The organism is Flavobacterium hibernum (assembly GCF_000832125.1).
Lineage (GTDB): Bacteria > Bacteroidota > Bacteroidia > Flavobacteriales > Flavobacteriaceae > Flavobacterium > Flavobacterium hibernum.
The window spans coordinates 115,344-173,014 of the sequence record NZ_JPRK01000003.1; the positions used below are offsets into that span (position 1 = coordinate 115,344).

The following is a 57,671-nucleotide window of genomic DNA, read 5'->3' on the forward strand; positions in this document are numbered from 1 at the left end:
ATCACGGGCAATCAGGTTCTCCCTGCTGTAGGCTGATAAGGATTGCAGTCGCAGTCTTTTACTTTCAAGTTTTTGCAGCGTTTTCTGGAAATCCTCTATGAAAATATATTGATTATAAATGTGGTTGCAGGAAAGTAATTGCCCCAGAGTCGAAGCAAATCCGATACTGAATTTGGTCTTATCTGTGGAATAGCGGTCATAATTAATTCTCGAACCACATAAGGCAGGCAGATCAGCGGCATCCCCCAACGTATAAATCTGGCAATGTTTGTCTCCTACCTGAAGACCATCATCAAAAGCAATGTCTTTAAAAACAAACGAGTTCTGTTTTTCAGACAAAGAACAATATTGTTCAATGATACCAATCTTTCTGCTGTGGCTTTTAAGTTCATCAGTACCAAGGCGGGTCAATTTGACAAAACCACTGTCTTCCAGTATGCGTCTGAATTGTCCGGTACTATCAATAAATTCCTGACGCAATTGTGCTTTTAATGTTTCTTCAGGAACAATAGAAGCTCTAAGTAAATTTGAAAATAGAGAACTTGACGTTTTTCTGCCTGCCGGTTTTTTGGTCAGGAAAATGTAACAGGAATGATCCAGAAAGGGACGTTCATTAAAAAAGCGTTCACTGCTTCGGGTAAGAAAACTCGAATCTTCGCTTGTGAAATCGGGTTCAAACTTGCTGTCTATAAACCAGTCCTGCTTATGGAATACGCTAAATTTCGGAAGCAGTTTTATCGCTTTAAGCCACGCCTGATGAAATGCTTCGTATTCCTGATCCGACAAGGTAAATATCTCGGGCAGTTCTGCTTTAAACACTACTGTCACATCGCCTTGTTTGGACAGGATGCAATCGTGCTCTACATCCATAATTGGTAAAATATCATCTATCATCTTTTCCATCATCCTTTTTTTTACCGCTCAGCTAATGCTGAGCAAATTCTATTTCTTCATCATAAATATTTTTCTGCTTTGCGATTTCACAGCTTTTGGAATCTGTCGTTTCGCTAAAGCTTTCATCATTCCATATTGACCGTATTGATGGCTCATTTTATATATTTTCAACACCCACAATGTTCCTGAAATACCAATAATTCCGATACAGATTAAAGAGGGTAATCCGGCTATGTACATAATTGCAAACAGTATCATAAGCACAATTACGCCACCACCCAAATACCAGATATACTGCGCTTTTAACCTTTTAAACTCGATGCTCTGGTTAATTCCTTTGTTGATTTGATACACACTGTTTGACATGGTCTTTATTTTAAAATTTCATCCTGCTGCTGCGTCTCATCTCCGAAAAAGAGCGCTCCTGCCATTTATCAGTATTGCTTTCTGCCACTGTGAGATGCTGTGATTCTTCAATACTTTTTATTGGCAGTTGAATTACGGGCGCTGTATCCGTTAATTTTGTTTCATTACTGAGACTAGCCTCTTGCGGATTGGCTTCTTTCAATTGGTTCTCCTGAATTTTCAGGGCTATTTCCCTTTCCAGACTAGAGAGATCGCTTTTCATTTTTTGAAGCTCATGCTCCTGGCTAAATACTCTTGTGGTTAATTGCTGTAATTCCGGTAGTTGGTTTTCAATATCATTCAGTGACTTTTGGTATTTAGACCTGAGATGTTCCACCTTATCAATGGCATTTAAAAAGTGGCGGGCTGCCAATTTTGGATTGTCCACATTTGGAGTTCCTCCATTGGAAGTATATTTAATACCATCCTCCAAGCGTTGTGCATAAAAGCTGTTGGAGTGACGGTACTTGTACAAACCATCATTTTGATAGGCTTCGCGCTCTCTTTTTATATAGAGTCCAAAATCATATAACTTCCCAATTTGTTTGGCTTGGTTTTCTCCTTCGGGAGGTTTCCAGTTTTTATAGAGCAGGATAATTTCTTTGCCGATACTTTCTGGATCTGCTGTCTTGCAGTTATACAACTCTATAGGATTTGCTTTGGAACCATCAGGTTCATACTTCAGATTGTTTTTGTAAAAACTGTGATCAGCAGTTAGTTTGTCCAGTGTTTTAGTGGTGATTCCTTTTTCCTCCATTAGGTATTCAACCTGATATTTAGTTCTGGAAATTTCCTTATAATGTGCTTTTTTAAGGCTTTCCATTACCGTTACTTTTTTCTCCAATTTTGATTTTTCCAGTAATGAAGTATCACCAGATAGCACTGCGATATATTCTGAAAAGTTCATTCCGCTTTGCTCATCCATGGCCCCATCATCAATAGTCCTCACATTAAGTTCACAGTTTTTCATCTGACTGATAAAAGTCTGTTTGTTCTTCAAAAGGTTGAATTTGTAATTGTCCAGGGATTGCTCTGTTGCATAGATGAAATTTTTTACTTTATTCCCATAATGCTGTTTGGCGACTTCATTACCTTGTCTGCTGCCTCTGCCGTTGCGTTGTCCCAGGTCAGATGGTCTCCAGGGAATATCCATATGATGCATCGCCACAACACGTTTTTGCACATTAAGCCCGGTTCCAGCTTTTTCTGTACTGCCCAAAAGAATACGTATCTCACCAGTATTCATTTTAGAAAACAACTCCGGTTTCTTTTTATCGGTCCAGTCGTGTATATAGGTAATCTCATGAGCCGGGATATTAAAATCCCTTACCAGTTTTTCTTTAAGGGCATCGTATATATTAAAGTCATCCGGCTTTGGTGTCCCGATATCCGAAAAAACAATCTGAGTGCCTTTATGCTCCATGGAACCCTGATAAATTTCAGCCACATTTCTGGCGCATGTATTGACCTTATTATTCGGGTGATCACCATATCTTTCATTTATCAGCCTCATATCGGCAGCCATTTTTTTAGCGTAATTAGTAGCTATAAGCATCCTGCCTTTGTCTTCCTGCGAGGTAAGAGGTGCCCTGCCTATAAGTGTCGCATTACCTGTTTTGGCAAACTGCATGAGTTGGGTAATGAATTCGGTTTGTTCCGGTGTCGGGCTGACATTGATAAGTCGCTCTTCAATTTCAGGTTTGTCCAGATCAATATGTTTTGCTGTTTTATAATCGGTAATCTCATTATAGAACAGTGCCAGTTCCGGAACTTTAATAAAATGGCGAAAACGCTCTTTGGCAATAATCTCGTTGGTGACAGAAAATTCAAAATCAGTCGTTTTTCTGGCAAAAACAGCTGCCCATCCATCAAAGTTTTCAATATGCTGGCGTTCCATTTCTTTAGGCCGCAGGTATTTGAAAAGCAGATACATTTCGGTAAGGCTATTGGATATTCGAGTACCCGAAAGAAAGGTTACACACAGATCCGAATCGAATTTTTCCTGAAGCGTGCGTACCGCAAATAACATATTAAGCGCCTTTTGGCTTCCCTGCATATTTCCAATTCCCGCAACACGGTCATGGCGGGTAGTGAAAGTCAGGTTTTTGAATTTGTGAGATTCATCTACAAACAAATGATCGATACCCATTTCTTTAAAGTTGATGCCGCTGTCCTTTTTATCTTCTATATCTTTCAGCAGTGTTTTTAGCCTGCCGTCCAGATTATTTTTTCGTATTTCAAGACCTTTTAATATTTTCTTGGAGATATCGCCTCCCAGATCTCTGGCCGTATCAAGGTCCCGTTCTATATTATCCAGCTCATTTTGTAAGATCTCTTTTTGTATTTCGGGTGACTGTGGAATTTTACCAAACTGATCGTGGGTTAAAATGATACAGTCCCAATTGTTATTTTTAATCTCATGGAAGAGTCTCATTCTTTTGGCCGGGGTAAAATCATTTTCACCAGGTGCTAAAATCCGGGCATTGGGATAAGCCTTTCTATAGGTTGCTGCAATTTGATTTACATTGGCATTCAATGCCAGTATTGCAGGCTTATGAATAATCCCTAATCGTTTCATTTCATTGGCAGCCACAATCATGGTTAATGTTTTTCCAAGCCCAACCTCATGATCGATCAAAGCGCCACGGTTCTGAATAATACGCCATGCCGCATTTTTCTGAGAACTGTACAAGTCTTCAATCTCCAGAGCTTTTTTATCCAAACCCGGAAAGCTCAGATGACTTCCATTATATTCTCGCAATACGTAACAATTAAACGTATTGTTATAGAGATTTTCCAATTCATTTTTGTCATTTATTGGCAATTCCTGCAGCCACTCAATAAAACCATTACGGATGTTTTCAATTTTTTGATGGGCAAGCTGTATAGCTTCATTATCGGGCAGTCGGATGGGTTTTCCGCCGGCTCCCTCAACTTCATAGGTAAAAAAGGGAGCCGTATTTTCGAGCGCATGCTCCAATATCGTGTAACCATAAGTGGTTCTGCCGCTTTTGGGAGTCACCGAAAATTCTCTGTCTATTTTGGTATTATGCCCTGTACTTACTTTAAAGGTATCCAGTGATGGGAAATAATTAATTTCAGTTGGCTGGTCAAATAATTTTCCGGCAAAACTTTCATAGTATCGGTTGGGAATCCATCGCTCGCCAAGATTGAAATCGAGTAATTCAAAAGGGATACGCTCAGGCTGTACTTTTTCAAGTGCCTGCAATCCTTTGTAATATTGTGTGTTTTCAGGATATTGTTGTATAGCATGTTTAGCCTGCTGTAACTTTTCTACAACATTGCCACTTAAATAAAGGTCTGAAGTTTCCCAATTCTGACCTGTAGGATTCAAATAGATATGCTGGTTCAGATGCTCTATAACCTCGTTTTGTTCAAGTCCTGTCGCAGCAGTTATAAAGCCTAAGTCAACAGTTCCTTTTTCATTCAGACTGCGGGCCAGCGCTTCAACCGGATCATCTGTATAATAGCGTTCGTGCTGTTTTACTACAGACTCTATTAAAATATCCGACTTCACATAACGTTCGCCTTCTTTGCGTTCCAATGAAGAAAGAATGGTGAAACCAAAAGCGGAATCCTGCATGATTAACCTGCGATTCTCAGCGCTGTTCAAAATACCATAGTGGGTAACAAATTTGGTATACTGCTCATCTAGATTTTTCCGAACCTCTTCACTGCCAGCTTTATCTGATTGATCTTTCTCAAACAATTCCAGATAATGATCCCGAATAGCAATATAGGAATCATAGAATTTCAGATTGCCTTGTGATACCAATGGTTGGAAAAAGGCCTGTTTGTGTTCGTTATTAATATCTCTTATAATTCCAACAGATTCTCCAAGGCGAACCAGCGTTCCTTCTTTGTAGAACGGTTTGAATGAAAGATTTTCTTCATAAAGTTGTCTTTCAAGATTAAAGGCCGATTCCAAGGTTTTATCTCCTTCATAAATATACTTGTGATTATAGTATTGAAGGGTATTGGATAAAGCCAGTAATTCATGAGGGAGTAATCCACCATTCATCCAATTGGCTGAAAAGCCATCGATTTCTTTTACATTCGAATATAATTTATACAGGTATCGATTAGTCTTAATTTGTTTAGCAGCGATAAGCACCACATTTTCATGCGAGGGATTATCATTAGTGCGTATGGTGCTGAGTATTCGTGCTGTTTTTTTATCCACTACAGTTTCATTAAGCTCGTTGATATAATCCATAGCACGGTTGATATTCTCTGCAGGCACAGTATCAAACAAGCCAAGCTGCACTGAAATACCGCTTGCTTTACTCTCTGGCATGGGTAAATAAGTGAATTTTTGTCCGATTGCTTCAGCTGGCTGAACTATCTCCGTTTTTTGAGCCTTCTCAAAGCGTTCGGGGTTAAAGTTTTCTTTTAATCCCTTGGTAATATTTTCACCAAGATAGTTTCTAATAGAATTGATATCACCGTTTTGTCTCACACTTTGATGCGCCTGTCCGTATTGGTTTTTACCGGCTTTTATTTCATTACCAATTAGGAGCTCGCGTCTATTGTGCAGATATTTATTAATACAGTATTTTCCAAATTCATTTTCGAGTTCAACGGTTTGCAGCAGCTCATTTTCATTATCCGACAGGGTTTGTTTATGCTCATTTTTCTGAACAATAAGCAGATGATTAGGAGCATCGGTATTTCCGGTTTCCTTCATCAGGTTATCCGGCATAACTGCTACACTCACAAAATCTGCTTTTTGAAAAAGATATTCTCGCACACTCTGATTGGAAGGACTGTTTAAAAAACCGTCTGTAGTTATGTAAGCCATAATGCCACCGTCAGCCAGTTTGTCCAGTCCTTTTGCAAAGAAGTAATTGTGGATTTTTCCTGAAATCGTTTTATCGGGATAGGTTTCGTCATACACAGAAAAATTACCAAAAGGAATATTGCTGACCACAAGATCATAACTGCCGTTATCATTTGTTGGAGCTTCTTCCAGTCCTATTACATGAGTGGTATTTTGGGTTGAAAGTGTACTGTTTAATGCTGAAAGTACCAGTCCGCTTAATTGGTCTTTTTCCACAGCAGTAATTTGTTCCAAATTTGAAAATGCACTGTCTGCTTCAGTGATAAAAATGCCTGATCCTGCTGATGGCTCGTATAATCTTTTAGGATTAATACCTTGTTCTTCCAAAGCAGTGTACAAAGTGCTCGGTACTATTTCCGGTGTATAAAATGCGGTAAGAACACTATTACGAAGTGAAGAAATAACTGAATTATAATCTTTTTCAGAATAGTGTTCCTGCAATAATTCATGCAGTCTTGTGATTTCCGGATGCAACTTCAGATCTTCTTTAGTAGCGCCGGATTTTATCCAGTCTTCGGTAGTGCCATTTGGGTGTAATACAGCCTTGATACCTCCGAAGCCGGCATATGCCTTAAGCGCGTCAACTGCTTCTGCCGATAAAGCATCACCTTGTTGCCATTGCATTGCAATGGTAATCGCCTTGATATTGGCACTTAGTTTTTGGGATAGATTGTAAGCCATAATTACTCCTTTTCATACTACATGCTATAAATAGCTCAATTCAAATAGTCAGCAATCAGACCAATAAGGGCATTTCTTAAATTAGGATCTTCTTCATTTTCTTTAGTAAAACCAATGGTTTCAAAAACGGGCCTGCAGTTTTCCATAAGATTCATTACCTCATAGGTCAGGATACCTGATTCCTGAAAAGCGGCATAGGTTTTCTCAAACTCCTCCGAAAGAAGGGAGCGGATATATAAAAACCGGGAAGGTTTCAGATCTTCGGTAAGTACATTGAGACAGATTTCTTCGATGATGTATTTAGGTGTACCATCAGATAGCATATCGTCCAATATGGATTTTACACTACTTATTTTCTCATTGAGATAATCCAATACACTATAATCTTCCTGTAGTGTAAACATCAAATCTGGATTGTTATGGATAATGTAAAACCATAACTTTTCTTTGAGTAAATCTTCCATAACGATTTGTTTTAAATCCCAAAGAAGGATTTGATTACGGTAGCCACTACCACCAGAAAAACACAGCTTCCAAACCAGGCTGCCGCTACTTTTCCGGTATCAGGATCACCTGCATTCCATTTTTGATATACTTTTACAGCACCAATAAGACCTAATAATGCCCCTACGGCATACATCAGTTCCGTTCCTGCATCAAAGTAACTTCGAACCTGTTGGTTGGCTTCGTTAATTCCTGCCAGACCATCCTGGGCATAGGTTTCATAGCTTATCGCAAAAAGGATTTGCACCAGAAGAATACCAATATTGCTTATTTTTTCTTGGATAAACTTATTAAAATTCCAGTTCCATTTTTTCATCGTACATTATTTTTAAAGTTTAAAAATTCAGATAAAAAACGGAGGTGTAGCCGCTGTCGCAGTTCCTCTTTCCTGTTACATATGCCATACTGCGCCGGGATGGACAGGGGCAATTCCTCCGTTAAATTGTTTTTAAGTTTATTCCCAAAGGGCTTCTGCTTCCTTCTGGGTTAAATTAATTGATTCGAGTTTCTCACATTCTGAAACTATCAGTTCACTTACTGAGGAATTAAAAGGGGAATTTTTCACTGAGGGAAATTCTCTTAGAAGAAGCTGTAGGTAATAGGTAAATTCTTTTTTGACTAATTTTTTCTTTGCAGCATCTGCGATAAAACTTTTTAATCGTGACACCAAGGCATCAACATCCTGAAAGGTAGTATCAAATTCTCCCAAGGAGTTTTGGTCTGAAATTGCTTCAGGTAATTCCTGATACTTTAATTCAGATTGAGGATCTTGGTAATTTGAGTCTTCAAATCCGCGGAATTGAAGTTTCCGCTTTCCTGATATGATTTCTTTGAGATCATCAAAATAAAATCGAAATCCAACATATAAATACCAGCTTGCCAATAGCAGAATAATTACAACTATGTAATTACCCCATGAAATGTTTGTAAACATACCTTCTTCATTTTATCGTTCTACATTAGTTTCTCACAATCCTGGAAGATGGATAATTCCAAATCAGGATCTTCATCAATACAGGGCAAAGTAACGATAGAGATAAAACAGCCACAAGTACAACTTTATGTTGTACCCCAGTTGTACCCCGTTGAACCCCCAGTAAAATCAAGGAGAAAAAAAATTAAAAAAATGCGAAAAAATAAAAAAGCCTCCCAAATGGAAGGCTGATTTGATGATGAGATAATTATTTAAGATAGTTTTTTAGTTCGAAAATTTTACTAACTTTTAAAATGAATTCAAAAGTGTGTCATCTGTTTTTTTTTACATAAACATAATACAGTCATTCTAGCTCATAAATTTTATCAGCCAATTCAACTTCCTCTTCTAGTTTTATATTAGTTTATTTTTGGTGACATTAAAAAAAAAAATCTAAATTATTTACGGTTAAAAGATTCTTGGTTTTCAATTTTCGGTGATTCTGGAGTTGTCCTATATTCTTTAACTTCTTGAATAATTAATGTTGCGATATAACCAAGAAAACCACCAATTACATATTTTAGAATATCTTTTCTCATATCATCCGATTGAATAATATATTTTTTAAATGCCCATTTAATTCTAAAAACTTGGAATTGATTTGGTTTTATATTTATTATCTTAGTTTCTTCAGCATCATTATGATATAATATTCGATATGTGAATTTTAGGTTTTTAGAAGATTTTTCATAGAAGATTTTTTCTATACCATATTCAGAATTATATGAAGGTTGGTAATTAGTAAAAAATTCATTATGGTCAAATTTTATTTTTTGAATCTTGCCAAATTCTATAATTACATCACAAGGCACAAAATTTAAAATTCCATCTTTTAGATAATAACCTTTTAAATTTAATTTCATATTTATTTCTTAATGTTTTTTTTAAATTAACTACCAACGTTACCACGCTTAAAACAGTTTTCTATCTTTCTAAAAGAGTATTTCCTGATAAACGAAAATACGATTAGAAACGGTAATTTTACTAAATTTGCAAATTGCTAGAAACGTATGTTTGAACTAGTTTTCATTTTCCTTTAGTAAACAACATTCTTTAAGTTGCTTTCCACTTCCACAAACACAAGGGTCAGTTGGCCTCATATAAGTGTTTTTTGTTACAAAATCAGGTTCCCCATCAAAAGCACCTTGTTTACCAGTTTCAGCTGCGTTTAAAATTTCTTCAAATTCTTTTCTTAATTCCTCCTGACTTTTAGGATGAGCTTTTAGAAAGTCACTTAATTTTAAATCGAAAACTTTATCCCATATCCTATATGTTTCAGTGTCCTTTATTGGTGGTCTATCATTTATTTCTCCAGTCTCTATTTGATATTTATGGAAGCTATTTAAATCACCTTTTAAAGAATTTGAATTTATAAAAAAAACATTTTTTGGGTTAATTAATTCAAATAAGAAAATCAAAAATTTATCATTGCTACTAAAGACTCGGCAACAAGGTGTGTAGTAAAGGTACTCCAAGTCTAATAAATTAGTTTTCCTTTCACTAAACAGTTTATTGTTTATTCCCACATAATACATTGCAGCTATGCTTATGCAATAAAAAGCATAAGGTGCGAAGTTGGAAATAGAATTGTTTTTTTCGGTTTCCCATCTGTAAAATATTTGTGCAGCTAAATTATAGTCTAATTCAAAATAATCAATTACTAAACTTAAATATTGCTGTTGTTTTTCAGGTTTATTCAATTCAATAAATAAAATATCTCTTAAGGCTTTTAAGTTTTCTAAATTGTCACCTAATTTTTTCTCCAATTTGATAAGAGAAAATTGCTCCATTTTGTTTTTAAATAACTGTACTACCTCTTCATCTTTACTCGTTGTTCTCCAAAACCAAGACATTATTTCATCTATAGAATTAAAATTTCCATCTTTCCATCTTCTGATGGATTTTTCATCTTCTGTTTCTTCAAATACAAGTCCTTGTTTTTTACCTGTATTAATTGACTTACTTGCTTCTAGAAAAGGTCGATTATTTAGTTCAATTTTATTCCCAAGGAGAGATAGTTCCAAGAGCTTTTTGTAATTTGTATTTACATAAGTATTTGAAGGAAAAATTTTATTAGCCAAACTGATTACTACTTCTTTTGGTAACTTCTTGTTTTCAACTTCTTCTTTAGACAAATCGCCTAATATTTCAGAAACAAGAAGTGGTGTTACATTTATAATGTAATATCTATGAAGTTGAATTAATTCATCGTGTCCTAAACTCTGAAAAGTTGACTTGTCTAAAATAATTGGTAATGACATATTTTGAGTTTAAAATTGTGATGTATAAAAATCTAAATAATAATATTTTTAAAATTCCACTTTTATCATTTGTAGAGTTAGGTTATTGAATTCTCGGAGGTTTTTCAAAATTACTGCCAACATTCTGGCTGCAGCGGGTTTGGCACTAAATTATACCCTATTTTCAGATTTGCCAAATCATTCCAAATACAAAACCAATTTCCATTAAGCTATTGCTCAAATCCGTTTAGTAGCTTTTGTATACAGTTTTTATTCAATCAATTTCTCCAACGATTTAAACTCCAATTTACTATTCTCGAAATTATTTATTTTTTTGATTAATTCAGGATTTACATCAATATCGGAAAGCCTAGAAGAAACTTTTACTAGCCAAAAATATAATGCTATACAATCGCTGAGTAATCTAACCTCATGAAGATTCATTAAAGCTTCTTTTTGTGCTTCTGTTCTATTATTCTCTCTATCTAAAATTACTCCTAAAGCAGTTTCATCTGCGTGAATTAAATGACTTGATTGGGTAAAATTCCTTGCTAATCCTAATATCTCTCTGAAGTCATAGTTCACTGAAATAGTTTTTATCATTTCATTATATGACCAAGGTTGTTCTTTTCTCTGTCGCATTTGTTTAGTCCATTTTTCCGCCAAAAGTATTTGGTCATTTTCATTTAAAACGATGTCTGTTAAGAAAGCAGAATCAATATTGGTCAATTCAATAATCTGTTTTGCCTGATTTGATTGTTTTAGTCTATTTATTTCCGCTAAATCTACCCAAAACTCGCGAACTTTTTCAATTCTCGTAGTTTCATCAAAAGAAGAAACATAGGCAAACTTTACAGTGCATTCAGCAATTGGTCTTAAAATAATATCTGCGTCCCAAAGACAATCATTTTGGACAAGTAAGAATAAAGTTTGAGTTCGTGAATTTATAAATGAGTAGTATGACCGAAGTAATTTATAAAATTCATCATTCTTTTTTAATGTTAATTCACAAATTGACATATGAAGTGAATCAAGAGTATCTTTGAACGTCTTTCTGAATTCCTTTGTTGGCATAGCTTTCTTTAAAATTGCCTATAATTTAGTTATTGAGCCATAAAATGGTACCCAAATACAATTTTCAAATTGGCTTTGAGCTATGAGGTGGCTTTTTCAAGCGAATATAAGAAATATTTTTACTACAATTTTATTAACTTTTGAATTAAAATAAAAATGATTTTTTCAGTTTTATCTTATTGAAATTTTCTTTACGTGGTATAATAGAATGAGTCACTAACAAATTCTTAAAGATCAATAAATAGGAAATTTAAACAGGTCAATTTGATACATTACTGACTAATAAGAGTGTAACAATTTTGTAATAGAACTAATAATACAATTATGGTTGCCTACGTAATTTTTTGAATATTCTAATAAGATAAAAATTCAATTTCCGACCTTTTATCCAACAACTGCCAGCCATCATCGTTTCGTATAAAATAGACTTAATGATTAAGTGTATCTTTCAATCCATTTTTAATGGCAACAGCAAAAACATTCTTTCTTCGAATTGTAATATATTCAACAATTGCTTTATTACCGGAACTCATCATCCTTATTTCTTTGACTGCTCCAAATTCTTCATCAGCTACTTTTACGCGCTGTATTTTACTTATTTTGTCATCTGCTGGTGTAAGTAGTAAGTACGGTTTTGCTGCAGGAGTAAAACTCACGAAAGAAGTTGTATCACCAAACTTCTTGCTTTGAAGTACTTTTACAAATCCTTTTTCTACGAGTCCTGATTTAAAAATGGTATAAGCATGCGTCGGATCACCGCAGAAAATATCATGGTGTACAATAGCAGGGTAATGATTTTTTTCCAGAATAAGGTTAGTAGCCAATTTTTCATCCAGCTTTTTAGGCTGACAGCCTGTGATTATTAAAATCACTGTAGTTAAAATATAAGATAGCTTTTTCATGTTTTTAAATTTTAAATTAGTAGTATTTGATTAATATTCTTTGATCTGTTTAATCATGCGTTCCAATGTTTCAATTGCTATTTGCTTATCCCTTTCTTCAAAAACATAAGCCTTGCTCCGCATGGCATTGTATGAAAGATCTGCTTTGTTTGGAGTGGATAAAAAAGGAACGATTGTTTTAAATAAATGATTCATTGATTTTGAAATAAGAATTTTTAATTCATCGGATGCCCTTAATATTAAGGCTGTTTGATCGGTTGAAAGTTTACATAAAACTTTACCAGAAAAACCATTCATTACTATAGGACTAGTTGTCTTCCTTTCAACAATTTGAAAGGGGGCCGTTAAATAGTTTGCAAATCTTGATTCTATAAAAATTATTAATTCATTCAAACAGGACATTAAAGTAGTTGTCACTTCTATTAGACTATCTCTGTGTAAATCATTACTATTATTTATTTCTGTGATTTTATCTAAAAGAAATAGTAATGTGGAATAATAATTTCCAACTAAAATTTTTATCTGTTTCTCCTTAGTAAGCGAAAAAACCTGTATAGTAAACTGTGACTGAATAAAAAATGTTTGTTCATTCGCTTTTTCAATAATCTCTCTTGATTGAATTGGAGAAATCAGAGTAAGGTCCGTTTTGTTGGGATTAAGGGTTGAAGTTACCGTTAAGTCCATCCATTCTAAAAGATAGGTTTGAGTCATTTCTTTTACTTTTATTTAGTAAATATTTCTCCCGACTTGCAATCGACAGTACTCTAAATCAATGCTTATAGAACATTCTTAACCCGGTCAAAACATGTGTTGTTAATAATATTTAATTAGAATTTAATCGTAAACGGTATTCAGAAGGAGACAGGTAAGTATGCTTCTTAAAAAAAGTACTGAAAAAAGAAGTATTGGCAAATTTCAGTTCTTCTGAAATATACAAAATGGTTAAATCATTATTTTGAAGCAAGATTTTGGCCTCCAGAATGATTGCATTTTCGATGCATTGTTTCGCTGTGATCTCCGTAACCTGTTTGACAGTTTTAGTAAGATGCCCTGCAGTAACATTTAGGATATTTGCATAGAATTTCACACTGTGTTCTTTTCTGCAGTGTAGTTCTACTAACCTAAAAAAATGGATAACTATTTTTTCATTTCCAGTATGTTTGACATTATCGTACCAAGATGATCGATAGTATGTTCCTGCCAGTTCATAAAGAAAAAGATTAAAACTCAAAAGCAATGTTTCCTTTTTCAGAATATTCTTATTTGAACTTCTGACCTTACTATTGATTAATTTAAGTAAATCTACAAGTAATCCAATTTCTTTATTTTTGAGAAAAATCTTGGAAGTATTTTTTGCAATAAAAAATTCAAAATATCCTATGTGCGGCCATCTTATACTATTAGCAAAAGCAAACTCCGAAGAGAATGAAAGCTGGCATATTTGCAATTGATTACTCATTATTAAAACTTCACAAATAGACTTTTTTGGAATGACGATTAGTTCATTGATAAATAAATGAATCTTTTTACTGTTGATCAACAGGCATACTGCTCCGGAATTTATAATCAAAACTGTAAATCGATTCAATATAATTGATTCTTTAAAAGCAATTCTGGAGGAAAATGTTTCAAAAATGTAGACTTGTAAGCCTGATGGGTTATATTTTGATTTTAGAGATGCCAAAATAAGCGTTTTAAAATGTTTAATTTTGCTAGAAAGTATTACTTATCAAATAATCTGGCCATCAATGAAACGCAAACGAAAAATAAATTTGATATGCCGTTTACAAAAAATAGATATGCCAATTTTCTGGGAGAATCAGTTTTTATCCCGCCATCGGTTAAATAGCCTATTATTTCATCATAGGATAATAGATCTATGATGAAATAAAGGCTCACAATATTGAAAAGAATCAAAAACACGCAATACACATATTGCAATTGTTTTTCAATCGACTCAGTTATATACATAACTATTCTGTTTGGAGATTTTGAATTATGAGTCCTGTCACTATTGATTTATTAATCGCAGTTGAAGAATTTGCTACTGCACCTTGTACCGCTCCAACACGATTTCCAACAGAAGTTTCCCAATCCTTATCTTTACGTTCTTTAGCATAATACAATGAATATCTTACTATGGATGAAGTGGTAAGAATGATCCTCTTGTCCTCATTGCTAAACTGTGCGTTGGATATAACGGATGCTTCGAATGAAATTATGGATTGATGAATGATAGCATATTCATCAGTTTCCCATAACAGTATGGAATCCATAAAGTTGGAAAGAGAAATTTTAGCGGCATTTGTCATTGAGGAATTTGCAATCGCTTGCTCTAATTTTATTTGAGGATCATCAACAGTTTCTTGAATTTCCTGAAAGTTGCAGGGAAGACTTGTTGCCATATTTAATAGATCGTTATTCAGAACCGAGATAGAATCTACTTTTTGGCTGATTCGAGCAATCGTATTGAATGTATAATTTCCAGACAAGTAAACATCAAGGATGTCATTATGTATTTTACCTGCTATGTCATATTCATTAGCCGGATTTTCAGGACTTAGTGTCTGAAGTAGCTTTGCCGTTTTTTTAGATTTATTTTCAATAAGACCATCATCTAAAATTTTGGCATTATCAATACTCTCACTGGTACAAGAAACAAGTAGTGATGCTAATACAACTAGCAATAATAAAAGATTTTTCATGATTAAAAGTGTTAAATGTAAAGACTGTTTTTTTCAGTCAGTTCATTTCACCCGGGTTAGCAGAACTTTAATCCGGCACGATGCCAAATGTTTTTTGCTATTGAATTCACGACAAATCTAGAAGTAGATTTTTTGATTTGCAAAACGTTGTATATGGGTTTTCCGAATTTAGTATGTCGATTTTCGGAAAATCGACATACCTTTTTTTACTTAAAATAGACTAATTCTAAATAGATTGCAGTATATTTAACATTGTTTTAAACAAAACACAATGTTATATTTACACAATAGTGTTTTTCGCTGATAAAATGCATTTTCACATCAAATAATGTCTCATTTTTTAATTTAACTTATGATTAAAAATTATATATTATTAGTAATTCTTTGCTTTGGAAATCAATTGTATGCGCAGGAAATGGAACCGAAAATTTTCGATACGCTTAAAAGAAAAAGTTATGATTATCTTTTTGAACGTATAGAAGCCACAGCTGAGAATAAAGTAAACCAGGCATACTATCTTAAGTACTTTTTGAACAAGGCAAAAAAGGATAAAAATTTCGAGGAAATTGTAAATGGATATAAAAATTATTTATTCTATGCACCTGAAAAATCGAAATTGATATATGCAGACAGTATGATTTACACTGCCAAAAAAGCCAATAATAATGCTATTATTGGCTCAGCTTATCTTTCAAAGGGAATTGTTTACTATGCTAGAAAAGAGCACAAAAATGCATTGGATAATTACCTCATAGCTGATAATTTTATTTCCAAAACAAATGATAAGTACTTAGTGTATAAGGTTAAATATAATATTGCTATCATAAAATATTTTCTAGGGTTTTATGACGAAGCTATTTCTTTGTTTACTGAGTGTACAGATTATTTTAAAGAGAAAAATACAAGAGCATACTTAAATTCATTGCATTTACTCGGTTTGTGCCATAATAGGATTGGTAATTATGGATTATGTTCTGAAATAAATAAAAAAGGAATTGAAGAAGGGATAAGAATGTCAAATACTGAAATGAAAAATTATTTTATTCATTCAGAAGGCATCAATCAATACTCTAAAAACAACTACGCAGAAGCTATAAAAAAAATTAATTATTCCATTCCATCTATAAAGGAAAATAAAGATTTTGGCAATGAGTCTGTTGGGTATTTCTATATTGGAAAAAGCTATTGGGATCTCCATAAACCCGAAATTGCTTTGCCATATTTTTTTAAAGTTGATAAGATTTTTGATGATACAGGATATATACGTCCGGATTTACGGCAGAACTACGAGTTACTATTAAAGTATTATAAATCTAAAAAGGATCTTCATAAACAGCTCTATTATACGGATAAGCTACTAAAAGCAGACAGTATATTAGACAACAAGTTCATCTATCTTTCTGGCAGAGTTCGCAAAGTGTATGACACGAAAGTATTACTAAAAGATAAGCAGGATATTGAAGAATTGTTTAATAAGAGGAAGTATAACGATTTTATTTTTACTGGTATCGTACTAGTATTATTTTTAATCGTATCATTCATTGCTTACAGGCATATCAGGAATAAGAATGTTTATAGGCAAAAATTTGAGGAATTGATGGCAAAAAATGAGGCAGTTTCTAAAGTGGAAGTCAAAAATGTAAGTAATGGAATTGGAAATATAAATAAAGATACTATTGCAGATATACTTAAGCAATTGGAAAAATTTGAAAAGGATAAAAAATTTCTAGTAAAAGACCTGACTTCCGCAAAGCTTGCCGCTATTTTCAATTCCAATCCAAAATATTTATCACAGATAATTTATCAATACAGAGGAAAGAAATTTGTGAAATACATCGCTGATCTTAAAATCAATTATCTAATAAAGTTATTAAAAGAAGATAGTAAAATAAGGAAATATTCTAATAGTGCATTGGCTGAAGAAGTTGGCTTTAACAGTACTAAAACATTTACTCAGGCTTTTTTTGCAGAAGCTGGGTGTCCAACGTCTTATTTTATTGAGGAACTAAATAAGATGCCTCAAGAAAACAAGATTCTTTAATAAATAATTCATGAAATGTTTTCTATACTATTTATAAATTAAAAACGTTTTAATTTTTGCGGCAAAGTTGCTATACAACCAGCAAAATTTTACTTTTGCTGCCTTAATTTAATAAAATATATCATGAAAGATTTAGTAGCAAAAATTAACGCCGAAATCGAAACATTTAAAACAGAATCTGAATCATTAATTGATAAAGGTGTTAAAGCAGCAGGAGCTAGAGCTCGTAAATCAACTTTAGAAATTGAAAAACTTTTAAAAGAGTTTAGAAAAGTTTCTATTGAAGAGTCAAAAAAATAATTCAATCTTGCTTTATTGGGCTGTCTTTTAAAAGGCAGCCCTCGTTTTAATAAAAAGAGACTTCTAAATTCTCTATTTGAAAGCGACTACCACTTTTAGGGCTTCAATGATTGCTATGTTTTGCAGCATTATTTTAAATATTCTGAAAGTTTTTTAAAATCGCAAATTGTTCTTCTTCAATTGCGTGTTGATAACATGCGTCTTCTCTAACAAAATATTCTATTTCTGTATTTTTAACGGTAATAATATTATCAAGCATAAACTTATAATACAAATTAAAATCAGGTAAAAATCCCCATACAAAAGAATACTGATATGAATCGTTACCAAGTATATAAGGCTGAAATCTTGTGCCTTCAATAATATCTCCCAAACCGTGTCTAACAGCCAAAATAATCTCAGCATTATTTTTTATTCCATTCTCAATTTTAGAGTAATTTTCTCCTGTCATATTTATATTATTTAAACTTTAATTATTAATCACATTACTAACAGAAGTTTTTTTTATTTTATTTCTATTTCGTCAAAATTATATTGTTCTTCCAGACCTTTAATAATACTGTCAATTCTAATATATCTGATTTTTACGTAATAATCTTCAATAGTTAATATTCCTCCAATAGATAATAAGTTACAAATTAATGCATAGTTAGGTAATTGGTTTAAGAAGTAATTATAGATGTTTTCGTGATCACCAGTTCTATATCGAAAAGAGTATTCATCTTTTTTAACGAACTTACTAAATTTATCCTCAAATTCTTTATCTAACATTTCTCTAAATTTTTTCAATTCGTTTCTCAATTGGTATGCACAATAAGAATATAATACTAAAGAAAAATCATAGTGAAAGAGTATTTCTTTTTCGCTAATTATTATTGTATCGGTATCAAAGTATTTTGCTGGTGCTGAAAATTGTCCAATATGATTTGATCGAAAATATATATGAAATGGAACATTTTGAAATTGGTTTATAAAATCCCAAATGTCTTTATTATTTTCCCATCTTGCTCGTTGATGGTGCACATAGCCGTCAAAATATTCAGAATGTGACCAACGACTAACTAATGCTTTGTAAACCTTCGTTACTTTTTCATAAAGTTCCCTGTTCATAGTGTTTAATTTATCATTTTGGCAATACCCTCTAACTTTCTAGTCATGTATCCGTTTTCTTTAAATCTATTTTAATTCTACAAATTTATCTTCCTTATCATCAAATTTCATAATAGAATTTGGAACTATAGATTTGAAATCTTTTGTTTTATATTTAATTAATATACTTGAATTATTAAAAGAGTCTAAACTTTCTTGCAATCCAAATGTAAGTTCATAATTATTTTGTTTGTCTTTAATAATTTCTTTCAATTTATCAGTTTGTAAAATACAATCTTTTGTACAAACTTTTTCAAGAAGTAAATTAAGTTTTTTGTTATCAGAGTCGTTCAATTTAAAATCAACACTTTTAATTTCATTGTTATTAAGTAAAAAATATTTCTGTCTCAAAGAAGAATTTGTTCCATAATTAAATTCAAAGACAAAGAAATTTTTGTTTATGACTCTTTCGTCCATTTTATTAATTGGAGATGTTGTTATTTCACTTTTCCAATAATCACTATCTATTTTGTCAAAATCTAAATATGTGTAAGAATTTAAGCCAAAACCATCTTCAAGTAATTTATCAATTATGAAATTAAAGTTTTCTTTTGATAAGTTTTTTAACTTATTTTCGCTTTTAAATTCAGTTATTTTTTGACTATTGCCTTCTGTATTTATGTTCTGTGAACTATCAACGTTTTCAACTTTTACTTTTAAAGCAGCTTTGTCTTCAGATTTTTTTTGACAAGAAACAATTGAAATTAGTAATGCAGAAATAAGAATTTTTTTCATTTTTATGTTTTAATAATTGTTTTACGATTCATTTTATTTAACGTTTTTTGTAATTTTAAATATCTATCAGCGTAGTGCCAAAAGCGAGTTTGAATTAAATAAAACATCTTTATGTTTTACCGAATCTTTCCAAATACAAAGCGTACTTTCAATTTTACCAATTCCAAAAATTAATTGTAACTTTTTAGTAGCAGGATTTTTAATTTCCAACTACATATATTCCAATCCAGTTTTTAGGGAAACCTTTTTCTTTCCATATTTCATTGAATTTTTTTCGCCCCCAAAAATCACTAGTCACATAAAAAACCGCATAAAATAACTTATAAGTAGTATGATTTGAATATCCTGCAACGTCAACTAAAATTTGGTCTATTGTAGCTTTTAATTTCTCTTCTGTACGAGCATATTTATATTCTATTGCAGTATTTAAAGAAGGCAATAAAATGTCAGGTTTATATTCTTGTGCAATAGATAAAAAAGGTGATGTAGGATAATTTGCATTAGGAAATACGCCTTTACAAACAACTTTTACGGCATTATAAACTTCTGTTTCTGATTTTGGAACTTTATCTAGGTCTTTTACAATTACTGCGGTATTTTCGAGTATGTTTTCTAAATAAGTTATACCTGTCCTTTTTAATAGGTATTCGTCGTTTTTTTGTCCAAAGAATTCATATGTTCTAAGGAAATTCCATATTTCACTCAATATCACACAATAATGTTCTTGATTGTACGAATCGTAGGCAGACGATAACGTTTCAGCTTTTGTTTCTAATTTTGGAGATATAATATTTTTAAAATGTTTTAAATATTCTAATTCACCTTTTCCTTCAATATAACTACAAATTAATAGATAAACAGTTTTAGCATTATCTGTGAAGTGATCCTCCAAAGACTCGGTATACATTTCATAATCAAGGTCAGGTTTTTCTTGATCACTTTGAAAACTATAAATTTCGTTACGGTTTTCTATTTCGTAATAATTTGAACTCATTTCGTTTAGAATTTTCTGAATTTGTTGTTCTCTAAAATGGTTTAGTGAATCCATTAAATATTAATTTTATAATTTATAGATGTTTTTTAAGGCAATATTAGTGCAAAGTTTTCAGGCTTGGCGAAGTGGTCGAATTTAGTAATGAAACTATCATTTACCAACTGCTGTCATATTTCTTTTTTATTCGTTTCGTTTATTATTTTTCTTAAAAAAGATTAGTAAAAAGCAAAGTTAAGCAAAACGATTAAATCCGTTGCTATACAATGTTTTATAAAGAAGTAGTCTTTATTTGGAACTCGGTGTCTGATAGGTTTTGGGTTTGAAATGACAAAGTTAAGTTACTAATTCGTTACCGATTAATAGAGGTTCCTTATTAGTTTAAACGGTTATATTTCAGTGTTTTGCACTTATTTTTATATTTCCTTGTAACTCAATGTAAATTAATTTTAAACATTAAACATTTGAGTTATGACGCAGACAAAAAAATCAACGTTCAAACTGCTTTTCTACTTGAAAAAGAACGAACTAAAAAAAAATGGTAATGCTCCAATTATGGCACGTATTACCATTGACGGAACACCTAAAACTTTTGGGACAAAGTTAGAAATTGACCCTAGCAATTGGGATCTAAAATATGGAAGAGTTGAGGGCAAAAGCGCAACAGCTTTAAATATTAATAAAAAGTTGGATAACATACGTGGGCGTATCGACAAAATTTATGAAGATATGCTGAAACACGAGGGCTTTGCTACTTCCCAAAAAGTAAAGCTCTCATTCTTGGGTGTTGGTGTAATGGATGATGCAATTCTAAAAGTCTTTAACGATAAAAATGAGGATTTTAAAAAATTGGTTGACAAGGAAGAACGTTCACAAAGCACCTACAACAAGTACATCACGGTTTATAATCATCTTACCACTTTTATCAAAGAACGCTATCATCGTGATGATATGGCCTTTCGGGAATTGACTGGAGATTTTATTAGGGAATTCGATTTTTATCTTCGGTACGATTTACAATCTACACATAATACGGTTTGGGTTTACACGATGCCCGTACTAAGTCTGGTAGAATTGGCTATAAAAAAAGGTTTGATACGTGATAATCCGTTTCAAGATTATGAAATTAATATGGAAGAAACCGACAGGGGTTATATTCTTAAAGAAGATGTAGAAAAACTGATGATGTGTGCACCGCCCCACCCACGGTATGAGCTTGTAAAAGATCTTTTTATTTTCAGTTGTTTTACCGGACTTGCTTATGCGGATATTAAAAAACTAACAAGGAACAATATTCAGTCTTTCTTCGATGGCCATCAATGGATCATCAGCAGAAGAAAAAAATCAGATATTGCTTCTAATGTTCGGTTAATGGAAATCCCAAAACGTATCATAGAAAAATACCTCGGTAGCACTCGTAATGAGTTTATCTTTCCAGTTCCAACCAATGTAACCTGCAATACTCACATTGGCAAATTAATTGAAAAAGCTAAAATTATTACAGAACAAAAAGTAACTTTTCACACCGCAAGACACACATTTGGAACGATGTTTTTGACAGAAGGTGTTCCCCTTGAAAGCCTTAGTAAAATGATGGGGCATAAAAATATTTCTACTACACAGATTTATGCTAAAATTACCAGCCAAAAGATTAGTAAGGATATGGATTTGGTAGCTCCTAAATTTAAGGAGATTGAAGAAGCGTTTTTACAGGTTATATAGTTAATCACAATTTGATAATTACGAGCAGAACTTAACGGTTCTGCTTTTTTTATGCCCATATTTTATAGCCAAAGCACATTTACTTCGCTCTGCTATTCCCTTTCTGTAAAAGAGCTTTTCGGCTACTTCTGGAACAGAAGATTAAAAAATGTTGCCATCTACGCCTCCCACACAAATACAATTTTTTAATCCTCTATTAGTGTGGCTTTGATAGCCCCACCGCTTTAAAAAAGTGTTTTAAAAATTCAGCGAATTGGAAGTGTTATTTCAATTCACTGTAAACCATTTCTCAATGCCATCTTCTTAGCTTCCACATTCATTTTTATCCAAAGACCCGTATGCTTTTTGTCCCATTTCAAGAGCAAAGGTATTTCCGTGTTCTTAACGCATCACAAAGGTCAAGCAAGTTTGGAAAATAATCTCCACCCGTTGGGTAGTATTTTTTTCCAAAACCTTGGTGATGCTAAACACGAACCTTTTATGCTCGTGAAACGAAACATAGCATACTCCGGCTCTTTAAACGAATAAAAAAAATGTCAGATACGAAAATTAAAAACATTGGAAATGGTAATGAAACGAAACAGCACCTCCTCTCATTGCCGAATAAATCTAAAAAAAATCAAAATCAATAACTAAAAATTAAAGAATATGAACATCACAGGAAGACTGACAAGGGATGCGGAAGTACGCACAACGTCACAGGACAAACAAGTAGTAAATTTTTCAGTAGCGACCAACGACAGCTACCGTAACAAGCAAGGCGAACGCATAGAGCAAACAACCTATTTCGACTGCTCCTATTGGATAACCCCGAATGTAGCCAAGCTACTCACAAAAGGCACTTTGGTAGAACTATCGGGACGAGTAAGTACAAGAGCGTGGACAGGTAATGATGGAGAGCCAAGAGCAGGTCTGAATTTCCACACCTCACAAATCAAATTGCACGGAGGTAGTAAGAGAACCGAAAGCGTACAAGCTACTGCACAAACAGGAAACAACAGTACAGCAGGAAAAGGTACAGAAGACGACCTTCCATTTTAATCAAGAACATTCAATCCATTTTTTATATCAAAATTTTAAACATTATGGCACATAATATCAATTTCAACGAGAGAACAGGACGTTATTCATTTTTCAGCGTTCAGCAAAAAGCGTGGTACGGTTTAGGGCAAATCGTGGAGCAATACCCAACAAGCGAGGAAGCTATCAAACACGCAGGATTAGATTACGAAGTCGTAAAATCCCCACTATTTACCAAAGGTTCGGGCATTATCGAAACCACCAACGGTATAGAGATAGGCAGTAGCGAATTGGAAGTACCTAACTATTTCGCCAACATACGCACCGATAACAATGCCGTATTGGGCGTAGTCGGTAAGGATTACCATATCGTACAAAACCGTGAAGCCTTTAATTTCTTTGATGCTATTGTAGGCGGTGACGAGGGCATTCTGTACGAAACCGCAGGAGCAATAGGCAACGGAGAACGCATTTTTATTACAGCCAAATTGCCCGATTATATTCGTGTAGGCAATGGCGATGATGTTACAGAAAAGTACATTTTCCTTACCACTTCGCACGATGGTAGCGGAAGCATCACAGCCGCATTTACGCCTATCCGTATTGTTTGCCAAAACACGCTGAATGCATCTTTACGCAGTATGACCAATGTTGTTCGTATCAAACACACTTCGGGAGCAAAACAACGTATCGAGAACGCTCACAAGATTATGGGACTTGCCAACACATTAAGCAATCAATTGGAGAGTATTTTCAACGAATGGGCAAAAGTAAAGGTAACGGACCAAGAGGTTAAAAAGCTAATCCAATTGGCACTTTGCCCGAATAAGGAAACGCTTGACCTTATCAAAAAAGGTGCAGAAGATGAAATTTCCACCGTGTTCAAAAACACCGTTGAAGATGCTTTTGCATACGCAATGATAAGCGACACCCAACAAATGGATACGACAAAAGGAACATTGTTCGGAGCTTATAATGCGGTGCGAGTTGATGTTTGTAAGTGTGCTATTAAAAAAGGTTTAACCCTATAATATTTGCGTATTTAATAACATATCCAAATACTTTAGTCCAATTAAGATAATAATTTCAAGCAATCTGCCAGCGAAGATGGATAGGTTGCTACTTTCTCCATTCTCCCACGCTTTACAGGTTTTCTGGACATTGCTGTGCAGTGAGTGGTAATTTCATCAATAATTTGGCATAAAGCACGTCAGAACAAAATGCTGTCTGACGGGCTTCTTTCTAATCCTTTTTTATAAGGCTACATTTTTCGTCCTTTGTTTCCTTGCTCTTTTTTTGAAGAGAAAACAGGTTTGTTTTGGAGTTTTTTCTTGGTCATTTTTTCTTTCAGCACCTTCAGGTTTTCTGTTATTATTTGTGGTAGAAATGTTTCCTTCCAGGGAATTGTCTTTGCTTCAAAATGAGATTTTAAACCTATACGTTTTAAATCTTCTTTGATATTCCAACCTCCGTTTCGATTCCATCCGATAGGGTCAAGTTCTCTTTGGAAAGGGAATTGAACTGCGATAAGGTCTTTTGGTAATTCCAGAATGCTGTCGTAGTCTAATTCTTGGAATTCATGTATTTTGGGATTGTAGGGAATGATGTAAGCATTCGCTTCCTCGGAGAAGTAATGATCTATTTCATCAAAGACGATTCCTTTTGACAAAAAATCATCTTTAGGACGAAGCATACCCATTCGGATATCAACATAGAAGGTATGACCTTCAATATTGATTGTAGGAAGCATTCCCTTTTGGGTTCTGTCATTGAATGCCGTCTGATCCACCATCAAGTCGAAGTCTGTTTTATTTTCTAATTCTTGGGGTGTTAGCTTATACTTTTCTGCCATTCCTGCTGGATCAAGCACAACGAGTTCCGGTATCTTTACTGAAGTGTCTTCTCCGTTACTTATAAGGTTCGGAATGTTCTTCTCCTGTAGACTATAGTTAAAAGCGTAGCCATCTTCTACATCGCTCATTACGTAAATTGAAATGGTATTGACTGGATTGTTTTTTTCCCTTAACTCGACCTTATTTATATCGATCAAGAAATCTGTTCCCTCGATATTTATACTGGGCAATTCTCTTTCCATACTTCGTTGTTTTAAAAGACAAAGGGAAGTCTATACAAACTCCCCAATGTCGAAATTTTCCAAATCATTTTTCCGCAAAGTGGAAGAACTGGTTTCCGTTTCAGAAGAAAGGCTACTATCCAATAGCTCTGCTATTTTACGAGAAGTGCCTTCCATAGAATTTTCCAAAAGGCTGAATAATTCGGTTCCCTGTATTTTCTGAACTATAGCTATCGCTGTTTCCTTTTGAGATTGCTCCAGTTTTTCTTTTTGAAGCAGTATCCCCACGGAGCTTAGTTCTTCAAAGGTAACCCCTTGGGCGAAACCGTTATCGCCATCGGATAATTCGTACCTATTCCATTCTTCCTCCTCTTCCCCAAAATCAGGCATATTACTGAAAACTTCGTCCAGCTCTTCCTGCGGAATTTGAATGCCGACGTTTTCATTTTCGTCGTATTCTATGTCAAAATTATCAGGATTTATTTCTGGTTTTTCAACTTGGCTTTCGGTGGCATTGTTTGGCACCGAAAGGCTTCTCTTAGGTCTAGGTTGCCCCATAATATCGGGCAGTTTAGGGTTGCTTTTTTCCTGTATCGGTTTTCTTTCTGAACTTTTTTTGATTACAATCTTGTCCTGCACAAGCAGGGCAATCACAATCAGCAGGCATATCACAATTACTATTTCCATAACTATAAAATGGGTTTAAAACGTTCGTTGAAATAATCAGTAATATCATCCCCAAACTCCCTAAAGTGGTGTTCAAGGATGTTGTCGATATAAGAATAGAGTGTAGTCTTTTCTTCTCTTGTTAATTGCACAATGCGGATTAACCTTTCGTGGTATTCGGGACGTATGTAAACGACCTTTCCGTTTCGACCTGAAGGAAACCGATTGACCAGAAATGTCTCCTCATAATCCACCTTCTTTGAGGAACTATTGCGGGCTTTTTCTTTTGGTTTTGTTTCCTTCTGTATTTCCTGTTGTTGATTGGCTTCGGGTACAGTAAAAGACTGATTACCACTCATGATATTCATGATTAATTCTTCATCAACAACAGGTTTATCGAAGTCTTTTCTTCTCTTATCTGTTGACATACTTAACTATTTTAGAGGTTAACAATTTTTAAAAACTCCTCAACAAACAAATCCATTCTAGTTACTTTCATAAGCTGTGGTTCGGCAGGTAGCAAACTTGACCGGAATACACTGTTCAAGGTATCATCCGTTTCTTTCCTGAAACGTTTACTATCCATGATTTTTGAGGTCATTACAGATAAATCAAGCTCGTTAATGACACTTTGATAAGCCTCGTATATTCCTGTCTTTTCCCGGCCATCTACCTGGTTCCAAAACATCCACATTTTCTGATCCTCATTACTCTCAGCAGTTTCGGGTAAGCCAAGGAATGCTTTAGTAAAGCTCAACGTACTTTCCATAACCAGACGGTCAGCACTGATTGGAGAAAAAATAAAATCCATTGTTCTTAAGGTAGTAAGCACACCTTTTGTATTAGCTGTGCCGGGAAGGTCAAAAAAAGTTATATCAGGCTCTATTGTAGATTGATTTACGTATTCCAAAGCCTTTGACAAGGCATCCTCCGCTTTACAACTGATAATCGGATATGCCTTTTTATTGATGCTTTGATACAATTTCATTGCAGATCTTTTATGGTAATCATTCTGCATAATAGTTTTCAAATCCCTTTCTCTCATATTGGCTAAGCTGTGTTGTGGAAAATCACAATCCATTACAAGGACATTAAATCCTAAACGATAATGCAATACACTTGAAAGTAGTGCAGTCATAGTAGATTTTCCAACACCGCCTTTAGGCGTTGAAAAACTGATTTTTAAAGTTTTCTTTTCTGTTTCCATTATTTAAAGATTTATTGTTACACATTTTATTTGTTTGACAGGTTTGAATATTGGTGTATTTAAATAGCACCTATTTCCCGTATGCCTGTATTCCCTTTTTGGAAATTTTCTTGATTGTTATTTGCTTTCATTACCGCTTGGTGGGTAATCATTTTTAGCAACTGGTAAACCTTGTAGCTAGTAAATTGCTTTATCGCTTTTATGCTTTTACACTTTTATTGTTTTATGCTTTTAAAACCATATGCTTTTATTCCAAAATATTTGTACTAAAACCCAATTTATTTTTTACCCCTAATACATTTTTTATTACCTGCACTAAAACTATACGGCAAATAAAGCGATCGAATTGGCTCATTATTGATGTGTGGCAGTGTTTGGCTTCCAAAGGCAGAGTTTGTCCTAGTATCACATTGCAATACTTTTATTAACAGTTGGTTACTTTGTAAAATGAATTTTACTAACGGATTTATGCAAAGCATCTTGATAAAATGGACACGAAGCAGAACGGCTTCAAGCCGTTTTTTCCTGTTACATTTAATCCGTCCCGCAGGGCGGATTTTTGTGTTCACCGGAACACGGCAAGTTGTGTTTTGAGGCACTCGAAACCGAGTTAGTGCCTCAAAACAACTTGCCCTTAGCAGGGGGCAGAAAACGCTCTCCGAAGTCGAGGTTTTGTGTGGATTAAAAATGGATTAGTGATGAACGAGAACAGTAACAAAAAACAGAATAAGGGCGGACGGACACCGAAAACCGATCCAAGCATCCACCGCCACGTTTTCCGTCTTACAGACGAAGAAAATGCCAAACTTTTATCGCTTTTTGAAGCATCGGGAATGCCCAATAAAGCAAAGTTTATCATTTCCCTGCTGTTCAGTAAGGAAATGAAATCGGTTAAAATTGACAAGGGAACGGTTGATTTTTATATGCGATTGACCTCGTTTCACAGTCAATTTCGCTCCGTAGGAGTAAATTATAACCAGATTGTAAAACTATTGTACAAGAATTTTTCCGAGAAAAAAGCCGCAGCGTTCCTTTACAAATTAGAAAAACAGACGGCTGAAATGGCGATGCTATGCCAAAAAATCATTCAGATAACTGAAGAATTTGAGGCAAAACATTTGAAAAAATAGTCTTAGAAATGATAGCAAAAATCGGCAGAAGTGGAAATGTATACGGAGCATTGGCATACAATCAGCTCAAAGTGGAGAATGAAAATGGAAAAATTTTGTTTGCCAATAAGATGATTGAAACTGCTAACGGGCATTATTCCGTGGCACAATTAGCCCAATCTTTTGCGCCTTATTTGATAGCGAACCGAAATACAGAAAAACATACGTTGCATATTTCGCTCAATCCTGACCCGAAAGATAAGGTAAGCGATGATAAATATCGGGTAATGGCAGAGCAGTATATGCGGGAAATGGGTTACGGCGAACAGCCTTTTGTGGTATTTAAACATACCGATATTGACCGCAGTCACATTCATATCGTATCGGTTTGCGTGGACGAAGAAGGCAAAAAGATTTCAGATAAATTCGAGAAAATGCGGTCTATGAATATTTGCCGTGAACTGGAAAGGAAATATGGATTGATAACCGCAGCTGATAAAGAACATAAACAGAAAGACAAGATTTTCCATCCGGTAGATTACAAAGCTGGAGATGTAAAAAGCCAAATCGCTTCGGTTGTCCGCCACCTGCCTAACTACTACCAGTACCAAACTTTGGGTGAATATAATGCTTTGCTTTCCCTGTTCAATATTACCGCCGAAAAAGTGGAGGGCGAATTGCTAGGGAAAATGCAACAGGGTTTGTTGTACATCCCGTTAAATGAGAAAGGCGAAAGAGCCGGGCATCCATTCAAGGCTTCCTTATTCGGAAAAAGTGCTGGACTTCCTGCTTTAGAATTGCATTTTGCAAAAAGCAAAGAGGCTTTAAAAAACCACCCGACAAAACCAACCATTAAAGCTGCCGTTACCTTTGCTCTGCAATCTACAAATAACGAACAGGCTTTTAAAAATCAGTTGAGCGAACAGGGCATTAACGTTGTGGTTCGTAGGAATGACACAGGTCGAATTTATGGTATAACTTTTATAGACCACAATTCTAAAACGGTTTGGAACGGTTCACGTTTGGGCAAGGAACTTTCTGCCAATACCTTTAATGATTATTGGAATAATAATATCAAATCTGGGATAAAAGAGCCAGTTGAATTACAATCGAAAATATCAAGACCAAATGATGCAGATCTTTCTGCGGAAGAACCTCATCACTTGTTCGACTTCCTGAATACTACTGAAAAACACGAAGACGGTTTGATTGAAGCATTAGGCGGTTTGCTTCCCGAAGCACAGGGCGAAGATTATGAGGAACAAGATTTTGCTAATAAAATGAAGAAGAAGCGTAAACGCAAAAGAAGTCAGTAATAAACATTTAGCCAAATACCGCCAAATACCGCCAATAACTTCCACATTTTAAGAGCCGATAGCAACAGCCTTTAAATTCACGCCCGAACATTAAATCTTAAAATGATGCAGGGAGAAGACGATTTAAGAGGGCTTGCCAAGATAATGGCTTTTATGAGGGCAGTAAGTATTCTTTTGGTACTGATGCATCTTTACTGGTTCTGTTACGGTTTCTTTAAAGAACGTGGATGGACATTAGAAATAATCAACAAAATTTTAGGGAATTTCGACAGAACTGCGGGTTTGTTTTCGCAAAATTTATACACCAAAGTATTTGCGTTGGTATTGCTGGCTTTAAGCTGCCTGGGAACTAAAGGCGTAAAAAATGAGAAGATAACCTGGTCTAAAATCTATGTGGCTTTGGCAATTGGCTTTGTCCTATTTTTTCTGAACTTTCCATTATTGAAGTTACCTTTACTTACTGCCACATTTCTATATATTCTTTCTACAGGTTTAGGTTATGTTGCTTTAATGGTAGCCGGAGTTTGGATGAGCCGTTTGCTCCGCAACAACCTGATGGACGATGTATTCAACAACGAGAACGAAAGTTTTCAGCAGGAAACTCGTTTAATGGAAAACGAATATTCTGTCAATCTCCCCACGAAGTTTTATTACAAAGGAAAGTGGAACAATGGCTGGATTAACATAGTCAATCCTTTTCGAGCCTCGATTGTGTTGGGTACTCCGGGTTCAGGAAAATCTTATGCAATCGTAAACAATTACATCAAGCAGCAGATTGAGAAAGGCTTCTCAATGTACATCTACGATTTCAAGTTTGACGACCTATCTACCATTGCATACAACCACTTATTGAAGCATCGGGATAAATACAAAGTTCAGCCGAAATTTTATGTGATAAATTTTGACGACCCACGCAAGAGCCACCGTTGTAATCCTTTGAACCCCGACTTTATGACGGACATTTCGGATGCTTATGAAGCGGCTTATACCATAATGCTTAACCTCAACCGAAGCTGGATACAGAAGCAAGGGGATTTCTTCGTGGAAAGCCCAATCATTCTTTTGGCTGCTATTATTTGGTATCTGAAAATCTATGAAAACGGTAAGTATTGTACCTTTCCACACGCTATTGAATTACTGAACAAAAAGTATTCGGACGTATTCACGATTTTAACTTCATATCCTGATTTGGAAAATTACTTATCGCCTTTTATGGATGCGTGGCAAGGCGGAGCACAAGACCAATTACAGGGACAAATCGCATCTGCAAAAATTCCGTTGTCAAGAATGATTAGCCCGCAGTTGTACTGGGTAATGACTGGCGATGATTTTTCTTTAGACATCAACAATCCAAAAGAGCCAAAAATTTTATGTGTTGGTAATAATCCCGACCGTCAAAATATTTATTCAGCAGCGTTGGGATTGTACAATTCAAGAATTGTAAAGCTCATCAACAAAAAAGGACAATTGAAGAGTTCTGTTATCATTGATGAGCTACCCACTATTTACTTCAGGGGATTGGATAATTTGATTGCAACGGCGAGAAGTAATAAGGTAGCCGTGTGCTTAGGTTTTCAAGATTTTTCCCAGCTTATCCGTGATTACGGAGATAAAGAAGCTAAGGTTATACAAAATACCGTTGGTAATATTTTCAGTGGACAGGTAGTTGGTGAAACGGCAAAAAGCCTTTCGGAACGTTTCGGGAAGGTTTTACAGAAACGCCAGAGTATGACGATTAACAGGAATGATAAATCTACCTCTATTTCAACACAGTTAGATAGCCTTATTCCGGCTTCCAAAATTTCAACACTTACACAGGGTATGTTTGTGGGTTCCGTTTCGGATAATTTTGATGAGCGTATCGAACAAAAGATTTTCCACGCTGAAATTGTAGTGGATAATGAAAAGATAGCCGCAGAAACTAAAGTCTATCAGAAGATACCAGAAATCCTCTCCTTTGTCAATGACCAAGGAGAGGACAAAATGAAACAAGAAATTGAAAGCAATTACCGTCAAATAAAATCAGATATTCTTAGTATTGTTGAAAATGAAATGGAACGAATTAAAAATGATCCCGACTTGCAGCATTTGATACAAAAGGGATGAAACTATTAACTTTGTAACAAAAGTCACAAAGTATTAAAGGAAGATAATGTAAGTTTGTAGGTTACATTTTTCTATTACGGAATAAATCAACACCGCAACAACAAATATTATTAATTAGTAAGTCTTAAAAAAATGCAAACGGAACCATTAGAACAAATAACAGAATTTAAGACCTCTCCTGAATTGATAGGCAAACTTTATGAATATAGCATAAGAAAAGAATATGAAGCAGGAAGTGTTATACTAGATGAAAATGCTTCCATCCGTTCTATTCCAATTGTAACCAAAGGTACGCTGAAAGTAATACGGACAGAAGAAGATGGTAGAGAAATTTTGCTTTACTATATCAAAGCTGGTGAAAGCTGTATCATGTCTTTCTTAGGCGGTATGCACAATGAAACAAGTAAGGTAAAAGCTGAAGTGGAAGAAGATGCGGAAATACTTTTTTTGCCCATGGATAAAGTATCCTTATTCATTAAGGAATATCCGCAATGGCTAGATTATATTTTTCGTTTATACCATAAACGTTTTGAAGAATTATTGGAAATTGTTAATGCCATCACTTTTAAGAAAATAGATGAACGTTTATTGAATTTGTTGATTAAAAAGCGTGAACTTACTGAAAATAATATTCTGCACATCACCCACGAACAATTAGCTAATGAACTTGGGACTGCCCGTGTAGTGGTGTCAAGGTTACTCAAACAGTTAGAAGAAATAGGTAAGGTTAGGCTAGGTAGAAATAAAATAACCCTTATGTAACAAAAGTAGCTGTGCAGGTTTTTGAATTGATGCAAATTTGTTGTAACAATTTAAAAATCTATGGACATAACAGGGTATATAGCATCAATTTTTATAGGTATCTCTTTAGGGTTAATAGGCGGCGGAGGCAGCATCCTTACTGTTCCAGTTCTCGTTTATCTATTTGGTCTTGATGCATTATTAGCTACAGCTTATTCTCTTTTTATAGTTGGCTCCACAAGCGTCGTCGGCTCTTTTTCTTATTTCAAAAAAGGATTGGTAAGCATCAAAACAGCTATTATATTTGGTATTCCATCAATTGTAGCCGTTTTTCTAACTAGGGCTTACATCGTTCCCGCTATTCCTGAAGAAGTTTTCAGTATTGCAGCTTTTACCGTTACCAAAAACATTCTTTTGATGTTGCTTTTTGCTGTATTGATGATTTTCGCTTCATACAGCATGATAAAAAAATGTAAAGGAGAAGATTGTTTACCTACCGACACGCCCACCGTAAGTACATTATTAATCGTTATTCAGGGAATATTTGTGGGCTTTGTTACCGGATTAATCGGCGCTGGTGGAGGCTTTTTAATCATTCCTGCCCTAGTCAATTTATTGCGTTTAGAATTTAAAAAAGCAATCGGTACTTCGCTAGTAATCATAGCTCTTAATTCCCTTTTTGGCTTTGCCATTTCCGTTACACATTATACAATAGACTGGATATTTCTTTTTAAAATTTTGGCTCTCGCCATTACCGGAGTGCTTATCGGAAGCTATCTATCTAAAAAAATAGATGGTAAAAAACTAAAGCCTGCTTTCGGTTGGTTTGTACTGCTTATGGGTATTTACATCATCATCAAAGAAACTTTATTAAACTAAAATCATAATAATATGGAAAAGCATTATCAAATAGTTATCGTTGGCGGTGGAAATGCAGGATTATCTGTTGCATCATAATTACTTCGTAAAAGAAATGGGTTAAGTATTGGCATTATTGAGCCTTCAGAAAATCATTATTATCAACCTGCGTGGACATTAGTTGGTGCAGGAATTTTTGATATTAAAAAGACTATCCGTAATGAAAAGGATTTTATTCCAAAAAATGCGACATGGATAAAAGAAGCAGTTGCTGAATTTAATCCTACTTCAAACAAAGTAATTTGCAGTTCTGGAAAAGAAATTTCATACGATTATTTAATTGTTTGTCCGGGTATCCAATTAGATTGGAATAAAATAAAAGGATTAAAAGAAACCTTAGGTAAAAACAATGTAAGCAGTAATTATAATTTTAATTCAGCACCATATACTTGGGAAATGATTAAAAATTTTAAAGGCGGTATAGCAGTCTTTACTAACCCATCCACGCCTATTAAATGTGGTGGTGCCCCACATAAAATCATGTATCTGGCTGTAGATTATTGGCGTAAGAAAGGTGTTTTAGACAAATGTGACATACATTATATTTCTGGGGCAACAGTTATATTTGGTGTGCCTGAATATAAAGCAACATTAGAAGAAGTATTAAAAAAAGGTAATATAAAAGTACATTATAGTGCTAATACAATAGGAATTGATGCAAATAATAAAACAATCGAGTTCGAAACCAAAAGCACTCCAAGTTCAATAAAGCAGTCATTATCAGAAACGACAGCTGCTTGTTATAGTATTAACGAAGCATCACAAACTGATTTAGCAAATAAAGTTACTCTTTCATTTGATTTATGCCATGCAGTACCTCCCCAATCTGCCCCAGACTTTATTAAAAAAAGCCCCTTAGCAGATGCTTCAAATCCCTATGGTTATGTAGAGGTCAATAAAAACACAATGCAGCATTCAAGATTTCCCAATGTTTTTGCTTTGGGAGATTGCACCAATGCACCCTGTAGTAAAACCGGAGCGGCAATACGAAAACAAGCACCAGTTGTAGTTACGAACTTATTAGAAGTAATGGATAAACAACCTGTAACCGCTCAATATGATGGCTACAGTGCTTGCCCGATACCGACGCAATACGGAAAATTAATGCTGGCAGAGTTTGATTATAACAACAAACCAAAAATGACATTTCCATTCAATCAAGCAAAACCACGTTGGACAATGTGGATACTGAAAACAAAAGTATTGCCTTGGCTATATTGGAACAAAATTTTAAAAGGCACAGCTTAGCTACCTAGGTTGTATCGCCTGAATTTATTTATTACGCCCATACCAAATATCACTTATCAATGTTTAAAAACACAACGCTATGGATGTAGAAATTCTGGCTCGAATTCAGTTTGCATTTACTATTGCTTTCCATTACATCTATCCACCACTAAGTATTGGCATTGGATTGATAATGGTCATTATGGAAAGTTTATACCTCAAAACTGGTAAAAAAGAATACGAAATTTTAACACGTTTTTGGATTAAAATATTTGCACTGACTTTTGGTATCGGAGTAGCAACTGGTATCATCATGGAATTTGAATTTGGTACCAATTGGGCTGTCTATTCGCGATATGTAGGCGATATTTTTGGAAGTGCTTTAGCTGCTGAAGGTTTATTTGCTTTTGGTTTAGAAAGTGCTTTTCTAGGTGTACTCCTTTTTGGCTGGCATCGAGTAAAACCTTGGGTACATTTAGTCTCAACAATAGGCGTGTTTCTCGGTTCAATGTTTTCAGCAGTTTGGATTGTGGTTGCAAATTCTTGGCAGCAAACTCCAGCGGGCTATCATATTGTTGGAGAGGGATTAAACACAAGAGCTGAAGTGACCGATTTTTGGGCAATGGTATTCAATCCATCAAGCATGGACAGATTAGTGCATACTTGGCAAGGATCATTTTTAGCTGGTGCATTTTTGGTTTTAAGCGTTCATGCTTACTATTTAATCAAAGGACGTTATGTAGAAATTTCTAAAAAAGCTTTTAAAATTGCTTTAGTTGTAGCGACCATTTTTTCATTATCACAATTAATTTCTGGGCACAGCTCTGCTGATGGAGTTGCTGTAAATCAACCAGCAAAATTAGCCGCTATGGAAGGTCATTTTAAAAAGTCAGCTCCTGCCGATTTATATCTTTTTGGTTGGGTAGATAAAGAAAAACAAGAAGTGACAGGTTTGAAAATCCCTGGAGGATTATCTTTTTTGGTACACCAAGATTTTAAGGCTCCTATAACTGGTTTAAATAGTTTTCCCGTTAAAGATAGACCAAGCCAAATCAATGCCGTTTTTCAATTTTATCACATCATGATTGCTATCGGAATGTTGCTAATAGGATTGACATTATATGCTAGTTTCTTATGGTGGCGTGGAAAATTATTTGAAACCAGGTGGCTATTATGGATATTTTCATTTTCGGTAATACTACCTCAAATTGCCAATCAAGTAGGTTGGTATGCCGCCGAAATGGGAAGACAACCTTGGGTTGTTTATGGTCATTTGCGCACCAGCGATGCTTTTTCGCAAGAGGTTTCAGCTAATCAAATCGTATTTTCATTAATTATGTTTACAATCATTTATGCACTATTATTTGTACTATTTATCTATATGGTCAATAAAAAAATAAAACACGGGCCTTACGAAGAAAGCAGCACACTGGTTAATTTTCAATCTTTCTAAAGAATTAAAATCAATAGTTATGGAATATTTTTTAGGAATAGACTATCCAACCTTGTGGTATTTAGTTATTGGTCTTTTATTTTCCGGCTATGCCATACTTGAGGGATTTGATTTTGGTGCTGGAGCTTGGCATTTGTTTTTCAGAAGGATTTAAGCCGTCGAGTGGCAATTAATGCCATTGCTCCAGTTTGGGATGCCAATCAAGTATGGTTGGTTATTGGCGGTGGTGCATTATTTGCTTGTTTTCCAGTAATGTATGCTACTATGTTGTCGGCAATGTACGTTCCGTTTATGCTTTTCCTAATGTTTAATATTCTTAGGGCAGCTGCAATCAAATTCAGAAGTACAGAAGATATGCTATGGTGGCGAAAAACTTGGGATATTGTGTATAGTGTTTCCAGTATTATGATTGCCTTTTTATTAGGGATTGTTCTTGGTAATATTTTACAAGGTTTCCCGCTGGGAGAAAATCATAGCTATAAAGGCGGTATGTTCTTCTCTTTTTTAAATCCATATGCAATAATGGTAGGTCTTACAACGCTATCATTATTTATGACACAAGGGGCAATTTACCTTTTGATAAAGACCGAAGGAAGATTACACTCTAGACTGACTTTTCTATTGAAAAAAGGAATAATATTTTTTATAATAACCTTTGGCATTACAACACTCTATACCCTAATATTCATCCCAGAGGTTACAACAACTTTCAGGAATAACCCTTTCTATTTTATTACTCCAATACTTTCCTTCTTGGCAGTTGCAAATGTGCCTCGCCTCGCTTCTAAAAAAAGCTATATGCAAGCCCTGATTTTTTCATCATTAACAATGGCTTTATTACTCGGTCTTGTTGCTTTACAATTATACCCAACCTTATTGATTTCTACGATTGACCCAAAATATAGCGTAACCATATATAACGCAGCATCATCACAAAAATCTTTAGGTATTATGCTGACCATTGTTGTTATTGGAACTCCTTTACTAGCGGGGTACTTTATCTTTTTGTATAAGACCTTTAAGGGCAAAGTAAAGCTAGACGATACAAGCTACTAGTAGCCGAGCTAGATTAAAAAAAAACGAAATTGCCTAATTAGGTAAAAAAACATCCTTGTGTAACCAAAGTAGCTGTACAGGAAAAAACAACATGGTAATTTAGCATTATAAATTATAAACAAATAGAAAAATGGAAACACAAGAAATTAAAAATACAATGCCAAGAATAGGCGATATAGCTCCATACTTTGACGTAGTGACAACAACTGGAATTTTAAAATTTTCTGAATATAATAAAGGAAGTTGGGTAGTATTTTTTTCACATCCTGCTGATTTTACACCTGTATGTACAACAGAAATGAGTGGTTTTGCACTTGAAAAAGATTTCTTTGCGGAACACAATACCAAATTAATTGGTTTAAGTATTGACAGTATTCATTCTCATATTGCCTGGGTAAATGCAGTTCATGAAAAAACAGGAATTTTATTTGATTTTCCAATAATTGCAGATATTTCGATGGAAGTCTCAAAACTTTATGGAATGTTACAACCAGGTGAAAGTGAAACAGCAGCTGTTCGTGCCGTTTTTATAATGGATCCCGAAGGGAAAGTACGTTTGATAATGTATTATCCACTAAACGTGGGAAGAAATATGGACGAAATTAAACGCTCATTGCTTGCTCTACAAACTTCGGATGAACATAAAGTAGCAATGCCACTTAATTGGCAGCCTGGAGACAAAGTAATTGTGGGTGCTCCAAAAACAATAGAAGCTTTGGCGGCAAGAAAAGCCGATAAGGAATTAGAGCAGGTAGATTGGTATCTGGCTAAAAAATCAATTGGGTAATTTCATTTAAAATTAATTAAAAACTAAAGAATATGTTTTTTCAACACGTTTATGATAAGAGTTTAGCACAAGGCAGTTATGTTATTGGCTGTCAAAAAACTGGGGAAGCCATAGTAATCGATGCACAACGTGATATTGATATATACAGCGACATCGCAAAACAAAACAACCTCCGTATTACACACATAGCTGAAACTCACATTCATGCAGACTTTCTTTGTGGTTCAAGGGAACTTGCAGCAGTAACAAACGCAACAATGTACCTTTCAGACGAAGGAGGCGAAGATTGGCAGTACCAGTTCCCTCACAAAGGGCTAAAAGAAGGGGATATTATCAGAGTGGGCAACCTCACATTAGAAGTAATACATACACCAGGCCATACGCCAGAAAGTATAAGCTTTCTATTAACTGATCATCCGGCGACAGATAAGCCCGTTATAGTACTAACAGGTGATTTTGTTTTTGTGGGTGATATAGGCCGTCCTGACTTACTCGAAAAAGCTGCTGGACTTGCTGGTACAAAAGAAGATGGAGCCAAACAAATGTTCCAGTCCTTGAAAAAGTTTGCGGCACTTCCAGAATATGTGCAGGTATGGTCGGGACATGGCGCAGGTTCTGCTTGTGGCAAGGCTTTAGGAGCCGTAGCAAGTTCTACAGTTGGCTATGAGAAAATTAGAAACTGGGCGCTTCAATACAGCGAAAATGAAAAAGGGTTCATCGACTACCTTTTAGCCGACCAGCCTGAACCACCGAAATACTTTGCGATGATGAAGCACTTAAACAAAGTTGATCGTCCGTTACTTATAGATGTTCCGAAACATCCAGAGCTAACCAAAGAGCAGTTTATTTCTGCCTATGAAAAAGGCATGAAGGTAATAGATACCCGCAATAAAGTAGAATTTGCCAAAGGTTTTATTCCTAATTCGCTAAACATTCAGGGTAATAATTCTTTCGCTACTTGGTGCGGTTGGTTATTGAATTACCAAGAGCAGTTTATTTTGGTAGCCGAAGACAGTCAGATGGAAGATTTGACCCGTAAATTGATGCGTATCGGCTTGGACAACATTTTCGGATACATTTCGGATGTAAATGCTACAGGAATTGAGCTCCATACTTCAGATGTCATTTCTTTGGAAGAATTTAAAACCCAGATAGGAAAGGATAATGTGCAGATAGTAGATGTTCGTGGTGCATCGGAATATGAAGCAGGACACGTTCAAGGTGCAGAAAACGTTTTTGTTGGAACATTAATGGACAACTTGGGTAAAATCAGCAAAGACAAACAGGTGGTTATACATTGTCAGGCAGGCGACCGATCAGCCATTGCCTATTCGATCCTTGCCAAAAACGGCTTTAAAAACGTGAAAAACTTTTCTGGAGGAATGAAAGAGTGGTTAGCAGAAAATGGTAAAACAATTGGATGTAATGAAACATCTTGTACAAAAGCTTAAAATTTAAAACTATGGGACTTTTTTCAGCAATATTTGGCAAAACAGATAACAGTCAATTATCAGAAGCTATAAAAGACGGTGCGTTTTTAGTAGATGTTCGCACACCTGACGAGTTTTCGGCAGGCAGTGCAAAAGGAGCGGTAAATATTCCATTGGATAAAGTACCAATGGAATTACCAAAATTCAAGGGCAAGAAAAATATCGTTGTTTTTTGCAGAAGTGGAAATAGAAGCGGACAGGCAAAAAGTATTTTGGAGCAGAGCGGTTTTCAGAATGTTATAAACGGTGGCACTTGGGAAAATGTAAATCAGTTGATAAATGAGTAAAGAAGAAAATAATATAGCCTGTTGCGTAACACAATGCGAAAACCCACTTGACCAAAACTATTGGAATGAACGGTGGCAGAAAAATGAAACAGGATGGGATATGGGACAGGCTTCGCCCGCTATTACGGAGTATATGACACAATACCATGATAAAAATGCAGCTATTCTTATTCCGGGTTGTGGCAATGCCTATGAAGCAGAATTTTTGATAGCGAATGGATTTACGAACATTACACTAATAGATATTGCACCAAAAGCAGTTGAAGCGTTAAAAGAAAAGTTTGCTGACAAAACACAGATAAACGTTTTGTGCGAAGACTTTTTCAATCATCAGGGTAGTTACGATTTGATCATTGAGCAAACATTTTTTTGTGCCATTCCACCTGCTAGAAGAATTGAATATTCAAAAAAAACAGCTTCAATACTCAACGGAAACGGTAAAATAATAGGTGTGCTATTCGACAAACAATTTAACCAACCGTTTCCACCTTTTGGAGGTTGCCCTTGCGAATACAAACCTGTTTTTGAACCGCATTATTTCATCAAAACAATGGATGAATGTTATAACAGCATTCCTTCAAGAGCCAACTCGGAAGTGTTTATTAACCTCATAAAAAAATAGAGAAATGAAAAAGAACATGGGAACAGTCGATAAAGTAATCAGAATACTAGTTGCTGTAGTTATAGGTGTTTTGTACTTTACAAATGTCATTTCAGGAACATTGGCAATCATATTAGGCATATTAGCAGTAGTATTTGTGCTTACATCATTCATTAGTTTTTGCCCCTTGTATTTGCCATTTGGCATTAGCACTTTTAGAAAGAAAATAAGATGATACACAATATAGCAGTAGAAAACATTAAATGTGGTGGCTGTATGAACAGCATAAAAACCGCTTTAATGAAAATAAATGGTGTTGAAAATGTAAGTATTGACAAAGACACCGAAACCGTAACTATTGATGCTACGGTTGAAAAAATATTTCTTATAAATGCTCTTTCAAAAATGGGTTATCCCGAAAAAGGAAATAATGACCTATTAAAAAAAGCAAAATCGTATGTGAGCTGTGCTATTGGAAAAATAAATTGATTATGAAAAACTATCTAAGAACTTGGAATTTTATGCGTGTATTGCGATTGGCATTAGGCATTTTCGTGATAGCACAGGGTATTCAGTCAAAAGAATGGTGGTTTGTGGTAATGGGTGGATTATTTTCTTTAATGCCTATACTTAATATAGGATGTTATGGTGTTTCGGCTTGCAATACATCTATATCAAAAAACAACAAAAAATTGGAGAATACAGCCTATGAAGAAGTATGTTAGTTAAACAAATTTAATGTTGGAAATTAAAGATTTAGTGATTATGGATACAAATAACAAAAAACAGCATTGGGAAAACGTTTACGAAACTAAAAACCCTAACCAGGTAAGCTGGACACAGGAAATGCCTAAAACATCTCTTGATTTTATTTCTTCGTTCAGATTGGAGAAACAGGCAAAAATTATTGATATAGGAGGTGGCGACAGCAAATTAGTTGACCATTTACTTAATCAGGGGTATGAGAACATTAGTGTTCTTGATATATCAGCAAAAGCACTTGAAAAAGCTAAAAATCGCTTAGGAGACAAAGCTAAAAAAGTAAATTGGATAGTTAGTGATATTACAGAATTTCAACCCAATACACAATATGATATTTGGCATGATAGAGCAGCATTTCACTTCCTAACAACAACAGAACAAATTGAAAAATATTTGCACATAGCAAGGATGTCTGTAACTGGCTTCATGATGATTGGAACTTTTTCCGAAAGCGGACCAACAAAATGCAGTGGTCTTGAAATCGAACAATATTCTGAACAAAGTTTAACCAAAACACTTGAAAATGGCTTCGACAAAATCCTTTGCATTTCAGAAAGCCATACGACACCTTTCGATACAACTCAAGATTTTTTATTCTGCAGCTTCAAAAGAAATATGTAGGAGATGATGCAAGCATTATTAATATTGATGTTGACAATTAACCTCAAGCAGCAACAACACATAAAGTACGAAGTGTACCCACTTATTATTATTTAAAAATGGTAAACAGCTTTGGCGTCAGTCGGGCATAGTCCCCTTAAACGAATTGGAAAGATTAATTAACGAAAATATATAAAAATAAATGTTAGAATTTTTGAAACAACCCTGGCCTTGGTACGTAGCCGGTCCGTTAGTGGGGCTTACAGTACCAGCATTATTAATTTTAGGAAATAAAAATTTTGGCATTAGTGCCAATTTACGTCATGCTTGTGCAGCTTGTTTGCCAGCTAATATTTCTTTTTTTAAATATGATTGGAAAAAAGAAATTTGGAATATATTTTTTGTAGTTGGAATACTAATTGGAGGTGTAATCGCTTTTAGTTTTTTAGCCAATCCAAACCCTATAATCATTAATGAGAATTTGAGAACTGAATTAGCAAGCTACGGTATAAAAAATATCAACGGAATGTTGCCACAAGAAATTTTTTCTTGGGAAAATCTCTTTACAATAAAAGGATTTTTAATGATGGTTGTCGGTGGTTTTATGATAGGTTTTGGTTCTCGTTATGCAGGTGGCTGCACAAGTGGACATGCAATTTCTGGATTATCAAATCTGCAATTGCCATCGCTAATTGCTACTTGCTGCTTTTTTATTGGCGGATTAATTATGGCAAACATTATACTTCCAATAATTCTCTCTCTTTAAATTATAATACAAATGAAAAATATAGATAAAAACAAAGATTTCGAAACCCGCTCATTAGACACAGTATGCATAAATGAAAGCCATTTAGAGCACAAATGGTACCACAATATCAAATACTTAATAGTAGGTTTATTATTCGGAATAGTATTTATAAAAGCCGAAATAATCAGTTGGTACCGCATACAAGAAATGTTTCGTTTTCAATCTTTTCATATGTACGGTGTTATTGGTAGTGCTGTTATAGTTGGTGCAATTTCGGTCTTTATGATTAAAAAACTTAATATAAAAACCATTTATGGCGAAAAAATAGAGTTTCATGATAAGAAATTTAATAAAGGTCAGATCATTGGTGGACTTATTTTTGGTTTAGGCTGGGCTATTACAGGTGCGTGTCCTGGACCTATTTTCGCACAAATTGGAACTGGAGTGACTGTGATGATTATAACTTTATTCTTTGCGATTGTTGGCACATGGGTGTATGGTTATTTTAGAAATAAGCTACCTCATTAATTAACGTTTATGTATTGGTTTAAAAGATTGCTGGTAACAGCGATATGGATATCTATTGCTCAAACTTTACAGGCACAAGATCATTACAACGCTTGGTTTCGAGGTACCTTGAGCATTCCAGTCGGCGAAAAATTTAAAATAGATAACGAGCTTCAGCACAGGAGACAAAACGGCTTTGAAAACGAGAATATGTTAGGTGAAAACTTGATGTTTGCTTTCAGGAATTGGTTACATTATCAACACAGTCAAGATGTGAAATTTTCCTTATCTCCCTTAGCTTATTTTAAGAACTACAAGATTATTCAAAAACATTTAGACGAAACTACTATACCAAGCAGTGAAATTCGTTTTTCGGCGGCAGTTGAATTACAACACGAGATACTGAAAAAATTTTATATAGTAGATAGGTCAGCTGCCGAATATCGAATATTTGACAACAATCAAGCAGACATCATCCGGCTTCGAAACCGTTTTGGCTTTCGCTACGACTTTACTGGAAGACTAAAGATTGGTGTTTTTGACGAATTGCTTTTTAATCTTTCTGGCACAACATACCATCATTTCTTTGATCACGATCGTTTAGGGCTGAATATCGAATACAAACTTGTACCAAATGTAAAATTTGACATTGGTTATATGCACATTACTCGCTTACCTTTGAATAGTACAACAAAACTGCATGAAAATAATCTCTATCTCAATTTTACCTATCAACTAAAAAAGAAGAATAACAAAACATCAATTCCACCAATGTAACAAAAGTTACAGTGTAATGAAAACAGATAGCCTAACTTTGCGAGTTAAGAATTTCTAAATAATGTTGATTATGCTAATCAAAGGAAAGTTTACGACTATTATGGTTGTATTTATAATCTTGTTCTTTCACGGAAATAAATTACAAGCCCAAAGCTATTTTTTTGAGCGGGTATATGATGAAACACTTGCACAGGCAAGTTTTGTCATCGGTGATCTGAATACCAAAGAAGCTATTGTTATTGACCCCAAACGCGACATAGATACCTATTTGGAAATTGCCAAAATTAACAATCTCAAAATAATTAAAGCAACTGAAACGCACATCCATGCAGATTTTTTAAGTGGCTCCCGTGAATTGGCTGCTGCCACAGGTGCAGAGTTGTTACTATCTGATGAGGGAGGAACAGATTGGCAATATCAATTTCCACATACGGGATTGAAGGAAGGCAGTATAATCTTCATTGGACAGGTAGAAATTAGCGTAATGCACACACCCGGACATACACCTGAAAGCATCACTTTTTTGGTAAGAGATACGAAAGTTCCTGTAACACCACAAAGAGCCATTACGGGAGATTTTATTTTCGTGGGCGATGTTGGTCGTCCTGACCTACTGGAAAAAGCAGCTGGGCAAGAAGGCTCACAGGAGCTTGGCGCAAAACAGCTTTATGCTTCCATACAGAAGTTTTCAAAATTGCCTGATGATTTGGAGATATGGGCTGGACACGGGGCTGGATCATTCTGCGGTAAGAGCCTAAGTACCATTCCTCATTCTACACTAAGGGAAGAAAAGCAGAACAGCAAAGCATTCCAATTTAAAAATGATGAAAAGGGGTTTGTGCACTACATCTTGAACGGGCAGCCAACACCACCAAAATATTTTGCTATGATGAAGCACTTGAATAAAGTAGATCGACCGTTGCTGATACAGGTTCCTATTCATCCAACACTTAACCCGACCTCTTTTCAAAAAGCAATAGATAACAAATTACTGATTATTGATACCCGCAATAAAAACGAGATTGCCAAAGCTCACATTCCGGGAAGCCTGCATATAGAAAACGGAAAATCATTTTCCACTTGGGTAGGTTCTTTGATAGATTATCAACATCAAATTGTATTGATAACTGATGAAAACCACATGGAGGATCTGACACGTAAGATGATGCGTATCGGGATGGACAACATCTACGGGTTTGTGATCAGCTTAAATAAGATGAATGTGGCACTGGAAAAATCCGATCTCGTTAACATTGAGGAACTGAAAAAGCACTTGAACAAGAAAGATGTTCAAATCATAGATGTGCGAACCGAAAGCGAATACGACAACGGACATATCAAAGGTGTAGAAAATATTGTTCTTACTTCATTAGAAAAAAATATTCAAAAAATCAGTAAAGATAAGCCTGTCATTGTTCATTGCCAAAGCGGAGTGCGAGCTGCAATGGCATACTCTATATTGAGAAGAAACGGAATTAAAAACCTAAGTATTTATTTAGGTGGTATTAACGAGTGGACAGAACAAAAGAATGAATTAACCAGGTAATTTAAACTATCTAAAGCGTCAAATTAAAATAGTAGTGGATGTTAAAAAATATTAAAACACAGGCTTTCGTTTGGATTGTTAGTTTAATTAAAGTATTTTAGCATATTGATGGATAATAAAATATCACATAGTCTAAAAAGTTTTCAGCGATACCTTTTTGTATTCGCTGCATTTCTTGTGATGTTTCTTTCATCTTGCTCAGTTAAGGCTAGTATTAAAACACTTGCTGGTTTCCCTCCAAAAACTGAACAAGGTATACCTAAAGGCAACCATAATTTATCTGTAAATACATTTGAAAAATGTTCACAGATTGATTTTGTCGATAGCCAAATTGATCATAAATCATCGTATAGTCCTCACGATTTATTACCAGTAATTCTTCTTGCAGTTACTACTATTTTCTTTTTTGGTATCCGCCAAGAAAGAAAAGAAACTAAACACCCACTTTATGGTGGTAGTGGAAAAATTCGTAATTCTATCTCTATCTTTTTAGAATACCGAAAACTTCTCATTCATTTCTCCCTTTAGTTTCTTTTCCTAATTTGAACGCAATGTCTCATTTAGGATGTATTTCTATTTTTTCCCTTTTTAAAAAATAAACTGAAGTCGTCATGACGGCTTTTAAAAATCGTACATCAATATGATAAAACATATTATGGCGGTCACTTTGTTGTGGCTAGCCGTTGTTGTTGCTTTTCCGCTATATGCGCAGCAACACAAGGAACACACCTTAGGCAGTTTGTGGCCTAAAGTTGAAGAAAATTATCCGGGTATTAGTGCAAAAACATCGGAGATTGATGCCGCAAAATTCAACCAACGGGCAGTTAAGGGCAATATGCTTCCCCAAATTAACGCACAGGCACAAAATACTTATGGAACTTACGAAGGTAGTGCAGGTGGTTTTTTCCCACAGCCTGGTTTTTTTAACGTAAATGGCCCAGTACCATTAGATGGTAGTTCTACCGCAGCCAATACCTTTGGCTCCGCTATTGTGAATTTTGAAATGTTCTCTTTCGGAAAGCTCCGTAAGCAGAACGAGGCTGCGGGTGCTTTATATAACAAATCGGTCAGCGATAAAGATGCTTACCTGCTCAACCTAAAAAAGACATTATCTGAAAGGTACATCATTCTTCTTTACAATAATGCTAAGCTGCAATGGACCCAAAAGAATGCCGAACGTCTTGACGACATCCGGAAAATAACTTCGGGATTGTCAGCATCAGGCCTAAGACCTGCGGCAGACAGCTTGCTTGCTTCATCATCGTATGTGCAGGCAATGGGCGAGCATGACAAATGGTATGGCTTTAAAAATGCTTCTTATATTAAACTATTGGAGTTGTATGCCAATGATACCATAGATTTCACAGCATCAATCGACCGTTTCGGTAATCCCACAGAAAATGGTTTAAATAAATTAAATACCATTAATCCTTCGCACCCCATATTAGATGCGCTAGACAAGCAGTCGGAGTATTATACTTTAAGTGGTGAGGCACAAAAAAGAGCTTCTCTGCCTTCGATCAACTTGCTGGGTGGTTATGCTTATCGGGGCACTGGCATCAGCCCTAACGGAAACGTATCGGGAGCATGGAAAGACGGGTTCAGCAATACCACCAATAATTTTTTGGCAGGTGTCGGCATTACCTGGAATTTGACTAATCTGCATACTAACCGGATGAAAGGCGAACAACTGTTTAAAGAAGCCGAAAGTACGAAGCTACTTCAATCACAGTACCAGCTGGCAATGCAAGCAGATTTATCTGCTTCGCAGGCAAAAATTGTTCAGCAATACCAACAGCTTCAGAAAACGAAGCTGGCCGTACAGCAGTCGCAAGATGCGTACAATATGTACCTCGCAAGGTACAAAAGCGGTTTAATTACGCTAAGCGAACTTTTACAGATACGCATTTTGCTTGAACAGGCAGAGAATGTACATATCGAGGCTTCCCGTGAATATTGGGGATTGCTAGCTTATGAAGCGGAGCTAACTGCAGATTTCGACTTTTTATTCAACAACCTTTAAATAATCGTATATGAACATTATAAGATTTGCGTTAAGAAAACCAATTGCGATTATGGTTGTCGTACTAGCAATAGCTTTCTTTTCCTATAATACCGTAAAAAAAATAAACGTAGACATTTTTCCCGAAGTGGAATTGCCTGCGATGTATGTTGCTATGCCTTACGGTGGACTGTCCCCAGCTTATATGGACGGGTTTATGGCTAACGAGTTCCAAAAGGTACTTCTTTTTGTGAGTGGAGTAAAAAACATTGATTTTAAAAGCGTACAGGGGCTAACCCTGATGAAGCTGACCTTTTATCCCGGAACGGATATGGCACAAGCTGCTGGAGAGGTATCAACATCGGTCTCAAGGGCAATGGGTTTCCTACCGCCCGGAGCAGTTCCACCTATGGTAGTAAGATTTGACGGTAGTTCGCTTCCAGTAGGTAACCTTGTTTTTGAAAGCGACCAGCGTTCCGTAAATGAAATACAGACATTGGCATTGACCAAAATCAGACCAATGTTCGTACAAATCCCAGGCATTACTTCTCCCGCTCCTTTTGGCGGAAATGTACGTTCCATTGTGATCAATATCGATCCTGACGCAATGCAAGCCAATGGATTAAGCCCCGAAGATATTACCGTTGCCATCACTAAAAATAGTCTTCCATCTCCTGCTGGAAGTATTCGCATAGGAGATGAAAACTTGATGGCTCCTATAAACTCTATCGCTAAAGGACCTGCAGAACTATTGAAGACCCCTGTAAAAACAAGCGACAACCGTACTATATATGTTGGCGATGTAGCCCGTGTGGAGGACGGAGCAGATCAAACAGTAGGCTACGCTTTGATAAACGGAAAACGTTCTGTTTACCTGCCTATTATCAAAAAAGCAGATGCCTCCACATTGGATGCCGTGGAGAACCTAAAAGCTGCCATTCCGATGCTGAAAGACCAATTACCTGAAGATGTAAAAGTCAGTTATGAATTTGACCAATCAAATTATATCGAACGTTCCCTTTCCAACCTTATACACGAAGGTATTTTAGGAGCTGTTTTCACGGGATTGGTCATACTATTGTTCTTGGGAGACACACGTGGAGCTATCATTGTGGTATTGACTATTCCAATTGCCATTCTTACAGCAGTTACTGTTTTATATCTCTTAGGGCAAACCATAAATATCATGACATTGAGTGGTCTTGCTCTTTCCATCGGTATTCTCGTTGATGAAGCCACAGTAACCATAGAGAATATCCACCAACATATGGAAATGGGTAAACCCAAGCAACGGGCAATTATAGATGCTTTAATCGAAATTTCTATACCGAAATTATTGATCTTACTATGTATTCTTGCTGTATTGACCCCTGCTTTCATTATGACAGGCATTCCTAGAGATATGTTTATGCCTCTGTCGATGGCGGTTGCCTTTGCAATGATTGCATCCTTTTTGGCTTCACAGACCTTTGTACCGATACTGGCCAACTGGATGATGAAGAACAAGCACAACACAGCAGCCAATACTCCAAGAAAGCGAGCTTTTTTTGAAAAATTCCGGGTAAACTATTCTTACAGGATGCGTAAATGGTCAACCAAGGCTATCCCACTTTTTGTTGTGTATGTGCTGGTAGCGAATGTAATTGCTGGCGTTTTATTAACAGTTGTTGGCACTGATGTAATGCCAGTTTCCAATAATGGAGATTTTCAGATACGCATACAGGCTCCACAGGGAAGCAGAATAGAAAAAACAGAACAGATTGTTAAAGATATTACAGGAGATATCAAAGCAGAACTGCCTGACAACGGTTTAAATATTACCTCTGCATTTGTAGGTATGCACCCCGCAGGGTCTCCGATAAATCCGATATTCCTTTTCAGTAATTCTTCTCACGAAGCTATACTGCAAATATCTGTCAATAAAGAAGTGTATGATGGATCAATGGAAGAATTCAAAGAGAAAGTCCGTAAAAAGATTATAGAGAAGTACCCCGAAGTCGCATTTAATTTCGAACCAATGGAACTGACCGAAAAGATTATGGGTCAAGGAGCGATGACGCCTATTGAAGTTAAAGTTGGAGCCAATCAGATAAAAGGTGCTTTTGCCCATGCATCAAAAATTGAAGCCAATTTAAAAAAAGTTCCATATCTGAGGGATGTGCGTATTGCCGAACCTATTGCCTATCCAACAATGGAAATTGACGTAAACCGTGACCTTGCTGGACAATTTGGACTGACGATGCAGGATATTACACGTAGCCTTGTTACGGCTACATCATCTACACGCTTTACGGATAAGAACCTATGGATTGATCCTAAATCAGGACTGGTTTTTCAAACACAAGTACAAATTCCAGAGGGCATTATGTCGGAAGAAAGACTTCGGTCACTTCCCTTGAAAGCTGGAAGTCTTCGCCCGGTACTTGAAGATGTAGCAACCATACGAAGGGTTACTTCTCCTGCACAAGTAAACAGAAAGGGGCCTAACCGTTACGTTACCATTGTGGCTAACCTTTACGGAAAAGATTTAGGTACAGCTTCACGAGCAGTTAAACAAGCTATCAAAAATGCTGGAGAGCCACCTCGTGGAACTATTGTTTGGACAGAAGGTACACTACAGCTTTTAGATGATACTTTGGGTAGTCTTTTGGCAGGTTTAGGTGTGGCAATTATAGCTATATTCCTTATGTTGTCGGCTTTTTATCAATCGTTCAAAGTACCGCTTATTATTCTATCGGTATTACCTGCCGTGATTGCCGGTAGTCTTATCATTCTATTCCTCACAGGTAGTACGCTTAACCTGCAATCCTATATGGGTATTATTATGTCGCTTGGTGTATCGGTTTCTAATGCAGTATTATTGGTTAATCAAGCCGAACATTATCGAAAAAAACTGGCACTTAAGCCTGCTAATGCAGCAAGGCTCGCTGCTTCGTCGAGGTTAAGACCAGTGTTGATGACAGCAGCGGCGATGCTTGCCGGAATGTTACCAATGGCAATGGGCTTAGGCGATGGAGCCGAACAAGTAGCACCCTTGGGAAGAGCTGTTATCGGGGGGCTGATTGCTTCCACTGTAACCATCTTGTTATTAGTTCCGCATTTCTTTTCTTCCCTAATGTCGAGGACTTCAATAATCAGTCCTTCGTTAGACCCTGATGATGAAGATAGTAGGTATTATGCAGAACAGTCCGATAAACAAACGATATAATAAACTTAAAAACAAAAACAATGTATCACAGCATTTCAATCAATAAAAAATCAACAACCATACTGGCATTTACCATATCAATGGTATTGTTGCTATCCGCTTGTTCACAAAAAGAGCAGGAAAAAGGACAAACGCAAAATAAGCAGGCAAAACCTGTAAACTATAAAACGGCTCCTCTACAGGTCATCAATCCCGAGTACGAAATAGCCGTTCCAGCAGAACTCAAACCTTTCGAGCAGGTAGCGGTCTATGCAAAGGTTACAGGATTTGTAAAACAAATGTATGTTGACCGAGGCGATCGAGTTCGCAAAGGTCAGCTTTTAGCCGTACTCGAAGCTCCTGAAATGCAACAACAGTATCTTTCTGATAAATCTACAGAGCAAAAGGTTTATAGTGATTACCTGTATGCAAAACAGGCTTATGACAGATTGGTAACGGCTTCCAAAACAACGGGAGCGGTTGCGGATATCGAACTTGACAGAGCTAAAAGTGCGATGGAAAGTGCCAAGTCTGCTTTTGATGCTTCTAAAGCGGGAACGGCACATTCTTCACAGTTACAAAAGTACCTTCGCCTTACAGCACCGTTTGATGGCATAATAACCCAAAGGAATGTTTCTGTTGGGGCATTAGCCGGAACAGGAGGTAATACACCTTTGTTTATGATGGCACAGAGTAATAAACTCCGCCTTACCTTATCCCTACCGGAAAAACACGCATCATCTGTTTATGACGGTATGTCTGCTTCTTTTACCGTAAGCTCGCAGCCAGGTAAGACGTTTGATGCCAAACTATCTCGAACATCTGGATTGCTCGACCAACATGATCGCTCGCTAACACTTGAGTTTGACGTAAATAATACATCGGGCGAATTGCAGGGAGGTGATTATGCGCAGGTCAAGTTGAAATTAAAACGTAAAAACGTGTCTAACTGGGTACAAAGCAAGAGTGTTCTAAACACCCAATCTGGAACGTATGTACTAACATTGAATAACAACGAAGTAAAACGGATTGCTGTAAAGGAAGGTATCCGTTTAGATACAATTACAGAGGTTTTTGGTAATCTTTCTCTGGCCGACAAAATCATTATCAAACCATCTGAAGAAATCAAAGAAGGGAAAATAAAAAAATAGTATTATGAAAATGAATATCAAAAAAATAGCCATACTTCCATTAATAGCAATTACGGGATGGGCATACGCATCAATAAATCGAAATGGCATTAATGCAACTGTGAGCGCAAATCAACAAATAAATATCGAACAGAAATTAGTAACCAATTCTCAAGAAACGCCAGATTTAAAGTTTAAGGACGAAAACGGTAAAACCATTTCGTTAAAATCCTTAAAAGGAAAGGTCGTTTTCATTAATCTTTGGGCTACTTGGTGTCCGCCTTGCATTCACGAAATGCCATCGATTAATGAACTGCGTAAGATTTTTAAGGACAATAAAGATGTCGTATTTCTAATGGTAGATGTGGACGGAAAAATAGAAAAATCAAAAGAGTGGATGAAAAGCAAAAAATTTGATTTGCCAGTTTATGTTCCCGATGGCGAAATACCCCGTGAGTTATTTTCAGGCTCTATCCCTACTACTATTATCGTAGATAAGCAAAACAATATCATCGCAAGGCATGTTGGCGGAGCTGACTATTCGTCAAAGGAAGTGGTTGACCTAGTGACTAAACTATTAAAAGAAAAATAATTAGTAAAACAATGAAAAAGATAATATTTTTTGTGGCATTTTTATTCGCAAGTGCCGCCTCTTTCGGACAAATACTAAAGCCTGTGAAGTGGTCGTATGCTTCTAAACGCGTTAGTGATAAAGAAGCTGTATTGTTCTTTAAGGCAACAATAAACGATGGCTGGCATATCTATTCGCAAACGGTTCCTAAAAACGGTCCACAGCCTACAAGTTTTTCTTTCCATTCGTCAAAAGCTTATCAGTTAAGCGGAAAGGTTCAGGCGGCTAAACCAATTGTCAAACACGACACGACTTTTGATATGGAAGTGGGTTATTATGAAAAATTAGTGGTTTTCCAGCAAAAGGTAAAATTAACAAGCAATGCGCCTACGGTAAAAGGTACGCTTACCTATATGGTTTGTAACGATAAGCAATGCTTACCGCCTGAAGAAGTGGCGTTCAGCATTCCCATAAAATAAAGAATTTAATATGAGATTAATATCAAAAATATTAACGGTACTATTCATCTTTGGTTTGGTGGCTGTTACTGCAAATGCGCAGACAGACAGCCTCGTATCGCATGATGATGTGGAGTTTACAGAAATAACCGAGCAGCAGCCCGTTCAGAAGGAAAGTATTGCAACATCCAAAGAGCCAGAAACTTTGCTAACTAATGAAAACGGGGTAACATTGCAAAAGAATGAAGCTACAACCGATAAAAGTTCCCTTTGGGCAATCTTTATTGCGGGTTTTATCGGCGGCTTTGCAGCATTGTTGATGCCCTGCATTTTTCCGATGCTGCCCTTAACGGTAAGTTTCTTTACCAAAAGCGGTCATACGAAACGCAGGGCGGTAATCCAAGCAATGATATATGGATTGTCTATCATACTCATTTACGTTCTATTGGGTATTTTCATTACGCTAATTTTCGGTGCGGATGCACTCAACAGTCTATCTACAAACGGGATTTTTAATTTTGCTTTCTTCGCTCTTTTAGTTGTATTTGCCTTTTCCTTTTTCGGTGCATTTGAGCTTACATTGCCTGCCTCGCTAGCGAACAAGTTAGACCGTAAAGCTGATCGAGGAGGTTTGCTAGGGCTTTTCTTTATGGCAGCAACATTAGCCGTAGTGTCCTTTTCCTGTACTGGTCCAATTATCGGAACGTTGCTGGTACAGGCTGCAACAATGGGGGAACTTTTAGGTCCCGCCATTGGGATGCTCGGCTTTGCATTGGCATTAGCAATACCGTTCACGCTTTTTGCAATGTTCCCAAGCCTTTTAAAAAGCCTTCCATCTTCGGGAGGTTGGCTGAATAGCGTAAAAATCACACTCGGATTTTTAGAATTAGCTCTTGCTTTGAAGTTTTTGAGCAATGTGGATCTGGCATATCATTGGAATTGGTTCGACAGAGAAGTCTTTTTAGCACTTTGGATTATAATCTTCGGATATTTAGGTTTCTATTTATTAGGAAAAATTCGGTTTCCGAATGATAGTCCAATGGATACATTGAGCCTGCCGAGAATGGTACTGTCAATACTTGTACTATCGTTTACCCTGTATATGGTTCCTGGATTGTGGGGAGCACCTTTAAAATCCATTTCGGCATTTTTACCACCACAGACAACACAAGATTTTGACCTGTATACTTCTTCATTTGGTAGGACAGAGACAAATAATGTCGTCGATAGCAAAGCCCGCAAATATTCGGATATATTCCACGCACCCTTAAACCTTAATGTCTTTTTTGACTATGAGGAGGGAATAGAATATGGAAAGAAAGTGGGCAAACCTGTCATGCTCGATTTCACAGGGCATGCCTGTGTTAATTGCCGTAAGATGGAAGCATCCGTGTGGTCTGATAAAGACGTACACAAGCTATTGAACGAAGAACTTATCATCATCCAACTTTATGTGGACGATAAAACAGAATTACCACAGGCAGAACAATTTGTATCATCATTTAGTGGCAAAAATATACGTACCATAGGAAATAAATGGAGCGATTTTCAGGCGAGTAAGTTTAACTCCAATTCGCAACCTCACTATGTACTTTTAGACCCATCTAACGAGGAAATACTGATCAAACCTACTGGAGCAGATTACAATCAGAAAAGCTATTACGGTTTTATTCAATCTGCAATTAACAAATACAAGAGTAAAAATTTATAGAATAAGTAATTAAAATCATTTAGTATGAAAATGCAATTTAAAAATTTGGCAATTCGTTCTGGTCTTTTCATAATCACAGCTATATCGCTGGCTGCTTGCGGGAATACGGATAAGAAGAAAGAAAATAAGGTAGAGAGCGAGCATTCGACGACGACAGGAGTTGGGACAACGGAAGCACAGGTCTCAACAACTGCCAGCCTTTCCTTTACTGATAAAGATGGAAAAACCGTATCGTTAAGTTCATTAAAAGGTAAGGTAGTATTTATCAACTTTTGGGCAACTTGGTGTCCGCCCTGCATTCAGGAAATGCCTACCATTAACGAACTAAAAGCAAAGTACAAAGGCAATAACGACATCGTATTCCTGATGGTAGATGTAGACAACAAGATGGAAAAATCCACTGCATTTATGGAGAAGAATAAGTATGATTTGCCTGTATATGTTCCAGCCAGCAATATACCTTCTGAATATTTAGGCAGTTCAATTCCAACTACGGTCATACTAGACAAAAGCGGAGATATGATTGCCCGTATCGAAGGTGGTAGGGATTATACAAGTCCCGAGATCATCAAAGTTGTGAATGAACTTGTAGATAGTAACTAATTGATAAAAGAATGAATTATGACTAACAATAAAGAAGTTTCTAATAAGAAACCACCACAGAAAAAGCTACAGTACATTAAGAAAAATGCATTTACCATATTTATGGTAATTGCCGTCGGGATATTGCTTATCAGCCCCGATGCAAAATCATTTGTGCTGCGCCAACTAATGTCAACAGGAATTTTTAACGCGAGTATAGACAAAAAGGATGCGGATACAGTAAGCCTTACAAATACTGATTTTACTTTTACGGACGGAAAAGGGAGCATACAAAATACCTCATCATTAAGAGGAAAAGTAGTGTTTATCAATTTTTGGGCATCTTGGTGTCCACCCTGTCGGGCTGAATTTCCATCTATTGAAACTCTGTATACCCAATTTAAGGATAACCCTGGCATTTTCTTTCTAACCCTCAACGAGGACAATGACCCGGCTGCGGGAAGGGCATATCTGGAAAAAGAAAATTTTTCAGTTCCAATGTATCAGTCCAGCGGTAATGTTCCAACGGAAGTGTTTTCCGGTTCATTACCAACAACCGTAGTATTGGATAAGAAAGGTAAAGTCAGGCTTCATCATACCGGATTTGCCAATTACGCATCTGAAAAATTTGTAAAGGAAATAGAAGAATTAATAAATGAACAATAAAAACAATAAAATGAAAAAACTACAAGCTTTGCTAATAGCCGTACTATGTTTTATGTCTATTAGCATTTTTGCGCAACAAAAACCAGATACCACTTTTGAGCCCGCGAAAGCATACAAAAAACATTACAATGCGCTTTATATCTTGAACGAAGCAGAGGATAAAAAAATAAAGGGGATCCTTCGCAACATCAATAATGTACTAAGTGACCCACGGTTGAAAGGTAAATTACAGATAGAAGTCCTTGCGTTTTCTGACGGTGTGGAAATGTATAAAAAAGCTAACAGCTACCAAAAATTATTGGTTGCACTCAAAGATAAGGGCGTTTTATTTGTCCAGTGTTCTAAAACAATGGAAGAACGAAAAATTGACAAGAACGAATTGTTTGATTTTGTGAACTACGTCCCTAGCGGTAATGGAGAAATTATATTAAGGCAATACGAAGGCTGGGCAATTGTTCATCCATAATCAAAAATGCTTTAAAACTTTAAATTATATATAATGGAATTATCAATAGGATTTATAAATGATGTACACGGTTATCTTGAACCACACCCAGAACTATTTTATGGTAAGGACGGGGAATTTATTAAAACAGCAGGAGGCTATGCAAAAATCGCCTCTGTTTTCGAGAAGATAAGAAAAGAGAATGAACACACCTTGTTTTTTGACGGAGGCGATACCTTTCACGGAACCTTACCCGTAGTGGCTTCCAGAGGCGAAGTACTAATTCCAATTTTAAACAAACTTAGTTTTAGTGCAATGGTGGGACATTGGGATTTTGCCTATAGGCCGGAACATCTTTTAGCATTAGATAAACTACTTAATTATCCCGTATTAGGTGTCAATGTTTATAAGGATGACGGTACCCTACTGCTGAAACCGTATTCATTTATTGAGGTAGGTAATCAAAAAATTGCTGTAATCGGTATTTGTGCCAATATTATCGATAAGACGATGCCCGCTAAGTTCAAACAAGGAATTTATGTAACTGACGGAATGGATGAAATAAACGGTTATGTAAAAGAAGTAAAGGGATTGGGAGCAAGTTTGGTCATATTACTTTCGCACAATGGCTACCCGCAGGATATTGAATTACTTAAAAGTACAACAGGAATTGATATATGTTTAAGTGCGCACACCCACAACAGAATATATGAACCTGTAAAAGTAAAAGATACCATAATAATACAGTGTGGTTGCCACGGCTCTTTTGTGGGACATCTTAAACTTTCCATCGTAGATAATAAAATTATAAATTATCAATACAAGCTTATAGAAGTGAACGAAGATGTTGCGAGCCATAAACCAGTAGAACATATTGTAAATGACATTATGGCTTCATACAGAAACTTGCAAGAAGATGTTGTTGGGAGAACGAATACCATATTACATCGGTATGATGCTTTCTCATCATCTATGGATAATCTGTTATTAAAAGCAATTAGCAAGGCTGCTGGTGTAAACATAGCATTTTCTAACGGATGGCGTTACGGTGCGCCTATTGATAAAGGAAATATTACGATGTGGGATTTGTACAGTATGGTTCCTATGAACCCAATCATTTCTACCGTTGATATGACGGGACAAGAGATCATTGATATGTTGGAAGAAAACTTTGAACGTACTTTTTCAGCTAATCCTATGAAACAAATGGGCGGTTACTGTAAACGATATTTAGGATTACAGATCAAATTCCACATTGAAAATCCGTATGGCTATCGTATTGAGGAAATCTACTACGAGAACGAACATTTAAAAAAACAAAAAACATATAAGGTTGCCTATATCACTGAACAAGGTGTGTCAGAAAAATATGGAACCAACAGAACACATTTAAAAGTAACTGCGGTACAAGCTCTTGTTGATTATTTAAAAACAAATTCCTAACACCATAAATCTTTTTGCAATGAAAACCACATAGCTAAAATTATATCGGGGTTCTTACCCATTACGATTTTAATCTTAAACTAAAATCTATGGAAAAATACTATAATGAATGCGTACAGAAACTCGAAGAAAAAATCAAGGAGTTGACATTGGAAGTAGATGACCCAATCTTACTGCCACAGGAAGTTATTGTGCTTATAGTAGATTGCTTATCAAAGTTAAAAGAATTTGTATTAAAACGAGGTTTTAAAAATAAACAAGAAGAAATCTACTTCTTTAAAAAGTTGAAACCTGTTATTCT

Annotated in this window: 56 protein-coding genes and 2 pseudogenes (2 of these 58 cut by a window edge); 37 read left to right on the top strand and 21 right to left on the bottom strand. The window is 35.7% G+C overall.

Going from position 1 to position 57,671, the window contains the following annotated elements; translation table 11 throughout:
- The 13 genes from IW18_RS02485 to IW18_RS02550 all read right to left on the bottom strand — a co-directional run.
- On the bottom strand, positions 1 to 903 hold the beginning of the coding sequence (locus IW18_RS02485; RefSeq protein ID WP_041516136.1) for a TraG family conjugative transposon ATPase. The gene continues 1,560 nt to the left of window position 1, outside the view; only the first 903 of its 2,463 coding nucleotides appear in the window; the start codon lies at positions 901 to 903; its stop codon lies beyond the left edge, outside the window.
- Positions 904 to 942: 39 nt separating this feature from the next.
- Positions 943 to 1,260, bottom strand: coding sequence for a DUF4133 domain-containing protein (locus tag IW18_RS02490; RefSeq protein ID WP_041516013.1), 318 nt, complete (start codon positions 1,258 to 1,260; stop codon positions 943 to 945).
- A gap of 10 nt (positions 1,261 to 1,270) precedes the next feature.
- On the bottom strand, positions 1,271 to 6,841 hold the full coding sequence (locus IW18_RS02495; RefSeq protein WP_084607905.1) for an Eco57I restriction-modification methylase domain-containing protein: 5,571 nt from the start codon (positions 6,839 to 6,841) through the stop codon (positions 1,271 to 1,273).
- 35 nt (positions 6,842 to 6,876) lie between these two features.
- Positions 6,877 to 7,305 (bottom strand): DUF1896 family protein, encoded by a 429-nt coding sequence (locus tag IW18_RS02500; protein ID WP_041516014.1) that lies wholly within the window; start codon positions 7,303 to 7,305, stop codon positions 6,877 to 6,879.
- A gap of 11 nt (positions 7,306 to 7,316) precedes the next feature.
- Positions 7,317 to 7,661 carry a DUF4134 domain-containing protein gene (locus IW18_RS02505; RefSeq protein WP_041516015.1) on the bottom strand — a complete coding sequence of 115 codons (345 nt, stop codon included), beginning with the start codon at positions 7,659 to 7,661 and terminating at the stop codon, positions 7,317 to 7,319.
- 138 nt (positions 7,662 to 7,799) lie between these two features.
- Positions 7,800 to 8,279 (bottom strand): hypothetical protein, encoded by a 480-nt coding sequence (locus tag IW18_RS02510; RefSeq protein WP_041516016.1) that lies wholly within the window; start codon positions 8,277 to 8,279, stop codon positions 7,800 to 7,802.
- 437 nt (positions 8,280 to 8,716) lie between these two features.
- Positions 8,717 to 9,181: a hypothetical protein gene (locus IW18_RS02520; protein ID WP_041516018.1), complete on the bottom strand. Its 465-nt coding sequence runs from the start codon at positions 9,179 to 9,181 to the stop codon at positions 8,717 to 8,719.
- A 156-nt stretch (positions 9,182 to 9,337) separates the two neighbouring features.
- Complete coding sequence (locus IW18_RS02525) at positions 9,338 to 10,579, bottom strand: SEC-C domain-containing protein (protein WP_041516019.1); 1,242 nt, start codon at positions 10,577 to 10,579, stop codon at positions 9,338 to 9,340.
- A 249-nt stretch (positions 10,580 to 10,828) separates the two neighbouring features.
- Positions 10,829 to 11,632, bottom strand: a complete 804-nt coding sequence (locus IW18_RS02530; RefSeq protein WP_041516020.1) for a DUF5677 domain-containing protein — start codon at positions 11,630 to 11,632, stop codon at positions 10,829 to 10,831.
- 428 nt (positions 11,633 to 12,060) lie between these two features.
- Entirely contained in the window at positions 12,061 to 12,534 is a 474-nt protein-coding gene (locus tag IW18_RS02535; RefSeq protein ID WP_041516021.1) for a hypothetical protein, read from the bottom strand.
- Between the two features lie 30 nt (positions 12,535 to 12,564).
- Positions 12,565 to 13,245: a hypothetical protein gene (locus IW18_RS02540; RefSeq protein WP_041516022.1), complete on the bottom strand. Its 681-nt coding sequence runs from the start codon at positions 13,243 to 13,245 to the stop codon at positions 12,565 to 12,567.
- 112 nt (positions 13,246 to 13,357) lie between these two features.
- Positions 13,358 to 13,993, bottom strand: coding sequence for a helix-turn-helix domain-containing protein (locus tag IW18_RS02545; RefSeq protein ID WP_041516023.1), 636 nt, complete (start codon positions 13,991 to 13,993; stop codon positions 13,358 to 13,360).
- 514 nt (positions 13,994 to 14,507) lie between these two features.
- Positions 14,508 to 15,239: a hypothetical protein gene (locus tag IW18_RS02550; protein WP_041516024.1), complete on the bottom strand. Its 732-nt coding sequence runs from the start codon at positions 15,237 to 15,239 to the stop codon at positions 14,508 to 14,510.
- Positions 15,240 to 15,591: 352 nt separating this feature from the next.
- Between IW18_RS02550 and IW18_RS02555 the strand changes: the two genes are divergently transcribed.
- Both IW18_RS02555 and IW18_RS02560 read left to right on the top strand, forming a co-directional pair.
- On the top strand, positions 15,592 to 17,280 hold the full coding sequence (locus IW18_RS02555) for an AraC family transcriptional regulator (protein ID WP_041516025.1): 1,689 nt from the start codon (positions 15,592 to 15,594) through the stop codon (positions 17,278 to 17,280).
- Between the two features lie 123 nt (positions 17,281 to 17,403).
- Positions 17,404 to 17,580 carry a histone H1 gene (locus tag IW18_RS02560; protein ID WP_041516026.1) on the top strand — a complete coding sequence of 59 codons (177 nt, stop codon included), beginning with the start codon at positions 17,404 to 17,406 and terminating at the stop codon, positions 17,578 to 17,580.
- A 133-nt stretch (positions 17,581 to 17,713) separates the two neighbouring features.
- Here the strand turns inward: IW18_RS02560 and IW18_RS02565 are convergent, their stop codons facing one another.
- The 4 genes from IW18_RS02565 to IW18_RS02580 all read right to left on the bottom strand — a co-directional run bounded on the left by IW18_RS02565 (position 17,714) and on the right by IW18_RS02580 (position 20,512).
- Positions 17,714 to 18,031, bottom strand: a complete 318-nt coding sequence (locus tag IW18_RS02565) for a hypothetical protein (protein WP_041516027.1) — start codon at positions 18,029 to 18,031, stop codon at positions 17,714 to 17,716.
- A gap of 53 nt (positions 18,032 to 18,084) precedes the next feature.
- On the bottom strand, positions 18,085 to 18,690 hold the full coding sequence (locus IW18_RS02570) for a hypothetical protein (RefSeq protein WP_041516028.1): 606 nt from the start codon (positions 18,688 to 18,690) through the stop codon (positions 18,085 to 18,087).
- A gap of 66 nt (positions 18,691 to 18,756) precedes the next feature.
- Positions 18,757 to 19,464, bottom strand: a complete 708-nt coding sequence (locus tag IW18_RS02575) for a hypothetical protein (protein ID WP_041516029.1) — start codon at positions 19,462 to 19,464, stop codon at positions 18,757 to 18,759.
- A gap of 199 nt (positions 19,465 to 19,663) precedes the next feature.
- Positions 19,664 to 20,512, bottom strand: a complete 849-nt coding sequence (locus IW18_RS02580) for a PD-(D/E)XK nuclease domain-containing protein (RefSeq protein ID WP_052480057.1) — start codon at positions 20,510 to 20,512, stop codon at positions 19,664 to 19,666.
- Positions 20,513 to 20,926: 414 nt separating this feature from the next.
- Between IW18_RS02580 and IW18_RS02585 the strand changes: the two genes are divergently transcribed.
- From IW18_RS02585 to IW18_RS02595, 3 genes and pseudogenes are all read left to right on the top strand, one after another.
- Positions 20,927 to 22,177 carry a site-specific integrase gene (locus IW18_RS02585; RefSeq protein WP_003002515.1) on the top strand — a complete coding sequence of 417 codons (1,251 nt, stop codon included), beginning with the start codon at positions 20,927 to 20,929 and terminating at the stop codon, positions 22,175 to 22,177.
- A 648-nt stretch (positions 22,178 to 22,825) separates the two neighbouring features.
- On the top strand, positions 22,826 to 23,218 hold the full coding sequence (locus IW18_RS02590; RefSeq protein WP_003002511.1) for a single-stranded DNA-binding protein: 393 nt from the start codon (positions 22,826 to 22,828) through the stop codon (positions 23,216 to 23,218).
- A gap of 44 nt (positions 23,219 to 23,262) precedes the next feature.
- Positions 23,263 to 24,180 (top strand): annotated as a pseudogene (locus IW18_RS02595) (DUF932 domain-containing protein); the annotation flags it as partial.
- A 278-nt stretch (positions 24,181 to 24,458) separates the two neighbouring features.
- Here the strand turns inward: IW18_RS02595 and IW18_RS02600 are convergent.
- From IW18_RS02600 to IW18_RS02615, 4 genes are read right to left on the bottom strand one after another with little or no spacing between them, the layout of a single operon-like run.
- The gene (locus IW18_RS02600) at positions 24,459 to 25,292 is read right to left on the bottom strand and encodes a hypothetical protein (RefSeq protein WP_041516030.1); all 834 of its coding nucleotides are present in this window, start codon (positions 25,290 to 25,292) and stop codon (positions 24,459 to 24,461) included.
- Positions 25,293 to 25,322: 30 nt separating this feature from the next.
- Positions 25,323 to 25,958, bottom strand: coding sequence for a hypothetical protein (locus tag IW18_RS02605; protein WP_002978226.1), 636 nt, complete (start codon positions 25,956 to 25,958; stop codon positions 25,323 to 25,325).
- Between the two features lie 2 nt (positions 25,959 to 25,960).
- Positions 25,961 to 26,365, bottom strand: a complete 405-nt coding sequence (locus IW18_RS02610) for a DUF3408 domain-containing protein (protein ID WP_041516031.1) — start codon at positions 26,363 to 26,365, stop codon at positions 25,961 to 25,963.
- Between the two features lie 11 nt (positions 26,366 to 26,376).
- Positions 26,377 to 27,144 carry a ParA family protein gene (locus tag IW18_RS02615; protein WP_034736763.1) on the bottom strand — a complete coding sequence of 256 codons (768 nt, stop codon included), beginning with the start codon at positions 27,142 to 27,144 and terminating at the stop codon, positions 26,377 to 26,379.
- Between the two features lie 698 nt (positions 27,145 to 27,842).
- On the opposite strand from IW18_RS02615, the gene mobA reads away from it, so the two are divergent.
- The 32 genes and pseudogenes from mobA to IW18_RS02770 all read left to right on the top strand — a co-directional run.
- Positions 27,843 to 28,274: a conjugal transfer protein MobA gene (gene mobA, locus IW18_RS02620; protein WP_041516032.1), complete on the top strand. Its 432-nt coding sequence runs from the start codon at positions 27,843 to 27,845 to the stop codon at positions 28,272 to 28,274.
- An 8-nt stretch (positions 28,275 to 28,282) separates the two neighbouring features.
- Positions 28,283 to 29,569: a conjugal transfer protein MobB gene (mobB, locus tag IW18_RS02625; RefSeq protein ID WP_041516033.1), complete on the top strand. Its 1,287-nt coding sequence runs from the start codon at positions 28,283 to 28,285 to the stop codon at positions 29,567 to 29,569.
- A 105-nt stretch (positions 29,570 to 29,674) separates the two neighbouring features.
- A complete protein-coding gene (mobC, locus tag IW18_RS02630) occupies positions 29,675 to 31,675 on the top strand; it encodes a conjugal transfer protein MobC (protein WP_041516140.1) in 2,001 nt (666 codons plus the stop codon).
- A gap of 132 nt (positions 31,676 to 31,807) precedes the next feature.
- Positions 31,808 to 32,437: a Crp/Fnr family transcriptional regulator gene (locus IW18_RS02635; RefSeq protein WP_041516034.1), complete on the top strand. Its 630-nt coding sequence runs from the start codon at positions 31,808 to 31,810 to the stop codon at positions 32,435 to 32,437.
- A 60-nt stretch (positions 32,438 to 32,497) separates the two neighbouring features.
- Positions 32,498 to 33,295, top strand: coding sequence for a sulfite exporter TauE/SafE family protein (locus tag IW18_RS02640; RefSeq protein WP_041516035.1), 798 nt, complete (start codon positions 32,498 to 32,500; stop codon positions 33,293 to 33,295).
- A gap of 519 nt (positions 33,296 to 33,814) precedes the next feature.
- Positions 33,815 to 34,582 carry an NAD(P)/FAD-dependent oxidoreductase gene (locus IW18_RS23335; RefSeq protein WP_240475526.1) on the top strand — a complete coding sequence of 256 codons (768 nt, stop codon included), beginning with the start codon at positions 33,815 to 33,817 and terminating at the stop codon, positions 34,580 to 34,582.
- A gap of 79 nt (positions 34,583 to 34,661) precedes the next feature.
- On the top strand, positions 34,662 to 36,014 hold the full coding sequence (locus IW18_RS02650; RefSeq protein WP_041516036.1) for a cytochrome ubiquinol oxidase subunit I: 1,353 nt from the start codon (positions 34,662 to 34,664) through the stop codon (positions 36,012 to 36,014).
- 19 nt (positions 36,015 to 36,033) lie between these two features.
- Positions 36,034 to 37,070 (top strand): annotated as a pseudogene (gene cydB, locus IW18_RS02655) (cytochrome d ubiquinol oxidase subunit II).
- A 130-nt stretch (positions 37,071 to 37,200) separates the two neighbouring features.
- The gene (locus IW18_RS02660) at positions 37,201 to 37,857 is read left to right on the top strand and encodes a peroxiredoxin (RefSeq protein ID WP_041516037.1); all 657 of its coding nucleotides are present in this window, start codon (positions 37,201 to 37,203) and stop codon (positions 37,855 to 37,857) included.
- Between the two features lie 32 nt (positions 37,858 to 37,889).
- A complete protein-coding gene (locus IW18_RS02665) occupies positions 37,890 to 39,308 on the top strand; it encodes an MBL fold metallo-hydrolase (RefSeq protein ID WP_041516038.1) in 1,419 nt (472 codons plus the stop codon).
- Between the two features lie 11 nt (positions 39,309 to 39,319).
- Positions 39,320 to 39,634, top strand: coding sequence for a rhodanese-like domain-containing protein (locus IW18_RS02670; protein WP_041516039.1), 315 nt, complete (start codon positions 39,320 to 39,322; stop codon positions 39,632 to 39,634).
- Positions 39,627 to 40,256, top strand: a complete 630-nt coding sequence (locus tag IW18_RS02675) for a methyltransferase (RefSeq protein ID WP_041516040.1) — start codon at positions 39,627 to 39,629, stop codon at positions 40,254 to 40,256. The genes IW18_RS02670 and IW18_RS02675 overlap by 8 nt, the downstream gene beginning before the upstream one ends.
- A 4-nt stretch (positions 40,257 to 40,260) precedes the next feature.
- Complete coding sequence (locus IW18_RS22890) at positions 40,261 to 40,470, top strand: YgaP family membrane protein (protein WP_084607906.1); 210 nt, start codon at positions 40,261 to 40,263, stop codon at positions 40,468 to 40,470.
- A complete protein-coding gene (locus tag IW18_RS02680) occupies positions 40,467 to 40,724 on the top strand; it encodes a heavy-metal-associated domain-containing protein (RefSeq protein WP_084607907.1) in 258 nt (85 codons plus the stop codon). The genes IW18_RS22890 and IW18_RS02680 overlap by 4 nt, the downstream gene beginning before the upstream one ends.
- A gap of 2 nt (positions 40,725 to 40,726) precedes the next feature.
- Positions 40,727 to 40,960 (top strand): hypothetical protein, encoded by a 234-nt coding sequence (locus IW18_RS02685; RefSeq protein ID WP_041516041.1) that lies wholly within the window; start codon positions 40,727 to 40,729, stop codon positions 40,958 to 40,960.
- Between the two features lie 40 nt (positions 40,961 to 41,000).
- Positions 41,001 to 41,618, top strand: coding sequence for a class I SAM-dependent methyltransferase (locus tag IW18_RS02690; protein ID WP_041516142.1), 618 nt, complete (start codon positions 41,001 to 41,003; stop codon positions 41,616 to 41,618).
- Positions 41,619 to 41,799: 181 nt separating this feature from the next.
- Positions 41,800 to 42,363 (top strand): YeeE/YedE family protein, encoded by a 564-nt coding sequence (locus IW18_RS02695; RefSeq protein ID WP_041516042.1) that lies wholly within the window; start codon positions 41,800 to 41,802, stop codon positions 42,361 to 42,363.
- Between the two features lie 12 nt (positions 42,364 to 42,375).
- On the top strand, positions 42,376 to 42,873 hold the full coding sequence (locus IW18_RS02700) for a DUF6691 family protein (protein ID WP_041516043.1): 498 nt from the start codon (positions 42,376 to 42,378) through the stop codon (positions 42,871 to 42,873).
- 9 nt (positions 42,874 to 42,882) lie between these two features.
- A complete protein-coding gene (locus IW18_RS02705) occupies positions 42,883 to 43,629 on the top strand; it encodes a DUF2490 domain-containing protein (RefSeq protein WP_041516044.1) in 747 nt (248 codons plus the stop codon).
- A 70-nt stretch (positions 43,630 to 43,699) separates the two neighbouring features.
- Positions 43,700 to 45,175, top strand: a complete 1,476-nt coding sequence (locus tag IW18_RS02710) for an MBL fold metallo-hydrolase (protein ID WP_041516143.1) — start codon at positions 43,700 to 43,702, stop codon at positions 45,173 to 45,175.
- A gap of 108 nt (positions 45,176 to 45,283) precedes the next feature.
- Positions 45,284 to 45,703: a hypothetical protein gene (locus IW18_RS02715; RefSeq protein ID WP_041516045.1), complete on the top strand. Its 420-nt coding sequence runs from the start codon at positions 45,284 to 45,286 to the stop codon at positions 45,701 to 45,703.
- A 112-nt stretch (positions 45,704 to 45,815) separates the two neighbouring features.
- A complete protein-coding gene (locus IW18_RS02720) occupies positions 45,816 to 47,198 on the top strand; it encodes a TolC family protein (RefSeq protein WP_041516046.1) in 1,383 nt (460 codons plus the stop codon).
- Positions 47,199 to 47,208: 10 nt separating this feature from the next.
- The gene (locus IW18_RS02725) at positions 47,209 to 50,385 is read left to right on the top strand and encodes an efflux RND transporter permease subunit (RefSeq protein WP_041516047.1); all 3,177 of its coding nucleotides are present in this window, start codon (positions 47,209 to 47,211) and stop codon (positions 50,383 to 50,385) included.
- Positions 50,386 to 50,405: 20 nt separating this feature from the next.
- The gene (locus IW18_RS02730) at positions 50,406 to 51,515 is read left to right on the top strand and encodes an efflux RND transporter periplasmic adaptor subunit (protein WP_052480059.1); all 1,110 of its coding nucleotides are present in this window, start codon (positions 50,406 to 50,408) and stop codon (positions 51,513 to 51,515) included.
- Positions 51,516 to 51,519: 4 nt separating this feature from the next.
- Positions 51,520 to 52,086 (top strand): TlpA family protein disulfide reductase, encoded by a 567-nt coding sequence (locus IW18_RS02735; RefSeq protein WP_041516048.1) that lies wholly within the window; start codon positions 51,520 to 51,522, stop codon positions 52,084 to 52,086.
- Between the two features lie 11 nt (positions 52,087 to 52,097).
- The gene (locus IW18_RS02740; RefSeq protein ID WP_041516049.1) at positions 52,098 to 52,544 is read left to right on the top strand and encodes a protein-disulfide reductase DsbD N-terminal domain-containing protein; all 447 of its coding nucleotides are present in this window, start codon (positions 52,098 to 52,100) and stop codon (positions 52,542 to 52,544) included.
- A 10-nt stretch (positions 52,545 to 52,554) separates the two neighbouring features.
- Positions 52,555 to 54,234: a protein-disulfide reductase DsbD family protein gene (locus IW18_RS02745; protein ID WP_041516050.1), complete on the top strand. Its 1,680-nt coding sequence runs from the start codon at positions 52,555 to 52,557 to the stop codon at positions 54,232 to 54,234.
- Between the two features lie 24 nt (positions 54,235 to 54,258).
- Entirely contained in the window at positions 54,259 to 54,837 is a 579-nt protein-coding gene (locus IW18_RS02750; protein ID WP_041516051.1) for a TlpA family protein disulfide reductase, read from the top strand.
- An 18-nt stretch (positions 54,838 to 54,855) separates the two neighbouring features.
- Positions 54,856 to 55,482 carry a TlpA family protein disulfide reductase gene (locus tag IW18_RS02755; RefSeq protein ID WP_041516052.1) on the top strand — a complete coding sequence of 209 codons (627 nt, stop codon included), beginning with the start codon at positions 54,856 to 54,858 and terminating at the stop codon, positions 55,480 to 55,482.
- A gap of 10 nt (positions 55,483 to 55,492) precedes the next feature.
- Positions 55,493 to 55,948, top strand: coding sequence for a DsrE family protein (locus IW18_RS02760; RefSeq protein ID WP_041516145.1), 456 nt, complete (start codon positions 55,493 to 55,495; stop codon positions 55,946 to 55,948).
- Positions 55,949 to 55,981: 33 nt separating this feature from the next.
- Positions 55,982 to 57,370 carry a bifunctional metallophosphatase/5'-nucleotidase gene (locus tag IW18_RS02765; protein ID WP_041516053.1) on the top strand — a complete coding sequence of 463 codons (1,389 nt, stop codon included), beginning with the start codon at positions 55,982 to 55,984 and terminating at the stop codon, positions 57,368 to 57,370.
- 89 nt (positions 57,371 to 57,459) lie between these two features.
- A protein-coding gene (locus tag IW18_RS02770) for an RteC domain-containing protein (protein ID WP_041516054.1) crosses the window boundary here: on the top strand, positions 57,460 to 57,671 show its beginning. 619 nt of this gene lie beyond the right edge of the window; only the first 212 of its 831 coding nucleotides appear in the window; the start codon lies at positions 57,460 to 57,462; its stop codon lies off the right edge, out of view.

What these genes read in the sequence shown, in the direction of transcription:
- IW18_RS02525 (WP_041516019.1), bottom strand. Translation starts at nt 10,579, where the DNA reads ATGTCATTACCAATTATTTTAGACAAGTCAACTTTTCAGAGTTTAGGA.
- mobB (WP_041516033.1), top strand. Translation starts at nt 28,283, where the DNA reads ATGATAGCAAAAATCGGCAGAAGTGGAAATGTATACGGAGCATTGGCA.
- IW18_RS02540 (WP_041516022.1), bottom strand. Translation starts at nt 13,245, where the DNA reads ATGACTCAAACCTATCTTTTAGAATGGATGGACTTAACGGTAACTTCA.
- IW18_RS02500 (WP_041516014.1), bottom strand. Translation starts at nt 7,305, where the DNA reads ATGGAAGATTTACTCAAAGAAAAGTTATGGTTTTACATTATCCATAAC.
- IW18_RS02730 (WP_052480059.1), top strand. Translation starts at nt 50,406, where the DNA reads ATGTATCACAGCATTTCAATCAATAAAAAATCAACAACCATACTGGCA.
- IW18_RS02545 (WP_041516023.1), bottom strand. Translation starts at nt 13,993, where the DNA reads ATGAGTAATCAATTGCAAATATGCCAGCTTTCATTCTCTTCGGAGTTT.
- IW18_RS02550 (WP_041516024.1), bottom strand. Translation starts at nt 15,239, where the DNA reads ATGAAAAATCTTTTATTATTGCTAGTTGTATTAGCATCACTACTTGTT.
- IW18_RS02585 (WP_003002515.1), top strand. Translation starts at nt 20,927, where the DNA reads ATGACGCAGACAAAAAAATCAACGTTCAAACTGCTTTTCTACTTGAAA.
- IW18_RS22890 (WP_084607906.1), top strand. Translation starts at nt 40,261, where the DNA reads ATGAAAAAGAACATGGGAACAGTCGATAAAGTAATCAGAATACTAGTT.
- IW18_RS02670 (WP_041516039.1), top strand. Translation starts at nt 39,320, where the DNA reads ATGGGACTTTTTTCAGCAATATTTGGCAAAACAGATAACAGTCAATTA.
- IW18_RS02575 (WP_041516029.1), bottom strand. Translation starts at nt 19,464, where the DNA reads ATGAAAAAAATTCTTATTTCTGCATTACTAATTTCAATTGTTTCTTGT.
- IW18_RS02665 (WP_041516038.1), top strand. Translation starts at nt 37,890, where the DNA reads ATGTTTTTTCAACACGTTTATGATAAGAGTTTAGCACAAGGCAGTTAT.
- IW18_RS02615 (WP_034736763.1), bottom strand. Translation starts at nt 27,144, where the DNA reads ATGGAAACAGAAAAGAAAACTTTAAAAATCAGTTTTTCAACGCCTAAA.
- IW18_RS02660 (WP_041516037.1), top strand. Translation starts at nt 37,201, where the DNA reads ATGGAAACACAAGAAATTAAAAATACAATGCCAAGAATAGGCGATATA.
- IW18_RS02735 (WP_041516048.1), top strand. Translation starts at nt 51,520, where the DNA reads ATGAAAATGAATATCAAAAAAATAGCCATACTTCCATTAATAGCAATT.
- IW18_RS02510 (WP_041516016.1), bottom strand. Translation starts at nt 8,279, where the DNA reads ATGTTTACAAACATTTCATGGGGTAATTACATAGTTGTAATTATTCTG.
- IW18_RS02725 (WP_041516047.1), top strand. Translation starts at nt 47,209, where the DNA reads ATGAACATTATAAGATTTGCGTTAAGAAAACCAATTGCGATTATGGTT.
- IW18_RS02610 (WP_041516031.1), bottom strand. Translation starts at nt 26,365, where the DNA reads ATGTCAACAGATAAGAGAAGAAAAGACTTCGATAAACCTGTTGTTGAT.
- IW18_RS02765 (WP_041516053.1), top strand. Translation starts at nt 55,982, where the DNA reads ATGGAATTATCAATAGGATTTATAAATGATGTACACGGTTATCTTGAA.
- IW18_RS23335 (WP_240475526.1), top strand. Translation starts at nt 33,815, where the DNA reads ATGTATCTGGCTGTAGATTATTGGCGTAAGAAAGGTGTTTTAGACAAA.
- IW18_RS02740 (WP_041516049.1), top strand. Translation starts at nt 52,098, where the DNA reads ATGAAAAAGATAATATTTTTTGTGGCATTTTTATTCGCAAGTGCCGCC.
- IW18_RS02495 (WP_084607905.1), bottom strand. Translation starts at nt 6,841, where the DNA reads ATGGCTTACAATCTATCCCAAAAACTAAGTGCCAATATCAAGGCGATT.
- IW18_RS02675 (WP_041516040.1), top strand. Translation starts at nt 39,627, where the DNA reads ATGAGTAAAGAAGAAAATAATATAGCCTGTTGCGTAACACAATGCGAA.
- IW18_RS02600 (WP_041516030.1), bottom strand. Translation starts at nt 25,292, where the DNA reads ATGGAAAGAGAATTGCCCAGTATAAATATCGAGGGAACAGATTTCTTG.
- IW18_RS02755 (WP_041516052.1), top strand. Translation starts at nt 54,856, where the DNA reads ATGACTAACAATAAAGAAGTTTCTAATAAGAAACCACCACAGAAAAAG.
- IW18_RS02685 (WP_041516041.1), top strand. Translation starts at nt 40,727, where the DNA reads ATGAAAAACTATCTAAGAACTTGGAATTTTATGCGTGTATTGCGATTG.
- IW18_RS02695 (WP_041516042.1), top strand. Translation starts at nt 41,800, where the DNA reads ATGTTAGAATTTTTGAAACAACCCTGGCCTTGGTACGTAGCCGGTCCG.
- IW18_RS02705 (WP_041516044.1), top strand. Translation starts at nt 42,883, where the DNA reads ATGTATTGGTTTAAAAGATTGCTGGTAACAGCGATATGGATATCTATT.
- IW18_RS02720 (WP_041516046.1), top strand. Translation starts at nt 45,816, where the DNA reads ATGATAAAACATATTATGGCGGTCACTTTGTTGTGGCTAGCCGTTGTT.
- IW18_RS02605 (WP_002978226.1), bottom strand. Translation starts at nt 25,958, where the DNA reads ATGGAAATAGTAATTGTGATATGCCTGCTGATTGTGATTGCCCTGCTT.
- IW18_RS02535 (WP_041516021.1), bottom strand. Translation starts at nt 12,534, where the DNA reads ATGAAAAAGCTATCTTATATTTTAACTACAGTGATTTTAATAATCACA.
- IW18_RS02530 (WP_041516020.1), bottom strand. Translation starts at nt 11,632, where the DNA reads ATGCCAACAAAGGAATTCAGAAAGACGTTCAAAGATACTCTTGATTCA.
- IW18_RS02520 (WP_041516018.1), bottom strand. Translation starts at nt 9,181, where the DNA reads ATGAAATTAAATTTAAAAGGTTATTATCTAAAAGATGGAATTTTAAAT.
- mobC (WP_041516140.1), top strand. Translation starts at nt 29,675, where the DNA reads ATGCAGGGAGAAGACGATTTAAGAGGGCTTGCCAAGATAATGGCTTTT.
- IW18_RS02560 (WP_041516026.1), top strand. Translation starts at nt 17,404, where the DNA reads ATGAAAGATTTAGTAGCAAAAATTAACGCCGAAATCGAAACATTTAAA.
- IW18_RS02750 (WP_041516051.1), top strand. Translation starts at nt 54,259, where the DNA reads ATGAAAATGCAATTTAAAAATTTGGCAATTCGTTCTGGTCTTTTCATA.
- IW18_RS02745 (WP_041516050.1), top strand. Translation starts at nt 52,555, where the DNA reads ATGAGATTAATATCAAAAATATTAACGGTACTATTCATCTTTGGTTTG.
- mobA (WP_041516032.1), top strand. Translation starts at nt 27,843, where the DNA reads ATGAACGAGAACAGTAACAAAAAACAGAATAAGGGCGGACGGACACCG.
- IW18_RS02680 (WP_084607907.1), top strand. Translation starts at nt 40,467, where the DNA reads ATGATACACAATATAGCAGTAGAAAACATTAAATGTGGTGGCTGTATG.
- IW18_RS02715 (WP_041516045.1), top strand. Translation starts at nt 45,284, where the DNA reads ATGGATAATAAAATATCACATAGTCTAAAAAGTTTTCAGCGATACCTT.
- IW18_RS02635 (WP_041516034.1), top strand. Translation starts at nt 31,808, where the DNA reads ATGCAAACGGAACCATTAGAACAAATAACAGAATTTAAGACCTCTCCT.
- IW18_RS02580 (WP_052480057.1), bottom strand. Translation starts at nt 20,512, where the DNA reads ATGGATTCACTAAACCATTTTAGAGAACAACAAATTCAGAAAATTCTA.
- IW18_RS02570 (WP_041516028.1), bottom strand. Translation starts at nt 18,690, where the DNA reads ATGAACAGGGAACTTTATGAAAAAGTAACGAAGGTTTACAAAGCATTA.
- IW18_RS02760 (WP_041516145.1), top strand. Translation starts at nt 55,493, where the DNA reads ATGAAAAAACTACAAGCTTTGCTAATAGCCGTACTATGTTTTATGTCT.
- IW18_RS02640 (WP_041516035.1), top strand. Translation starts at nt 32,498, where the DNA reads ATGGACATAACAGGGTATATAGCATCAATTTTTATAGGTATCTCTTTA.
- IW18_RS02650 (WP_041516036.1), top strand. Translation starts at nt 34,662, where the DNA reads ATGGATGTAGAAATTCTGGCTCGAATTCAGTTTGCATTTACTATTGCT.
- IW18_RS02710 (WP_041516143.1), top strand. Translation starts at nt 43,700, where the DNA reads ATGCTAATCAAAGGAAAGTTTACGACTATTATGGTTGTATTTATAATC.
- IW18_RS02590 (WP_003002511.1), top strand. Translation starts at nt 22,826, where the DNA reads ATGAACATCACAGGAAGACTGACAAGGGATGCGGAAGTACGCACAACG.
- IW18_RS02690 (WP_041516142.1), top strand. Translation starts at nt 41,001, where the DNA reads ATGGATACAAATAACAAAAAACAGCATTGGGAAAACGTTTACGAAACT.
- IW18_RS02490 (WP_041516013.1), bottom strand. Translation starts at nt 1,260, where the DNA reads ATGTCAAACAGTGTGTATCAAATCAACAAAGGAATTAACCAGAGCATC.
- IW18_RS02555 (WP_041516025.1), top strand. Translation starts at nt 15,592, where the DNA reads ATGATTAAAAATTATATATTATTAGTAATTCTTTGCTTTGGAAATCAA.
- IW18_RS02700 (WP_041516043.1), top strand. Translation starts at nt 42,376, where the DNA reads ATGAAAAATATAGATAAAAACAAAGATTTCGAAACCCGCTCATTAGAC.
- IW18_RS02505 (WP_041516015.1), bottom strand. Translation starts at nt 7,661, where the DNA reads ATGAAAAAATGGAACTGGAATTTTAATAAGTTTATCCAAGAAAAAATA.
- IW18_RS02565 (WP_041516027.1), bottom strand. Translation starts at nt 18,031, where the DNA reads ATGACAGGAGAAAATTACTCTAAAATTGAGAATGGAATAAAAAATAAT.